Source organism: Collinsella sp. OM04-5 (genome assembly GCF_003439125.1).
In the GTDB taxonomy this organism is placed as follows: domain Bacteria; phylum Actinomycetota; class Coriobacteriia; order Coriobacteriales; family Coriobacteriaceae; genus Collinsella.
The window spans coordinates 1-57671 of record NZ_QSUU01000013.1; the positions used below are offsets into that span (position 1 = coordinate 1).

Sequence of the window (57671 nt, forward strand, 5' to 3'; positions counted from 1 at the left end):
CGAGCGGGGGCTCCTGTCGTTTCCGTGCCCCTGGATTGGGTCATAGTGTCTGTTGTTTCCTGGTCATCGGCGTTGCTGTTCTTTTTACCGGGGTTATTGGTACGGCCTTTGCCGTATTATTGAGGCTGTTTGTTGCCGCGCATTATTCTGTTGAGGGGCTTTGTTGGACAGCTATTTTACTCTGCAATCGAATATTGAGGCTTCGGGCGAGTTTGTGGACCGCAAGAGCCGGTTTATTGCCCAGCTGGTCCATATTGAGTCCGAGGACGAGGCGAATGCCTTTATCGAGATGGTTCGCAAGCGTCATTACGACGCTCGACACAATGTTCCCGCGTGGATTTTGGTCGATGGACGCGAGCGCCAGAGCGATGATGGCGAGCCGAGCCGCACGAGCGGAATGCCGACGCTCGAGGTGCTGCGCGGTGCGGGACTTAAAAACGTATGCTGTGTTGTGACGCGTTATTTTGGTGGCACGCTGTTGGGGCCCGGTGGCTTGGTACGCGCCTATACCGCGGCGACACAGGCGGCGGTGGCCGCGGCTCAGGAGGCTGGGCAGATCGTTGAGATGACGAGTGTCGTGCCGGTTGACGTGCATGTGGCCTATCCACAGTATGAGCAGGTGCTTCGTTTGGCGCAGGATTCGGGTGCCAAGGTTTCGGATACCGATTACGCGGATGCCGTGACACTTCACTTGGTGTTTAAGGCGGGGGAGCAGGAGCTGTTTTGCGCCAAGATGCGCGAGCTTATGGCGGGGCGCGAGGAGATCGAGGTCGGCGCTCCCGAATTTGCTGAGTTCTAACGGCGACGGCCGGCGTGCTTTTGGATGAATCTCAAGCGCGCCGGCCGTCGTTTTCTGTTGCTATCGTTTACTCGGCGAGCTGCTTTAGCATATCGCAGGCGATTTCGACGGCATCGTCGATGCAGCCGGGACAGCTGCGGAGCGGGCCCTTGTCCGATCCGACGCCCTTGAGCGTGCCACAGACGGTCGTCGTGTTCTTCTCGCCAAAGCGCTTGGCAATCTCGCGCGACAGCTTGTAGGTCTGGCCCTTGGTCTTGGGGTTTTCCATACCGTCGCTCATCACAAAGCCCATGATGGCCACGGCGCCCGAGATGGCGCCGCAGGTCTCGGTCATGCCGCCCATGCCGGCGCCAAAGCCCTCGGTGAGGGTAAAGGCGATCTGGGGGTCGAGCCCCACAGCGGGCGCGAGCGTGCAAGCGACAGCCTGGGCGCAGTTAAAGCCGCGGGCGTGGTACTCGGCAGCCTGAGCCTGACAGGCGGTGATGTCGAGCTGGGCTGTATCGATTTGCTTCATCGTTGTCTCCTTGGTCACGGTGTACCCGCCTATGGTACCCGTGACGGGGCATGTAATCATCGAGAGCTTCATGTATGCCTCATTTATATCCATCGATTAAATGCCTAAGGCTGAGACGAATGCCCCTGATTTATTTGTCTCATAACCTATCGGCGGGATGGGTTGAGAGGGGTGCGGGGTAGCGGTATCGTGAACCGAATAAAAACAAAACCCAAGTAAGGGAGTTGGATATGAGCAAGCAGACCATCGGTACCACGTGTGTTCAGGGCGGTTATCGCCCGGGCGATGCAGAGCCGCGTCAGGTGCCCATCTATCAGTCAACCACGTGGAAGTACGACACGTCCGAGCACATGGGCAAGCTGTTTGACCTGGAGGAGTCGGGCTACTTCTATAGCCGTCTGCAGAACCCCACGTGCGATTTGGTCGCCGCCAAGATCTGTGAGATGGAGGGCGGCACCGCTGCGATGCTCACGAGTTCGGGCATGGCTGCGAACTTCCTTGCGATCTTTAACGTGGCCGGTGCCGGTGATCACGTGGTCGCAAGCTCTGCCATCTACGGCGGTACCTACAACCTGCTTGCCCATACCATGGGCCGTATGGGCGTTACCTGCACGTTCGTTGCCCCCGACTGCACCGATGAGGAGCTGGAGGCGGCCTTTGAGCCCAACACCAAGCTCGTCTTTGGCGAGACGATCGCCAACCCCGCCCTTGCCGTGCTCGATATTGAGCGCTTTGCCAAGGCCGCGCATGACCACGGCGTGCCGCTGATGGTCGACAACACCTTCCCGACGCCTGTGATGTGCCGTCCCTTTGAGTGGGGCGCCGACATCGTCACGCACTCCACCACCAAGTACATGGATGGCCATGCAGCCTACCTGGGTGGCGTGATTGTCGACCACGGCCAGTTTGACTGGATGGCCCATGCGGACAAGTTCCCGGGTCTCACCACGCCCGACGAGAGCTACCACGGCGTGACCTATGCCGAGAAGTTCGGTCGCGAGGGCGCCTTCATTACCAAGGCCACCGCGCAGCTCATGCGCGACCTCGGCCCTATGCAGAACCCGCAGGCGGCGTTTTTCCTGAACAGCTCGCTCGAGAGCCTGCATGTGCGCATGCCGCGTCATTGCGAGAATGGCCTGGCCGTTGCCAAGTTCCTGCAGAGCCATCCCAAGGTGCGCTTCGTGAGTTATCCGGGCCTGGAAGGCGACAAGTACTATGACCTGGCTCAGAAGTACATGCCTAGCGGTACCTGCGGCGTTGTGAGCTTTGGCTTTAACGGTGGTCGTGCGGCGGCCGAGACCTTTATGAAGAGCCTCAAGCTCGCCCAGATCGCCACGCATGTGGCCGATGCCCGCACCTGCTGCCTGCATCCCGCTAACGCCACGCACCGTCAGATGAACGATGAGGAGCTCATCGCCTGTGGCATCTCCGCCGACATGGTGCGCCTGTCGTGCGGCCTCGAGGACACGGCCGACCTGATTGCCGACCTTGAGCAGGCTCTCGAGCAGTGCTAGGCTAGCGTTCGCATAAGTCGCCGATGCCGACAGAGGGCTTCGGCGACCTTTACGTTCCGATTCCGTAGGCGGGACCCCAATCGCGGCTGTTTGCAGGCGATTGGGGCCCCGTTTTTGTGTTGCGCCACTCGAAAGGATGGATATGGAGAAAACCGCAGAGCAGCTGCGCCGCGAGCACATTGCCCTAGAGGGCGACACCCATGGCAAGAACAAATGGGCGATTCTGTTTACCGTGCTCATCATGACGTTTATGGCGTGCCTGGATTCGACCGTCGTGACCGTGGCACTGCCCGTGATGCAAAAGGAGCTGGGCGTGGGCCTCGACCGCATCCAGCTGGTGAGCTCGGTGTATCTGCTTGCGACATGCGTGGCTATGCTGCCGTTTGGCCGTCTGGGCGACGTGCGCGGCAAGGTGGGCGTATTCCAACTGGGCGTCATCGTCTTTACGGTCGGCTCGCTGCTGTGCGGCCTTTCGGCCTCGCTCGAGGTTCTCATTCTGGCGCGCATTGTTCAGGGCGTTGGTTGCGCGGCGGCCATGGCCAACAACATGGGCATCATCACCGAGTCGTTTCCGGCGCGCGAGCGCGGTCGTGCCATGGGTATCCTCGCGACTTTCGTGGCCCTCGGCATGATGTGTGGTCCCGTGCTCGGCGGCATGCTGGTGGCAAGCTTTCCCTGGGAGAGCATCTTCCTCATCAACCTGCCCATTGGCGTCATCTCGTTTATCGTGGGGCTTTACACACTGCCGCATGTTAAGCCGGAGGCCGGCGAGCGCCCCATGTCGCTGGCGGAGGCCGCGCGTCGCTGCTTTGCGAGTTCGGCTTTTACGATTAACTTGGCATGCATGCTTATTGTGTTTATCGGCATCGGTGCATCTGAGTTTGTGCTGCCGTTCTATTTCCAGGATGCCCATGGCTTTAGCTCCGATATTTCCGGACTGCTCTTTTTGGCGCTGCCGATGGTGAATGCCTTTATCGGGCCGCTTTCGGGTACGGTTTCGGACCGTGTTGGCTGCGAGGGTCCCACGGCGGTCGGCCTGGGTGTGTACGTGTGCGGTCTCTTTGCGGTAAGTACGCTCGACGAGCACTCCTCCATCCCTGCGATCGTGTGCTGTGTCGCGTTTATGTCGTGCGGCACGTCGATTTTCCAGAGCCCCAATAACTCCCTGTACATGGGCTCGGCTCCGCGCGAAGCGCTCGGTTTTGCTGGCAGCTTGGGCAGTTTGGCGCGCTACGCCGGCATGGCACTCGGTATTACGGTGGCGTCGAATATCCTGTATGGGCAGATGAGCGTGGCGATGGGCGAGGCCGTGACCAGTTTCGTTGCAGGCCGTCCAGATGTGTTCTTATTCGGCTTTCGCTCGGTGTTCTACGTGCTCATGGCTGTGGCCGCTGTGGGCTTTGCGCTCGCCATGGTGCGTTTGGTGAAGATGCGCGCCCGCCATTAGCGTGTTGGGAGGCTGTCTGCCACGATTCGCGCCGTCCCAAAAAGACTGGTTTGTGGTGCGATGTGGCTTGTGGGACGGGCGGGGGTCGGTCCGTGGTAGACTATCGAACAACGTTTATTAATCGCGCGGTATCGTTGCCGCGAGAAGGGGTTGCGCCATGCAGGAGCTTGAGGATCGTATTCGCCATGACGGCATCGTAAAGGCCGGTAACGTCCTTAAGGTTGATGCCTTCCTCAACCACCAGTGCGACGTTGAGCTGTTCGATCACATGGGCGCTGAGTGGGCCCGTCTGTTCGAGGGCGTCGAAATCAACAAGATCCTGACAATCGAGGCTTCGGGCATTGGCATGGCCTGCATTGCAGCTCAGCATTTTGGCGGCGTGCCGGTGGTCTTTGCCAAGAAGGCCCAGTCCATTAACCTCGACGGCGAGCAGTATGCCACGACCATCTACTCCTTTACCAAGCAGAAGGAGTACCCGGTCATCGTGGGCAAGCGCTTCCTGTCCGAGGGCGATAAGGTCCTGATCATCGATGACTTCCTGGCCAACGGCTGCGCGCTTGAGGGTCTTATCAAGATCTGTGAGGCCGCGGGTGCCGAGGTTGCTGGCATTGGCATTGCGGTGGAGAAAGGCTTCCAGGGCGGTGGCGATAAGCTCCGCGAGCGCGGCTTCCGCGTTGAGAGCCTGGCTCGCATTGCCGATATGGACTGCGAGAACGGCGAGATCACCTTCGCCTAAGTGCGCAACACAAGCGATTGGTATGCGATGTGACAAAGGGACAGTCCCTTTGTCACATTTTTTGTATGAGGGGAGGTGTTGATATGGATGAGAACAAGATGGGTTGGCGCGAGTATGCGCGCTATGCCGAGATGTCGGCCGAGGAGCTGGCGCGCGATTGCGAGGTACAGGTGTTTCGCGCGACGGGTCCGGGCGGCCAAGGTGTGAACACGACGGACTCGGCGGTGCGCATGAAGCATATTCCTTCGGGGATTACCGTGACGGCACGCGAGAGCCGCAGCCAGTTCCAAAATCGCTCGAGCTGCCTGCGTAAGCTGCGCGCCGAGCTTGAGCGTCGTGGGCGTCCGCCGCGCCGACGCGTCAAGACCAAGGTGCCTCAGCGCTCCCGCCAGCGCAGGCTCAACGACAAGCACTTCAATGCCATTAAAAAGGCTAACCGTCGCAAGCCGGGCGGGGAGGAATGATCTTCTCAATAAGTTGCGGTGAAATAGGGACTGTTTTTCGGCTTTAGCTGCATAAACAGTCCCTATTTCACCGCAACTTAGGTGAAGCTAGCGGGTCGGGTGCCAGACCTCGAGGACGGCGGGAAGGATATCCACCTCGATGCGCGAGGCGACAATGGGCTCGCCGTCGGCCTGGATGGGGTAATCGGGCTGCTCGAAGGTGAGCTCGGCATGGCGGCAGCGGCGCATACGAACCGGCGGCAACTTGGTGTGGTGGCCGTCCTTGGCCGAAAGAAACATAGGCAGGGCAACGGCGCGGGGGACGGGGCCGCAGGCGTAGCAGACATCGAGTGTGCCGTCACAGGGGTCGGCATCGGGGCAGATGCGATAGCCCGAGCCATAGGTGGGGCCCAGCTGAATCGCCATGATAATCGCCCGCACGCGCTCGGCGGGCGCGCCGTCAAAGCTGACTGTCATGGGGTAGTTGCGATAGCGCAGACCAAACTGCTCAAGTCCCGAGAGGGTGTAGAGCGGCGCGCCTGTCAAGCCGGTCTTTTTGCGCAGCTCGGTGGTGCCAAGGCCGATGGCGGCATCGATGCCGACCGAAAGCGTCTGGTCATAATACTCGACCGTCGCCTCGCCGCTACCGCTTGCGGGGTTCCATGAGCGAATGCGCCCGATGTCCTGACGTTGCAGCTCGCAGGTGAGCAGCGCGCCAAAATCCTTGCCGGAGAAATCGTCGATACCGAGCGTTTGGGCAAAATCGTTGCCGGAGCCCACGGGCAGGACGGCAAGGGCGGGGCGGGCGTCCTGCTTTTGCTTCATAAGCCCATTGACGACCTCGTGGATCACGCCGTCGCCGCCAAGAGCGATAACGGTGCAGTAGCCCTGGGCCTGTGCGGCAAGTTCCTTGGCATGCCCCATGCGCTCGGTCAGTACCAAGTCAAACTGGGATGCGCGTGCAGTCATGTCCAAAAAGCGTTGCAGGCGCTCGGCAACTTCGCGCGCCGCACCCGACTGGGCGGCTGGGTTGGCGATGATGAGCGTGCGACCAAAATCAGTTGCGTGCATGGGGCGACTCCCGGCGTGTGACATGACAGTGCGGTCGCGCTCAGGTCGAATTGCCCCCGATTGTGGCTGCACGGCGAATACTAACGTCTACTCTATCAGGTCGTTGTGGCGCTCGATAGCATCCGCTACCGTACCGCCCTCATCCACAATAAGCGAACGGCGCTTGGGTGAGATGATGCGCTGGGCGGGGTACACGCCGCGGTGTCCGCCGGTTAGGTAGCTGATAAAGGCCACGATGGCAAAGAACCCGGCGGCCGTGCCGTGGAACAGGTCGATGGCCATCATGCAGGTGGTGATGGGCACGTTGAGGCCGGCGCAGAACACGCCGAGCATGCCGAGAGCCGCCAGAAAACTGGGGTCGAGCCCGGTAAGGCAACCGATCCAGCCACCGAGTGCCGCACCGATGCCAAACAGGGGCGTGACCTCGCCGCCTTGGAAGCCCGCGCCCAGGGTAAGCGCTGTGACGACCAACTTGATGACTGCGTCCGCCAGGGTGGTGTTGCCTGCAAATCCGGCGCCGGAAAGCCACGTGGAAAGGCCGGCGTAGTCCCAGGCGTCGAGCATCGCGTAGGCCGCGAGCACCACGAGTGCGCCTATAAGTGCGCGAATGAGGTAATTGGTGATAAAGCGACCGTACAGGTTCTTGACGGTTCGAACCGACCACGCAAAGAGGCGCGCGGTGAGACCAAAGATAATGGCGCTGATAACAACGATGGCAACCGTCCGCGGCGTCATGTCGGGGACGCTGGCGATGACATTCGCTTCGTACTCGGTACCCAGGGCGAGTGATGTAAAGTAGCCGGTAAACGAGGCGACCAGGCAGTAGATGCCCGCGGTGTAGTCGATCTTGCCGATAAAGCACATCTCCATGCCAAAGAAAGCTCCGGCAAGGGGCGAACCGAATACGGCTCCAAAGGCCGACGAGATGCCGGCGAGCATGAGGTCGTGGTGGTCATGCTTTTTGAGGTGGGCGAGGTTCGAGATGTTGCTGGCGATGGTGCCGCCAATCTGCACCGCGGCTCCCTCGCGACCGGCCGATCCGCCCGTTAGGTGCGTGAGCGTGGAACAGACGAAGGTGAGGACGGCCATGCGCATATGGATGAGGCGTGTGCCCAGAGCGGAGTCGATGACCAGGTTGTTGCCACGCTTGGCGGCGAGGCCGTGGTTTTTGTACACCCATGCGGTGGCAACGCCCACAACGGGGAGCAGCGCGTAAATCCACTCATGGTGCTCGCGATAGTCGGTCGCGATATTCAGCGAGGCCAAAAACGCCCAAGCGGCAACGCCCATGGCGAGCGAGACGATAACTACGAGCACGAGCAGCTTGGCGCTCGCGAGTAGGTTGCGGGCGTTGCGGCGCGTGTCGGCAGCCAAGAGATGCTCGGAGCGGGTCAGCTGTTGCCTGCCTGCCATGATGACGTCGTTAAGGGAGAAAAGGCCGCCGTCGTCGAGCGGCTGGGAATGATCCTGCGCCTCGTTTGCGCTTTCGGGTTTGTCGGTAAAAGCCATACGTTCCTCTTTTTGGGTTGCAACACGAGCATTATAAAACGCGGTAAACGCGACGAGCCGGTGGGTTGGTTTCCATTCAGTTTCGCGGCTTGCAACCGACAGGTGTATTTGCGGGTACAGGCCGAGTCGCGGTCGTGCGTCGGGGGATTATACTGAACCAAACATAAAGAATCGGCGCCACTGTTGCGCGCCGTGGCATGTAAGAGGTGTATATGGCTGAGAAACTCATTCCGTTGGAGGACGCACAGGCGATCGTCTTGTCGCACGTGAATCGCACCGAAGTTGTCGAGATTCCCGTGTGGCAGGCGGCCGGTCTTCCCCTGGCCGAGGACGCCACGGCCGATATCGACATCTCTCCGTTTGCCAACAGCGCCATGGATGGATATGCCGTGCATGCCGTCGACCTCGCCAAAGCGTCCACCAATGCGCCCGTGACGCTTTCCGTCGTGGGGCACGAAGCCGCGGGCCATGTGTTCGATGGCGTAATCGCCCCGGGCGAGACGGTCCGCATCATGACAGGCGCGCCGGTGCCCGAGGGTGCGGATGCTGTGGTGAAATACGAGATCGTCGAGGTGCTTGACGGCGACGGCAACGAGGGCTCGCACGTGAGCTTTTCGGCGCCTGCTAAAGTGGGGGAGAACGTTCGCTCTGCCGCCGAGGAGGCCCATGCCGGCGACGTCGTGATGCGTGCCGGCGAGGTTGTGGCCCCGGCCGGCGCTGGCCTGCTGGCAAGCGCCGGTTACGCGAGCGTGAAGGTCCATGCCGCTCCGCGCGTGGGCATTATCTCGCTGGGCACGGAGCTGGTCGCGCCGAGCGAGCTGCCGGCACGCGGGCAGATTCGCGATTCCAACTCCTCGGCGTTGATGGCCGAAGCGCTCGATGCCGGCGCCGAGCCGGTGTTCTATGGCATTGCGCCCGATGATGAGCAGGCGATTGCCGAGCTGGTGCATCGCGCCGTGCAGGAGTGCGATTTTGTCATTACGAGCGGCGGCGCCTCTGCGGGCGATTACGACTACGTGACGGCGCTCGTCCGGCGCGAGGGCGAGGTGCTGTTCGATCGCATCTCGATGCGTCCGGGCAAGGCCATCACGTTTGGCTTGCTTGGGGGTAAGCCCTACCTGGGACTTTCAGGCAATCCGGCCGCGGCGTATGTAGGCTTTGAGATGCTTGCGCGTCCGGCGATCCGCAAGATGCGCGGCTTTGCCGAGGGTACGCGTCCCGTGCAGCAGGCGACGCTCACGCACGGCGTGAAAAAGCGACAGCATCGCCGCTTCTTCGATCGCGCCACGGTTTTGCGCGACCCCGAGACCGGTGAGCTGTTGGTGACCGAGGCCAAGACGCAGAATTCGGCGCTGCTCGGCACGATGCAGCGGGCTAACTGCCTGTTGCGTGTTGACGAAGGACCGTGCGACCTCAAGGTGGGCGATGTCGTGGACGTTGTTCGCGTCGACCTGCCCGAGGGCGCCGTGTTGTAGGAGGAATGCTATGGAGCTGAAGATATCGATCGTGACGTGCTCGGATACGCGCGATCTTGCCCAGGACGAGGCTGGAGCCGCACTCGAGGAACTTATCGAGGCGCAGGGCTGGACGGTCGCCTCGCATGTGGTCGTGCGCGACGACGTCAGCGAGATCGGTGATGCCATTGTGGAAGCCGCCGATGAGTGCCACGCCAATGTCGTGCTCACCTGCGGCGGCACGGGGCTTTCGATGCGCGATGTGACACCCGAGGCGACGCGTGCCGTCTGCGAGCGCGATGTGCCGGGCATTGCAGAGGCAATCCGTGCGTACTCCATGACCAAGACGCGCCGCGCTATGCTCTCGCGCGCTATTTGCATGCAACGAGGTCATACACTTGTCGTAAACTTTCCCGGTTCTACGAAGGCCGCCCGCGAAAGCTGGGAGGCCATAGCGGACCAGCTGGAGCATGCGGCTCAGATGACAGCGGGCGGCGGACATACCAACTAAGCGGTTTACCTGCGGCGGAGCGACCTGAACGGCTGCTCCGCTTTTTATTTGCGCCCAAGGGGACGGCATTCTGTAGGCATGCCTGAAACTATATTCTCAGAAGAGAATAATTTCTCATAATCATTATTCTCACCGAAGTATAATCTAATTACAGAATAAAGCCCGCGGTGGGGTACCCGGGCATAAGGTCCGAAAGGGTTGAACATGTTCGATATGGTTTCTCGCCGCGGATTCGTCTCGCTTTCTGCTGTCGCCGCTGCTGGCCTTGGGCTTGCCGGCTGCTCCGGCAACAAGGAGCCCGAGGCGACCGGCTCCGATGCCGGCTCCGCCAAGGCCTCTTCCAAGAAGGAAACCGTCGAGCTGCAGGTCTTTGCTGCCAACTCGCTCGAGAAGGCTCTGCCCGAGGTTCAGAAGCTCTACACCGAGCAGACCGGTACCACCTTTGCCGACACGCAGTTTAAGGCGTCCGGCGACCTCGTTGAGCAGATGCGCGCCGGTGCCACGGTCGACGTGCTCATCACCGCTTCCAAGGGCACCATGGATGACGCTGAGACCGTCGAGCTCGTCGATGCCGACACGCGTGAGGATATGTTCGTCAACGATCTTGTGATCATTCGCGCTGAGGGCTCCGACACCAAGATCGAGGCCATCGCCGACGTCGCGAACCTGGACGGCAAGATCGCCATCGGCGACGCCAAGACCGTCCCCGCCGGCAAGTACGCCAACCAGGCGTTGGCTTCCGTGGGCCTCTACACCGGCACCGAAGGCGACGACGGCGAGTGTGCTCCCGAGATCGCCGACAAGGTCGCACTGGCCGACAAAGTTGGTACCGCTGCCGCCTATGTGTCCACAGGCGACTGCGTGGCCGGTTTTGTCTACAGCTCCGATATCTTCCGCTACGACGGCATCGAGGAGGCGTTCGTGTGTCCCGAGGACTCGCACAAGCCCATCGTGTATCCGGGCGCCGTTGCCGAGAGCTCCGAACATGCCGACGAGGCTAAGGCGTTCATCGACTTTTGCCTGTCCAACAAGAAGGCTCAGAAGATTTGGGCTAAGTACGGCTTTGAGCTTTCCGCGTAGTGCGGCTTGGCGCGATAATTCCATCGTTTTGTGTTTCACTCCGTCCTTGTATTCGCTTGGAGCTTTTCGTGCTTAATAGATTCCGCATGCTTGTCGCCTGTGCTTTGACCTTCGCGCTTTGCTGGGTGCCGGGATTTGCGTTTGCTGGGGACGCTGAGGACGGGGCCCAGGTTGCTGCGACCGCTCACGGGCTTTCCTATGGGATCGAGGGTTTTGAGCGGTTGGCCAAGGGGACCGCTCGTGCCATGGAGGGCCAGCCTGAGGGCTTCCGGTTTCCCGTTGACGAGGACGTGGACCTTGTAGTGGTGCCTGCTGCCGATCGCGTTGTGGTGTGGATATCGCCCAAGGCGGTCGAGAAGTTTGGATTGGATCCGCAGGACAACGAGTGCGTATCGGGTCTCAAGGCCCTCGTCTGCGAGCTCGACAGCGCAAACTCCATGGGAGGTGCGCAGCTAGGGGACGTTGATCTTCCTTGGTATGTCACGGCGGAAACAACGTTTGATGCCGGCGGGTATACCTATGGCTTTGATGTGCGTGGTGCGGATGGGGACCGCTATGTGGTGATTGCATCGGCTTCGGGTGATGCCAAGGGCGGCGCGCGTTGGCTTGATAGCGCTCAAATGGTTGAAGCATCGTCTGTCGTGTTGCGGGATGAGCAGGGGCCCTTGACCTCTCTGGCCTCCTTTTTAGGCGACATCGACTATCGCCCGTTTTGGGTGTCCATTAAAACGAGCGGCCTTGCCCTGCTGATCTCCTTTGCGCTGGGTCTGTTCGCGGCGTGGAAGACCATGGGCACCTCGAGTCGCATCAAGGGCCTGCTCGATTCGGTCTTTACGATTCCTATGGTGCTGCCGCCCACGGTCTGCGGCTTTCTGCTCCTCATGCTGTTTGGCCGCTCGATCGGGGTGGGCCAGTGGCTCATCGCGCACGGCATCTCGATCGTCTTTACGTGGCCCGCGGCGGTGATATCTGCCGTGGTGGTGTCGTTTCCGCTGGTCTACCGCACGGCGCTCGGAGCCTTCGAGAGCCTCGACACGCAGATGCTCGACGCCGCGCGAACCTTGGGATGGTCCGAACGTCGCGTCTTTGCCAAGCTCATGATGCCGCTCGGCTGGCCCTCCATCGCCGCCGGCACGGTGCTCGCCTTCGCGCGTGCCATGGGCGAGTTCGGTTGCACCCTGTTCTTTGCGGGCAACTACGCCGGCATTACCCAGACCATCCCCATCGCTATCTACTTTGAGTGGATGGGCGGCAATACGTCGGTGGCCCTCTTTTGGGTCGTGGTCGTAATTGCGTTCAGCTTCCTGGTCATCCTATTCATCAACATGTACACGGCGCATTCGCAAAAGTATCGCGAGCGTGGTCTCTCCCGTGCGGAGCGCAAACAGGCCAAGCAGCTGTGTGGCCAGGCCGATTCGCTCGACCCAGTCGGCGGCGATGCGCTGCGTATCGATCGCGAGGCGTTGGCCGAACTCATGCGCGATGATGTCGCTTTGCAGGGAGGTCGATAGGCCATGTCGCTCGTTCTGGATATCAAAAAGCGCTATCCCGGGTTTATGCTCGACATACAGCTTGAGGCCGGCGAGGAGCGCGTGGCGCTGCTCGGTGCCTCAGGCTGCGGCAAGAGCTGTACGCTGCGCTGCATTGCCGGTGTGGAGACGCCCGACGAGGGCAAGATCGTTGTCAACGGCGTGACCTTCTTTGACTCGGCGGCGGGCATCAACCTGTCGCCTCAGGAGCGTAAGTGTGCTCTGCTGTTCCAAAACTATCAGCTGTTTCCCAACATGACGGTGGCCGATAACGTGTGCGCCGGTGTAAAGGACGCGGGCGACGTCGCGGTGCGCAAAAAGCTCGCCGAGCGCTATCTGGGCATTTTCGGTCTGGCCGATTTTGCCGAACGCTATCCCGCGCGGCTCTCGGGCGGGCAGCAGCAACGTGTGGCGCTTGCTCGCATGGTGGCGGCGCATCCGGGCATTTTTATGTTCGACGAGCCCATGAGCGCACTCGATTCCTATCTTAAGAGCGCGCTCGAACAGAACATGCTCGACCTGTTCGATGTGTGCAACCGCACCGTGCTCTACGTGAGCCACGACATCGACGAGGCGTGCCGCCTGTGCCAGCGCATCTGCGTGATGCACGACGGGCATGTTGAGGAGATCGGCTCCGTCGGGGACGTGGTCCGCCGTCCGCAGACGCTGGCGGCGCTGCGCCTGACGGGCTGCAAGAACACAAGCCGGGCGCGCAAGATCGGCGACGAAGAAGTTGAAGCCCTCGACTGGGGCATGACCTTTAACGTGGGTCGCGAGGTTCCCGATAATGTGGCGTACCTGGGCATTCGCGCAAGCTACTTCCATGTTGACAATCGCGCTGAGCGGGGTCGCAACAGCTACGACCTGCACGTGGCGCGCGTGAGCGATTCACGTTTTGAGCGCCTGGTGCTGTTGGATGCGCCGCGCATCGATGCGCCCACGCGTCTGCAGTGGAAGGTCAACAAGGTGGGCATGCCTGTCGACGAGCTGCCGCAAGCAGGCGAGACGCTGCGCATGCATTTTGATGCCAGTAGGATCCATTTGGTTTGTCGATAGCGCTGGTTAATGCCGTCGGGGATATAAGCCTCGGCGTCTTTGTCTCGCCGTTTGCCGAATGAGGGATGACAAACTCTTATCAATCAAGATAATTATTTATTAAACGACGTCACACGACGCTGTCGTACGAATGTCAACGGTGTTCGCATGGTCGATGACCGTTGATATAGTTGACCTTATCTTGTAAAGGAGGTGCGCACATGCCGCAGACGACATACATTCGCCGCGTTGCCGCGCGTGCCCTATATATCGCTCGGAGCCGCATATGAGCAGGTATGTTCACGGCTCCGGGAGAGACGACGCACAACTAAATAGTCAACCGCAAAGCAGGTTCCCCAAAATTCCGGGTTTGAGCACGGCAGGGCAATCGCCGCCCGTCGTGCATCGATACCGCTGTTATCCGTTTTTGGTTCGAGAGGGGAACCGTCATGGCTGAAGAATTTGATTTCCATCCGATGTGGGAGAGCCTCGGCATGAATCTTGCCGACCACGACATGCTGCTGGGCGCCGTGGGCCAGATGTACGGCGATATGTTCCTGACGCAGAACAACCGTCCCAAGTCCACGTCCTACCTGGATTTTGTCGCCACCAACATCCACAGCGGCCGTATTAAGGAGATGCTCGACAAGAAGGAGGCCGGCGAGGCCACCAAGATCGTCGGTTCGTTCTGCGTGTACGTGCCCGAGGAGATCGTGCTTGCCTGTGACGGCATTCCCGTTGGTCTGTGCTCGGGTGCCGACTGGGCGACGGACAAGGTCGAGGAGCACCTGCCGCGCAACACCTGTCCGCTCATCAAGAGCTTTGCCGGCTTTAAGCTGGGCGAGGTCTGCCCCTACATTGAGTCGAGTGACCTGGTGGTGGGCGAGAACACCTGCGATGGCAAGAAGAAGGCTTATGAGTTCTTTGCCACGCAAAAGAACATGTACGTCATGGATATTCCCAACGTGCACGACGAGTCGACGCTCGTGACCTGGAAGGCCGAGGTCAAGAAGCTCGCCGCCAAGATCGAGGAAGAGTGCGGCGTCACGATTACGCCTGAGCGTCTGAAGGCCGCCATCCACGCCGTCAATGAGAAGCGTCGCGCCCTGCAGCGCCTCGCTGCCACGCGCGCTGCAGACCCTGCGCCCATCAGCGGTCTCGACAGCCTGCTGACCGTTCAGGCCGCCTTTATGGACGACACGCCGCGTCTGACCGGAGCCATCAACGATATGGCGGCTGAGTGCGAGCAGCGTGTCGAGGCCGGCGAGGGCGTGGCGCCCAAGGGGACCAAGCGCATCCTGTACACCGGTACGCCCATGGCCGTGCCCAACTGGAAACTATTCAACCTCATCGAGAAGGCCGGCGGCGTTGTGGTAGGCGAGGAGTCCTGCACGGGCTCGCGCTACTACAAGGACCTGGTCGACGAGTCCGGCGAGACGGTCGACGAGATGCTCGATGCCATCGCCGAGCGCTACTTTAAGATCAACTGCGCCGTCTTTACGCCCAATGACCAGCGTATGAAGGACATTGTCCAGATGGCCAAGGACCTGCATGCCGACGGCATCGTCGACGTGGCCCTGCAGTTCTGCACGCTCTATGAGATGGAGTCGTTTGCCGTGGAGAAGGCCGCCGAGGAAGCCGGCATTCCGTTTATGCACATCACGACCGACTACGCCGGTGAGGATGCAGGCCAACTGCAAACCAGGATTGAGGCTTTCTTGGAAACCATTTAGGGCTATCCGTCCCGGCGGCTTCCCCAGGCACCCGATCTTGCCGTTCAAACCGTCGCTTGCGTACAAAAGTACGCGGCGCTCCTCCTTCACGGCGACCTCGGGCACCTGGGAAAGCTGTTTCCTTGGTTGATTAAAAGGTTTAGGAGTTATATGTCGGATAATATTGAGCAGCCGTTGCCGTCCACGTTTGAGGAGTTCAACGAGCAGCGCAAGGCGGCGTTTATTCGCGTCAAGGATTACAAGCAGGCGGGTAATCGCCTGGTCGGCTTCCTGTGCAGCTATACGCCACTCGAGATTATCGATGCCGCGGGGGCCGCGAGCGTGGCGCTGTGCGGCACGTCCGATGAGGTGATTCCCGAGGCCGAGAAGGTGCTGCCGGCAAATCTGTGTCCGCTCATCAAATCGACGTACGGCTTTGCCTACTCGCAAAAGTGCCCGTTTACGTACTTTAGCGACATGATCATCGGCGAGACTACCTGCGACGGCAAGAAGAAGATGTACGAGTTACTCAACGAGCTCAAGCGCACGCACATTCTGCACCTGCCGCAGGGTCGCGATCGCGCCTACGAGCGTGAAGGCTGGTACGAGGAATGCCGTCTGCTTAAGGAGGAGCTCGAGAACTTCTACGGTATTAATATCACCGATGACGACTTGCGCGCCGCCGTCCGTCGTCGCAATCGCCTGCGTGCTGCCCAGCTCGAGATGTTTGCGCTGCAGGCCAACCAGCCGGCGGCCATGAGCGGCGTCGATCTGATGAGCACCATGTTTGCCGGTACGTTCAGCTTTGATATCGAGGCCTATACGCAGCAACTGGAGCAAAAGGTTGCCAAGCTGCGCGAGGCCTACGACGCGGGCGAACGCCCGGTCGCGGCGGATGCCAAGCGCATTCTGATCACTGGCTGCCCGGTGGGCGGTGTGATCAACAAGATCGGCCGCACCATCGAGTCCAACGGCGGTGTGGTCGTGTGCATGGACGACTGTTCGGGCGAGCGCACGGCGGCCATGATGGTCGACCCGGACGCGCCCGACATTCTGCGCGCTATCGCCGACCGTTATCTGGATATCAACTGCTCGGTCATGACGCCCAACGACAGCCGCATGGAGAACACACTGGCCATGTGCGAGAAGTACCATGTCGATGGCGTGGTAGAGAGCGTGCTACAGGCGTGCCATACCTTTAACGTGGAGAGCTCGCGCATGCAGGAGGCCGTCGAGGGTGCGGGTATTCCGTACATGAAGATCGAGACCGACTACAGCAGCGGCGACATGGGCCAGATCGAGACCCGCATCGCCGCCTTTATCGAAACCCTCTAGCTTCCTCAGGCACCGGATCTTGCCCCTCAAACCGTCGCTTGCGTACCAAAGTACGCTGCGCTCCTCTTTCGGGGCAACCTCAGGCACCTGAGAAACCTAGAGCTAAGGCGCCTGAACGCGCCGCTGTCTTTGATGTTTAGATTGGGAGAGAGCCATGATAGGGATCGGGATCGATATCGGGTCTACGGCGGCTAAGGCTGCTGTGGTCGACGGGGAGGGTTCGGTGGCGTGGACGTGCGTGCAGCCAACCGGGTTCTCCTCGGTCGATGCTTCCGAACGGCTGCGCGAGGCGCTGGCAGCTGCCGGCTACGACGTGACGGCCGACGATGCTCGCGTGGTCGCGACCGGCTACGGCCGTGTCGCCGTGCCCTATGCGCGCAAGGTCGTGACCGAGATTACCTGCCACGGTACCGGTGCCGTGCGCCTGTTTGGTGACCATGGCACCGTGATCGATGTGGGTGGCCAGGACACCAAGGTCATCCAGCTTAAAGGCGGCCGCGTGGCCAAATTTGCCATGAACGACAAGTGCGCTGCCGGTACGGGGCGCTTTTTGGAGATCATGGCCGACCGCCTAGGCATTTCCCAGCAGCAGATGGCCGACCTGGCGCGTTCCGGCGAGCCTACCAAGATCAGCAGCATGTGCACGGTGTTTGCCGAAAGCGAGGTCATCAGCCTGATCGGTCGCGGTGAGCCGCGCGAGAACATCGCGCGTGGCGTGATCGACAGCGTGGTCTCCCGCGTGGCGACCATGGCCGGGCAAGCGGCGGGCGCTCCGTACTATCTGACCGGCGGTCTGTGCGAGAACGCCTTCGTGGTGGAGCGGTTGGGCGAGCTACTGGGGTCGCCGGTGACCACCTCGCCCCAGGCTCGCTTTGCCGGTGCCATCGGCGCGGCGATTCGCGCACAGGCGCTCAATTAATGCATCCGCCGCAGGCTCGCATTCATGCGTATACTGGGAGAAAATGATTGACCGAAGAGAGGAGGTATCGATGGCTGACGATCAGATTAAGCTCACGTCTATGACTGCCGCGAGCGGTTGAGCCGCTAAGTTGGCTCCCGGAGCCCTCGCCCAGGTCCTGGGCGACTTACCCAATGTGCATAACGACAACTTGCTCGTGGGGTTCGATACCTCCGACGACGCGAGCGTCTTCCGCGTAGGGGAGAACCTGGGGCTCGTGCAGTCCATCGACTTCTTCCCGCCGATGGTCGACGACCCGTTTCTGTTTGGCCAGATTGCCGCGGCCAACTCGCTGTCGGATATCTACGCCATGGGCGGGCGGCCGAGCCATGCCATGAACCTGCTGTGCATTCCCAGTTGCCTGGGCGTCGAGGTCGCAGGTCAGATTCTGGCGGGCGGCGCCGACAAGTGCGTCGAGGCGGGTTGCTCCATCGCGGGCGGCCACACCATCAACGACGACGAGCCCAAGTACGGTCTGTCCGTGAGCGGCTTTGTCGCGCTCGACCGCATGCTCGCCAACAGCGGCGCGCGCGTGGGCGATGCGTTGCTGCTGACCAAGGCGGTCGGCTCGGGCATCATTACCACGGCCATTAAGGGCGAGCTTATCGAGCAGGACGAGGCCGCAGCCATGTTTGACTCGATGTGCACCCTCAACGAGGCGCCGATTCGTCTGGCCGAGGGGCTCGAACTTCACGGTTGCACCGACATTACGGGCTTTGGCCTGATCGGGCATGCGTGCGAGATGGCCGAGGGCTCGGGCGTGCAGATTGAGCTTGCGTCGGGGGCGGTGCCGCTCTTTGACCAGGTGCTCGACATGGCGCGTCTGGGCATTATCCCCGCGGGCTCCTACCGCAACCAGGACTTCTTTGGCCCGCGCGTGACGGCCGACGAGGACCTTGAGCCGGGCATGTTGGATGCGCTGTACGATCCACAGACTTCAGGCGGTTTGCTTATTGCGGCGCCCGCGGCGGATGTGGATGAGCTTGCGCGCCGTTTATATGCCGAGGGGCGCGTTGCCGCCACAATCGGCCGCGTGTGCGAGCCGGTGCCGGGCGGTCCTGCTGTTCGCGTTGTGCATTAAAGAAAAACGTTTATGCGGCCGTCCGTTGTTCTGGACGGCCCCTTTTGAAAGGAATTTGCTATGTCTACCAAAATTGAAGTCAATGCCATGGGCGATGCCTGCCCGCTGCCCGTCGTCAAGACGCTCAAAGCCCTGAAGCAGCTCGATGGCGAGGGTGCCGTGGTGACCTCGGTCGACAACGAGACCGCTGTCAAGAACATCTCCAAGATGGCACAGGAGAAGGGCTGCACGGCCTCGGTCGAGAAGGTTTCTGACGCCGAGTGGCACGTGACCGTGGCGACTTCTGGCGCCGTTGCCGTGGCCAATCCCGAGCAGGATGGCGCTGCCTTCTGCGACGCCAACGCCGGCAAGGGCAAGCTCATCATTTCCGTCTACACCGACTGCATGGGCCGTGGCGACGACGAGCTGGGCCACAAGCTCATGAAGGCCTTCATCTTTGCCGTGACGCAGCAGGAGGAGCTGCCCGCGACTATGCTGTTCTACAACGGTGGTGCCAAGCTCACCGTAGAGGGTTCTCCGGTGCTCGACGACCTGAAGGGCCTGGCCGAGCAGGGTGTCGAGATTCTCACCTGCGGTACCTGCCTCGACCACTATGGCATTAAAGACCAGCTCGCGGTGGGCGAGGTCACCAACATGTACGTGATCGTGGAGAAGATGGAGCAGGCCGTGCGCGTTGTGCGCCCGTAGCGTATTGGTTGGAGTTGCCATGAGGGAGAAGCGCCCGGCGCTTGTCATCACGTTTCCCACCACGGCGGCCGCCATGGGCTGCGAGTCCCTGTGCATCGAGCGCGGCCTTCCCGGGCGAACGATTCCCGTACCCGGGGAGGTCGCTGCCGGCTGCGGTCTGGCGTGGAAGGCGTTGCCTGCCGATGAGGAACTGCTGCGCGGCGAGCTTGCCGCAGCGGGCATTCCCACCGAGGGCTATACCGTGATTGATATGTGGGAGGTCGTGCGATGATCTACCTGGATAACGCGGCGACGACCATGCACAAGCCGCAGGCGGTCATCGATGCCGTGACGCAGGCGATGTGCTCGCTCGGCAATGCCGGGCGCGGTGCCACGTCGGGTGCGCTCGATGCGGCGCGTACCATCCACGGCTGCCGCGCCAAGCTTGCGCGCCTTTTGGGTTGCCCGAGGGCGGACCATGTGTGCTTTACGCCCAACTCCACCGCGGCGCTCAACACCGTCATCAATGGTGTGGTGCGCCCCGGCGACCGCGTGGTCACGACGGTGCTCGAGCACAACTCCGTGCTGCGTCCGCTCAACCGCCTGGCGGTAGAGCAGGACGTGACCGTTGAGCATGCGGGCTGCGACGCGAACGGCGTGCTCGACTATGACGAGCTCGAGCGGTTGATCACGCCGGGCACACGTGTCGTGGTGGTGACGCACGCCTCCAATGTGACCGGCAACTCGGTCGACATTGCACGCGTAGCCGCCATGGCCCATGCGGCCGGTGCGCTCGTGATCGTCGATGCCTCGCAGTCTGCCGGCACGGCGCATATCGATATGCAAGCCATGGGGCTCGACGTGGTGTGCTTTACCGGCCACAAGGGGCTCATGGGTCCGCAGGGGACCGGCGGGCTGGCCGTGGCAGAGGGTATTGACGTGGCTCCGTGGGCCATGGGCGGCACCGGTGTACACAGCTTCGATGAGCTGCAGCCATTGGGGTGGCCCACACGCCTAGAGGCCGGTACGCTCAACGGACATGGCATCGCGGGCCTTTCCGCTGGTCTCGACTTTATCGAGGCCCAGGGTGGGGTCGAGGCGATTGCGGCGCGTGAGCGCGCGCTTGCTGAACGCTTCCTTGCCGGTGTGCGCGAAATACCCGGCATTGCGCTCTACGGTGCGTTTGACCAGCCCGTGCACTCGGCGATTGTGTCGCTCAACGTAGGCGATATCGACTCTGCCGAGATCTCGGACGCGCTCATGCAAGGGTGGGGGATTGCGACGCGCCCCGGCGCCCATTGCGCTCCGCTCATGCACCGTGCGCTAGGGACCGAGCGTCAGGGTGTCGTTCGCTTCTCGTTTGGGTATTTCAACACGGACGAGGAAGTCGACACCGCGATTGACGCTTTGCGCGATTTAGCCTGCTAGAGCGTATATACTTGCGGGACGGGTCTTATGCCCGTCCTGTTTTTGTTTCGATTCGAAAGGTGCTCTTATGGCCTCATCCGCCTCGCGTGGTCTACGCTCCGACCATGTCGTTACCGTCGGCATCGCCCTGTTCTCGATGCTCTTTGGCGCCGGCAACCTCATTATTCCGCCGCTGCTGGCGCTGCAGGCAGGTTCTGCCACGCCGGTCGCCATGCTCGGCTTTCTGATTGCAGCCATCGGCCTGCCCGTCATGGGCTTTATCGCCGTCGCGCTCGCCGGCACGGCCCGCGAGCTGGCCGGGCGCGTGCACCCCAAGTTTGGTGAGTTCTTTGTCGCGGCTGTGTATCTGGCCATCGGTCCGTGCCTGGCCATTCCGCGCACGAGCTCCACGGCGTTCGAAATGCTGGTGCCGCTGCTACCCGAGGGTGTTTCGCTCGGCACGGCACGTCTGGTGTTTGCCATCGGGTTCTTCGTCGTCGCGTTTGCGCTCACGCTGCGTCCGGGCGTCATCACGCGCGTGCTCGGTCGCATTACGGGCCCCGCGCTTATCGCGCTCATCGTGCTGGTTGTGGGTGCTGCCGTGATCTCGCCGCTGGGACCGGCCGCCGCGCCTCAGGCTCCCTACGATGCGGGCGCTGCCGTGCAAGGCTTTTTGACCGGCTATCAGACCATGGACCTGCTCGCGTCGCTCGCCTTCGGCATTATCATCGCCGAGACCATCCACGAGCTGGGTGTTACCGATGACAAGCGCGTGGCCTTCGAGATTTCGCGTTCCGGTGTGATCGCCGGCGTGCTCATGGCCGTCATCTACTGCGGCCTGGCGCTTGCCGGCATGCAGCTCGGCACGGTTATGCCCGATGCTACCAACGGCGCCGCCATCCTCGCCCGTTCGGCCTCTATGCACTTTGGTCTTGTCGGCACGGTCGTGGTCTTTGCGATCTTTTTCCTTGCCTGCATGAACGTGTGCATCGGCCTCATCAGCTGCTGCTCGCGTTACTTCTGCGAGACGTATGTGGTTAAAGGGGGAGCGGAGGCTTCCGAGGAGGCTATGCGCCGTCCCTTTGCGATTCTCGCCTTTGTGTTCGCGGCGTTTTCGTGCGTGCTCTCCAACGTGGGCCTCGACATGATCCTCATGTTCTCGGTGCCCATGCTCAACGCCTTGTATCCCGTTGCCATCGTGCTGGTACTGATGGGCCTGGTGCACGGTTTTTGCGATGCGCATCCGCAGGTGTGGGTTTGGGTCGGCGGCGTTGTCGCGGTGCAGAGCGTAATCACTTCGGTCCGCGATGCGTTCTTTGCTGGCGCGTGGCTGCCGTTCGATGCGCTGCCGTTGGCGGATATCGGTGCCGCGTGGGCGCCGGTTGCTGTGGCGGCGTTTGTGATCGGTTTGGTTCATAGCCAGTTTGTCGCACATTCGAGGAGCTAGAATATCGCCGCTTGCACAGGCGGGGAGTCTCCCCTATAATTTCCTTCGCTTTGGGACACGCAAGGTTTATGCCTTAGCTGCTCAACACCTTCGGGACGTGGCGCAGTTTGGTAGCGCGCCTGCTTTGGGAGCAGGATGTCGCAGGTTCAAATCCTGTCGTCCCGACCATATCTTGCGGGCGTAGTTCAATGGTAGAACCCCAGCCTTCCAAGCTGATGACGCGGGTTCGATTCCCGTCGCCCGCTCCATAAGATAGATGAATGGCTCTGATTCCTTTTGGAACCAGAGCCATTTTCATATACATGCCGGGGACCCGACATCCCCTCCTAAGTTGCGGTGAAATATGGACTGTTTTTTGGCTTATTTGGCCCATGTAGTCCGTATTTCACCGCAACTATTTGTAAGGTTGGATTTTGATGCCGTTGGGAGGGTCGTAGTGACCGTCTACCGAGAGTGGAAATATTTTCTGAAGCCCTGACCTGCGGCGTCAAGCTTTTGGCCAGCTTTTGGCAAGGCCTGCGGACAGAAGCATGCGATAGCGTAATGGTATTCTCTCCGCCGTGATGGTTATGGGGTTGGCCATGCTCGATAAAGGCAAACATTTTCCTCAGTCATATGCAAGGATGCTATTCTCGGTCCTTGGAATTCATCAAGATGGACAGCTGCTTATAACAATTGATCCTTGGGATGAACGCCGTGCGCGCGAGCTTATGCAGGAAGAGCTCATGCTTCGTCTTTACAACCATGTGTATGCGGATCCGGTCTATTGGAATAATCTTGGGGTTGAAGATCGCATCTTTCAGTTGGCATCCGCTATTGCGGTCGTTGAACCGGATGCTGTGTTTTGCGGATCGACGGCAGCGCTGCTCTACGGCATCGGCTCGGCGTATACGCTTCTGGATAAAGTGCAAGTGCTGCTGCCACGGTCTACAAGGCGCGATACATATGAGTTCGTTGAGTATCGTCGATGGCGCCCGGGCGAGGTATGGCGGCTCGGCCCGTTTACGCTGACAGACCCCTATCGGACGGTGGTCGATATTGCCCGCACGAGTGCATTTCGGTATGCGCTTGGTTACGTCGATGGATTGGCTCGTGAGTATGATGTCGACCGCGAGGAGCTGCGCGCGTATGCGCAGGCCAATTGCCGCGGTTTGCATGGCATTGCGCGTGCGTTTGACGTGTTCGAGTATATGGACGGAAGGTCGGATAACGGGGGAGAGTCCGAGGCGCGAGCGGCAATGATCCTTGCTGGAGTCGTTGCGCCTGAGCTTCAGGTTGAGATTGCTCGACCAGGAAATGCCGGCTATTATCTGGCAGATTATGGTTGGCGGATGCCAGATGGGTCATGGATGTTGGCAGAGCTTCATGGTTTGGGTAAGTTTGAGGACGAAACTCAAAAAGATTTGGAACATGCTGCGGCAAAAACCTATCGAGCCGCCTTATTGCGCGATGCGAACTTACGTGCCATGGGTCATAACGTCATTCATTTCAAGCTATCGGACACATATGATGTCGAAGAGTTTGGCGCTATGATGCGCGGCTACAGTATCCCAACTACAAAGCCTTTTGCGGATTCCTGATAGCAGAGACAACCGACTCCGCCGCCCAACAATAAGTTGCGGTGAAATACGGACTAAAGGCTACTCAGAGACATAAAACAGTCCGTATTTCACCGCAACTTAGGAGGGGATGGGGTTAGCTGCGGGGGCGGTGGCGGAGCTTGTCGATGGTGGAGTCGGTGCTTCGGCTGCGGGCTTCGGCGGCGCGGTCGCGGGCGTCGGCAGCGGTTTGACGCTTGCGGCGGTAGTCGATCATGCCTTGGATGATGGGCTTGCCAAAGCTCACGACATCATCGTTGTAGATGGCGGTTCGGGCTGCGAGGAGGCAGTCGGTAAAGTCCATATGCGTTTTGCCGAACAGTTTGATGGCAAGGGCGACAACGGTGGGCTCGTCGACCATGACGTCATCGAGCAGCCTTTTCATGGCCGCAGCAATCTCAACGCGGGGAACCTTATAGACGTCTCGCAGTGTGACCACGACGCGCGTGATGATTTCGGGGTAGACGCGAGCGGTGCGCGTGGCGATGACCTTGGCGGCGCGCGGTGAAAGAACTTCGTCGTCGTCAAGCAGGTAGCGCAGGATGACGGTCTCGTCGATGATGGTGCTACTCATGGATATCTACTTCCTCGGGGCCCAAAATCGAATCGTCACTTTCTGTGGCAAGGTATTCAATCCAGGCATTGCGCTCCTCGGCGCGGCGATTGGGGTCACCATATGCTTTGAGCGATTCATAGGCGGCGGTGCCGTCCTTTGAGCGCACGGCGACCGGCTGAAAGGGGAGTTTGCGCATCAAAATGCTTTGCGCGACAAATAAACGGACAGCCTCGGCGAGCGATGTGCCCATGGCGTCGTAAAGACGCTCGGCATGCTGCTTGTCTTCCTCGCGAATGCGCACCTGCAGGATGGCTCTTTTTTGAGTCGATGACATCACTGGCCCCCTTAATGAGCGTGCAATATAGTCGGTCAAATGCGGCATGTGCCGATACTTGAGCATCTTATAACGATTACTTTATTTCGCTCAAGTAAATAACCATTAACACGAATACAAGCGTAGTACATCCAAAATGAGAGCGCGTAAAAATCTCAGAGGTGTACGCATGTAATACACTCACCTTTATAGCTTCTAGAGAATAATTCCAACCTGCCAAAACCCCTGCAATACACCCGTATTGCAGGGCCTATGCTCAAGTTTGCCCCCTGCAACTGCGTATATTTAACCTGTATATCGTTGGAGGAATTCTATCGAAGTGCCTGTTTCGCCGCATGCACTCGATACGTCGATGCCGGACCACGGGCGGTCCGGGGCAACGTCGGCAGGGTCTCTCCGGCATGGGATTCAGGAGGGAGTGAACAACATGGGCAATAAACGAGTCGTGGCTGATTCTTCACGCTGCATTGGGTGCCAAACCTGTATGGCGGCGTGCATCGAGGCACACGATATTCCCGGCAACATCGCCGCACCTCGCTTGCGCGTAACGCGCACCTACGAGATCTCCGCGCCGGTGGCATGTCACCACTGCGAGGACGCTCCGTGCGCGAAGGCCTGTCCTACGGGCGCCTTGTTCTTTGATCCAAAGAACCATCGTATCGGCGTCAACGAGGACAACTGCATCGGCTGCAAGAGTTGCGTTATGGCATGCCCCTTTGGCGCCGTGAGCGTGGCGACCACGCAGGTCCCCGTCTTGATGGGTGACGTTCGCGTGGGTTCGCAGACTAAGAGCTTCGTGCTCAAGTGCGACCTGTGCGTGGACCGTCCCGGCGGTCCGGCATGTGCCGAGGCGTGCCCGACCAAGGGCCTCACCCTGGTAGACGAGGAGCGCCTGGCGGAACTGACCGCCGAGCGTGCCCGCGCCACCATCGAAAACGAGGCGTAGGCGGGCGGCTATATAGGCCCAACGATTGTCAAATACGTACCGATTAATCGGTAGCAGAGAAAGGAAGGAGTGTGTCATGGAGAAGCATAAAGTGATCTGCCCGTACTGCGGAGCCGGTTGCCAGTTTAACCTCCTGGTCCAAAACGGCCAGGTCGTGGGTACCGAACCGCTCAACGGCATCACCAATCAGGGCGAGCTGTGCCTTAAGGGCATGAGCGGCTATGACTTCATCAACGACACCAAGATCTTGACTCCTCGCGTACTGCACCCGATGATCCGCCGCACTAAGGGCGCGGATCTTGAGCGCGTAAGCTGGGACGAGGCACTGGATTTCACCGCATCTAAGATGCAGGCCATAATTGACGAATATGGTCCTAACGCTGTCATGACCACCGGCTCTTCGCGAGGCGGCGGCAATGAGGCGAACTACGTCATGCAGAAGTTTACGCGTGCGTGCATCGGCACCCACAGCGTGGACAACTGCGCCCGTACTTGACACGGCCCTACCGTCCTCGGTCTGATGGACACGGTTGGTTCAGGTTGCATGTCATGCTCCATCCCCGGTATGGAGGATGCGGGCTGCATTTTCCTCTTCGGCTATAACCCTGCCGATTCGCACCCCATCGTCGCAAGGCGTATCGTGCGAGCCAAAGAAAAGGGTTGCAAGATCATCGTCGCCGATCCGCGCCATATCGAAACCGCGCGTATCGCCGATATCTACCTTCCGATCAAGAACGGTTGCAACGTCGCGTTCCTCAACGCCTTTGCCAACTGCTTGGTCAATGATGGCCTCTATGACAAGGAATTCGTCGCCGAGCACACGAACGGCTTTGACGAGTGGTGGGAGACCATCAAGAACTACACTCCCGAATCCGTACAGGACATCACGGGTGTCGATCCCGCGCTGATCCACCAAGCTGCCGAGATGTACGCCACGGCGAAGCCTTCTGCCATCATTGGCTGGGGCATGGGCGTATGCCAGCAGAAGCAGAACCTGAAGACGGTGCACACCATCGCCTCCATCGCCTGCGTTGCCGGCCAGATCGGCAAACCCAATTCCGGCCTCGCGCCCGTGCGCGGTCAGAATAACGTTCAGGGCTCCTGCGATATGGGCATGCTGCCCAACCTGTACCCTGGCTACCAGAAAGTCACCGACCCCGCCGCTCGCGCCAAGTTTGCCAAGGCTTGGGGCGTGCCCGAGGAAAAGCTCCCACTCGAGGAGGGCTACAAGCTCACCGACCTGGGCCACCTGGTCGACGAGGGCAAGGTGCACTGCTTCTACAACTACGGCGAGGACCCGGTGCAGACCGAGCCCGATTCGGCCGGTATGCGCAAGACGCTCTCCGAGCTGGATCTGTTCATTTGCCAGGACATCTTTATGACGCAGACGACCATGCTCGCCGACGTCATCCTGCCTGCCACCTCTTGGGGCGAGCACGAGGGTGTCTTTACCGCATCCGACCGTAGCTTCCAGCACTTTGACGCGGCCGTTCCGCCCAAGGGCGAGTGCCGTCACGACTGGGAGATCTTCGCGGACCTGTCCACGCGTATGGGCTATCCCATGCACTACGACAACACCGAGCAGATCTGGAACGAGTGCATTAGCCTGTGCCCCAACTTTGTGGGCGCGACCTACGAGAAGATGGCTCCCGAGGGCGGCTACGCCCAGTGGCCCGTCAAGAGCACCGATGTGAACGACCACGGTACGCCCGACATGTTCGCTGGTGGCAAGTTCACCACCAAGGACGGCCGCGCCAACCTGATGGCGCACGACTGGGAGGCGCCCTCCGAGCTTCCCGACGATGAGTACCCGCTCATCCTGTGCACCGTCCGCGAGGTCGGCCACTACAGCTGCCGCTCGATGACCGGCAACTGCAAGACGCTGGCGCTGCTTGCCGACGAGCCCGGCTTTGTCCGCATGAATCCCGCGGACGCCGAGGCGCGCGGCATCAAGAACGGCGACATCGTCTCGATTCACAGCCGCCGCGGTCAGGTATACAGCCGCGCCGACGTGAGCGATCGTATCAACAAGGGCACGGTCTATATGACCTACCAGTGGTGGATCGGCAAGTGCAACGAGCTGACCATGCACAAGGTCGACCCGGTCTCGCATACGCCCGAGGACAAGTTCTCCGCCTGCCAGGTCGACGCTATCGCCGACCAGGTTTGGGCCGAGGGCGAGGTCGAGCGTCAGTACACCGAGCTCAAGCAGGCTCTGGTGGACGCCGCCGCTCCCCAGGACGTTGAGCCCGGCGCCGCCAAGTTCGACGATGAGACGCACGTGAACCAAATCGTGTAGTCCCGTTTTCGTTGGATTTTTGGGCCGGGCGTCCCGTACGTTCGGGAGCCCGGCCCGTTATTTTGAAAGGAAGTGGGGATGAACCGCTTCATCGACATCAACCCGGAGAGGTGCATCGGCTGCGGAACATGCCAGTCCGCCTGTGCCGACGCCCACCGGATGCAGGGTCTTCAGGATACGCCGCGTCTGGCGCTCGTGAAGACCGGCGGTATTTCGGCCGCCCTTGCCTGCCACCATTGCGAGGGTGCCCCCTGCGCCGAGGTTTGCCCGGTGAATGCCATCGAGCACGATGGCGATCGCATCCACGTCAAGGAGCAGGAGTGCATCGGGTGCAGGCTGTGCGCCATTGCGTGCCCCTTCGGAGCCATCCATCCCGATGGCACGTCTATCGCCGGTGTCGCAGGCATGTGCGACCCGACGCCTTCGTATCCTAAGTCCCTGAGCAGCCTGCTTACGTGGGCTCCTGGCCAGTACACCTGCGCTGTCAAGTGCGACCTGTGCGCCTTCGATCCGGACGGCCCGCATTGCGTGGCGGCGTGCCCCACCAAGGCGCTGACCGTCATGGGCGGCGCGGCCGATCGCGAGCTCGACGAGGCCAAGCGCCTGCGCTCGATCGAAAACGGTCCGGCCGTCGACGTTACCGCTGTGGCCCAGGGCCTGTCCGAGAAAGCAGAAGGGAGCGTAAACAATGGATAGCATGACGCTGTTTATCGCATCACTTGCCGTCTCGTGCGTCGGTGCGCTCGCCTCGGTTCTGCTGATCAAGGCCGATAACGCCGCCAAGACCGCCGGCTGCCTTATCGGCGCCGTCGCCGCGGTGCTTTCGTTTGTGGCCGGTATCCAGGCCGTGCTGGGCGATGTCACGTCGGTCGACACCATCGTGTTTTTCCCGTTTGCCCATTTCCAGCTGCTGCTCAATCAGCTGTCCGGCCTGTTCGTGGCGCTCATCTCGGTGCTTGCGTTTGCCGGTTCGATCTACGGTCTCAACTACTTTGATGAGTACCCTGGCAAAAAGGGCCGCGCTGGCTTCTTCTCTAACACCTTCGTGGCGTCCATGATGCTCGTCATCACCGCCGACAACGTGTTTTGGTTCCTGGTCGCCTTTGAGCTCATGTCGCTTACCTCGTACTTCCTGGTCGTGATCGAGGAGAACGAGAACTCCATCCATGGCGGTTGGCTCTACTTTGTGATTGCGCACGTGGGCTTTGTGCTCATCATGGCGAGCTTCCTCACCATGACCAACTTCGCCGGTGGCTCGTTTGCCTTTGCGGATTTCCGCGCTACGCAGTTTAGCCCCGCGGTCGCATCCGTGTGTTTCGTGCTCGCCTTCTTTGGCTTTGGCGCCAAGGCCGGTATCATCCCGCTTCACGGCTGGCTGCCCAAGGCACATCCCGAGGCGCCGTCCAACGTGTCGGCCCTCATGTCCGGCGGCATGATCAAGATCGGTATCTTCGGTATCCTCAAGGTGGGTCTCGACCTGCTCTCCGCCTCGGGCGTTCAGGTCTGGTGGGGCCTTATGGTCATGGTCTTCGGTGCGATCTCGTCGGTCCTCGGCGTGGCCTTCGCCCTGCAGGAGCATGACATCAAGCGCCTGCTGGCCTATCACTCCGTCGAGAACATCGGCATCATTCTGCTCGGCGTCGGCGCTTCCATGGCCGCCATGGCGCTCAACTCTGTCGGCATCGCCGTCCTGGCTCTGATGGCCGCCCTCTACCACACGTTTAACCACGCGATGTTTAAGGGCGAGCTGTTCTTGGGCGCCGGTGCGCTGCTGTACTCCACGGGTACGCGCAATATGGAGAAGATGGGCGGCCTGTTCCGTCGTATGCCGGCAACGGCCATCTGCTTCCTTATTGGCGCGCTTGCCATCTCGGCCATCCCGCCCTTCAACGGATTTGTGTCCGAGTGGTTTACCTACCAGTCGCTGTTTAACGCCGCCATGCAGGGCGACAAGGCCGTCATGATCGTGGCCGTGTTCGCTGCCGTCGCGCTCGCAATTACCGGCGCACTGGCCGTCACGTGCTTCGTCAAGGCCTATGGCGTCTCCTTTGCCTCCGCGCCCCGCTCCGAGGCCGCGGCCAATGCCAAGGAGGTTCCTGCCCCCATGGTGTTTGCACAGGGCCTGCTCGCGGCCATCTGCGTCGTGCTGGGCATTGGCGCTCCCGTGATCGCGCCCGTGCTGGTCGATGTCGCCGCGTCCGTGCTGCATCCGTACGGTGGCGTGTTTGCCGCCGAGGGCATGGAACTCATGAACCAGTACTCCGGCGCTGCCACCTCCACGCCCGCGATCGCCATTGCGCTCGTGGTGCTCGTCGTCCTTGCCTGCGGTTATCGCAAGCTCAAGACCGTCGGCAAGGTGCAGAAGTCCCAGCCGTGGGCATGCGGCTATGCTCCCAACGAGCATATGCCCGTCGTGGCTACGACCTTTGCCTCCGAGGTGTCCTGGTTTATGCAGCCGCTCTACACGCTGCGCGACCGCTGCACGGCCGTCTGCTGGTCCATCGCGCACTTCTTCCAGAAGCTCACCGGTGTGGCCGAGGCTGTGGAGCCCGTACCCGACAAGGTTCTCGTCGATGCCCCGCATAAGGGTGTCGAGAAGCTTGCCGACCTCGCGACTAAGCTCGAGGGCGGCAACTACAGCATCTATATCTGCTACATCGTCGCGGCACTCGTGGTGTTCCTCGTGCTCGCCGTGCAAATGGGTTAAGGAGGGGAGAGCATGAACAACATCGTACTTGCCGTTCTGCAGGGCGTGGTCGTTATGGCCGTCGCGCCGTTCTTCTCCGGTCTCGGCCGCGTGATCCGCGCCAAGATGCACAACCGTCGCGGCCCCAGCATCATGCAGGACTACCGCGACCTGGCCAAGCTCTTTGCGCGCCCCGAGTCCCAGAGCGAGGACGCGAGCTTTGCGCTGCGCATTATGCCGCCGCTGTTCTTCGCCGTCGCCTTTATGCTCGCGATGGGCCTGCCGCTCTTTACGGCACAAAGCCCCATCCCGGTCTTTGGTGACGCCATCACCATCATGTACAGCCTTGCGCTCGCCCGCTTCTTCTTCGCCCTCTGCGGCGTGGATTCGTCCAACGCCTACGCCGGTATCGGCGGCGTTCGCGAGCTGCTCATGAGCGTACTCATCGAGCCGTCCATGCTGCTGGCGCTTTTTGCCGCCGCCCTGGTGTGCGGTTCCACCGACATCGCCACCATGGGTCAGCACATCATGACAGGCGCCATCGACGCTCCGGTCGCTGTTATCCTCGCCGGCATCGCCTTTGCGATCGCCTGCTACATGGAGCTCGGCAAGCTGCCGTTTGATCAGGCCGAGGCCGAGCAAGAGCTTCAGGAAGGCCCGCTCGCCGAGCTTTCCGGCCCGTCGCTTGCGATGGCCAAGCTCGCCATGTCCATGAAGCAGGTCCTGGTCGTCGCTTGGTTCTGCGCGATCTTCGTCCCCTGGGGCGAGCCCGCGACCGTGGGTGCCGCCGCCGTTCTGGGTGCGGTCATCTTCCTGGTGAAGTGCCTGATCGACTTTGTCGTGTGCGGCGTGATCGAGAACTCTTGCTCGCGCTCGCGTTTTAAGGTGCTCGGCAATCAGACCTGGGCTGTCGTGGGCATCGCCGTTCTGGCGTTTGTCTTCGTGGTCGTCGGCGTGTAGGAGAAGGGAGAAACAATGTCATTTGCAGTCAGTCTGTCCCTTCTCGGCTTGGTCGCTATCGCGGCCCCGATGGTGGCCTCGGTGCTCGTCGCCCTGTTCCCCCGTCCGTACGCCAAGTGGTTCAGCGTTTTGGGTGCCGCCGTCTCGACGGCCTGCACCATCGCCCTCGCCGCGAATTTCGCCGGCGCCGGCATGCCCGACACGCAGGTCCCCCTGATCTCGTTTGGGCAGACCCTCGTCATGGGATTCACTTTCGATCGCATGAGCACGCTGCTCGCGCCCGCCTTTGTGGGTATCGGCCTGCTTGTCGTGATCTATTCGATTCCCTATATGAGTGAGAATAACCGTGAGCATCCCGATGCGCCGCGTCGTCGCTTCTACGCGTACCTCGCGACCTTCATCGGCGCCATGGCCGGTCTCGTGTACAGCTCGACCCTTTTGGGCCAGCTCGTGTTCTTTGAGATCACGGGTGCGTGCTCTTGGGGCCTCATTAGCTACTACATGACGCCTACGGCCAAGAAGGCCGGCATGAAGGCCCTCATCATCACGCATATCGGTGCGCTCGGCCTGTATCTGGGCGCCGCCATCGTGTTTGCCCACACCGGCACCTTCGCCATCACCGCGATTGCCGGCCTCGACACCAAGCTCAAGGCTATCGTCCTTTTGCTCGTGCTGTTTGCGGCCTGGGCCAAGTCCGCACAGGTCCCCATGTACATGTGGCTGCCTTCGGCCATGGAAGCGCCGACGCCTGTTTCGGCCTACCTGCATGGTGCCTCGATGGTCAAGGTCGGCGTGTGCGTGTTCGCGCGCGCACTCGTCTCTGCCGGCGAGATTCCCGAGATCGTGGGCTGGGTCGCCATTATCGACGCCATGGTCACCATGCTCTTTGGTTTCCTTATGTACCTGCCGCAAAAGGACATGAAGCGCCTGCTGGCCTTCTCCACGATCGCCCAGCTCTCCTATGTGTTCTTTGGTCTGGGCCTTTCGGTCTTTGGCAGCCAGCTGGCCTTTGATGGCGCCGTGTGCCACATCTTTAACCACGCTTTCGCCAAGACGCTGTTCTTCCTGATTGCCGGTTCGTTCTCCTTTACGCTCGGCACGCGTATGCTGCCCAAGCTTCGCGGCATCGTAAAGAAGTACCCGATCTCGGGCGTGGGCTTTGGTGTCGCGGCGCTCGCCATTGCCGGCGTGCCGCCCATGAACACGTTCTTCTCGAAGTTCCAGATCATCGCCGGCGGCTTTTCTGTGGGTGCCGGCAACGTCGCGATTCTGGTGCTCGTGTGCATCATGGTCGCCGAGACCGTCGCCACCTTTGCCTGGTTCCTCAAGTGGATGGGCTATTGCCTGCCCGGCGAGCCGAGCGAAGAGGTCGCTGCGGGTGCCCCGCTTCCCCGCGCGATGGCGTTCGTGTTCATCGTGCTCATCATCATGGTCATCGTCAGCGGCCCGCTTTCGGCCAGCTGGATCGGTTAGGAGGTAGAACGACATGGGTTATTCGATCGTCAACATCCTTGGCGGCCTTCTGATCGTCACGTCCACCATGGTGGTCGTCTCAAAGAACATCAAGCACGCCATCCGCTGGTATGCGGTGCAGTCGCTGGTACTCGTGGGACTGCTCGCCACGCTCGGTGCCACTACCGGTGCGCAGGAGCTGCTTATGTGGGCCGGATCTGCCTTTATCACCAAGGTCGTCCTGGTCCCTTATATCCTCAACCGTGCATATAAGAAGATGGGCGAGCCGAGCGACGCATCGCTCAAGGCCGGCCTTAAGCCCGCGTGGGCCATCTGCATCATCGCCGTCGAGGTCGCGATTTGCTTTGCCGTCGTGACGCAGATCAGCCTGCCCACGGCCGAGGTCGCAACGCCTGCGCTCGCCATTAGCTTCGCTCACTTCTTTGTGGGCCTCACCTGCATCATCTCGCAGCGCAACATCATGAAGCAGATCTTTGGATACTGCCTTATGGAAAACGGCAGCCATGTGACGCTCGCGCTTTTGGCCCCCACCGCTCCCGAGATCATCGAGATCGGTATCGCCACCGACGCCATCTTTGCCGTCATCATCATGTCCATCGTCGTGCGTCGCATTTGGGACGACTCCCACTCGCTCGATGCGCGCGACCTGTCCGAGCTGAGGGGGTAGTCCATGGAAACGTTGATTCTCGCCCTGCTCGCGACTCCTTTGGTGTTCTCGCTGGTCATGGCGTTTTTGCCCAAGAACACGTCCTATAACGTGTTTGCCGGTCTCAACCTGGTCTCCGTCGCAGCCGTCCTGGTGCTGTCGATTATGACGGCCGGTGACGTCCTTATGAGCGGCGACACCGCGAGCGCTCTTGGCCTGTGGTTTCACCTCGATTCGCTGGGCGCCATCTTTGTGCTGCTCATCGGCTTTATCGGTTTTCTTACGGGGCTGTTTTCGCTGCCCTATGTAAAGGCCGATATCGAGGAGGGCTCCATGCCCGCCGAGCGCGCCAAGCAGTATTTTGCGCTGTTTAGCCTGTTTGTGTTCACCATGCTGCTCGCGTGCCTGTCCAACAACATGATCCTCACGTGGGCCGCCGTGGAGGCAACCACGCTTTCCACCGTGTTCCTCGTGGGTATCTACAAGAACAAGACGGCCCTCGAGGCTTCTTGGAAGTATGCGATGGTCTGCACCGCCGGCGTGGCCTTTGGCCTGTTCGGTACGCTGCTGATCTACGCCAACGCCGCCGACGTGATTCCCAACGCCCACGAGGCCGCATTCCTGTCGTGCGTGCTGCCGTATGCCGACCAGTTCGACCCGACGCTCATGCGCCTCGCCTTTGCGTTTATCGTGATCGGCTTTGGCACCAAGGCCGGTCTGTTCCCCATGCACACTTGGCTGCCCGATGCCCACTCCCAGGCCCCGAGCCCTGTCTCGGCCCTGCTCTCGGGCGTGCTGCTTAAGTGCGCCATGCTTGTGATCATGCGCTTCTATGGCTTTACTATCCAGGCCGTGGGCGCAGAGTATCCGCAACTTTTGCTGCTGATCGTCGGCACGCTGTCCATTTTGGTGGCGGCGCTTTCGATGTTTCGCCAGGACGACCTCAAGCGCCGCTTTGCGTACTCGTCTGTGGAGAACGTGGGCGTTATCGCCTTGTGCCTGGGTATCGGTGGCCCGCTGGGTATCGCCGCGGCCCTGCTGCACTGCGTGTTCCACGGCTTTACCAAGACGCTTGCCTTCTGCGTGTCCGGTAACATCCAGCACGCCTTTGGCACGCGTAGCCTGGCCAAGATCCAGGGTGTCGTCGAGGTTGCCCCCGCAACCGCCGCGCTCGCCATCCTGGCGCTGCTCGGTCTTGCCGCCTTCCCGCCCTTTGGCATGTTTATCTCCGAGTTCCTGACTTTTGTCGCCGGTGTTACCGCCGGTCCCATGTGGCTGGTCGTCGTGGTCGCCCTCGGTCTTACCGTGGCCATCTCCGCGCTCACCCGCATCGCACTCAAGTCGGTATTCGGCCATGCGCCCCAGGGCATGGGCAAACATGAGGCCCCGGCGCTCATGCTTATCCCCGAAATCATCCTGGCTGTCATGATCTTGTGGTTTGGCATCGCCACCCCGCTGCTCCTCGTGCACGGTGTGGAGACCGCGACCGGCATCGTGCTCGAGCAGAGCACCGAGGAACTTCACGCGACGCCGATGTACCGCGCTGTGTTCGGTACCGAGACCGCTCAGAGCGAGGTGGAGTAACGAATGATTGAAACTGAGAACAAGGTGTATGCCCGCCGCTGCGAGAGCCATGTCGAGGCCCTGCGCCGCGCCGTTCCTGGCTGCATCGAGAAGGTCGAGTGGCAGTGCGAGGACCAGCTGACGATTACCGTCAAGCAGGACAAGCTGCCCGAGGCCGTCCACTACCTGTACTACGAGCGCTACGGCTGGATTCCCGTGATCGTCGGAAACGACGAGCGCAGCCTGTGCGGCCGCTACGCCGTGTACTACGTCATCTCCATGGAGGGGGAGGACCCCGGCTGGGTGACCGTGCGCACCGAGGTCGATCCCGCCAAGATGACGTTCCCGTCCGTGACGCCGTTCGTCCCCGCCTGCGTGTGGGGCGAGCGCGAGCTGCGCGATATGTTCGGCCTGATCCCCGAGGGTCTGCCCGACCGTCGTCGCCTGGTGCTGCCCGATGACTGGCCCAACGGCCTGTTCCCGCTGCGCAAGGACTCCATGGACTACCGTTTCCGTCCCGCTCCCGCGAGCGACATGGAAAACTACGAGTTCTTGGCCGATACCAAGGGCAAGGAGACGACGCTTGTCCCCATGGGCCCGTTGCACATTACCTCCGACGAGCCCGGCCACTTCCGCCTGTTCGTAGAGGGTGAGACGATCGTCGACGCCGACTACCGTCTGTTCTACGTACACCGCGGCATGGAGAAGGTCGCCGAGACGCGCCTGAACTATGACGCTGTGACGTTCCTCGCCGACCGTATCTGCGGCATCTGCGGCTGCGCCCACTCGGTGGCCTATGCCGAGGCCGTCGAGCGTGCCCAGGGCATTCATGTTCCGCCGCGCGCCCAGTACATCCGCGCCATCATGCTCGAGGTCGAGCGCCTGCACTCGCATCTGCTCAACATTGGCCTGGCGTCGCACTACACGGGCTTCGACTCCGGCTTCCAGCAGTTCTTCCGCGTCCGCGAGAAGTCCATGGACCTGGCCGAGAAGCTCTCCGGTCACCGCAAGACCTACGGTCTCAACGTGATCGGCGGCGTGCGTCGCGACATTTTGGCCGAGCAGAAGCTCTCCACGCTCACGACCATCCACCAGCTGCGCTCCGAGGTTCAGGAGCTCGTTGACGTCTTGCTCTCCACGCCCAACTTTATTGAGCGTACGAGTGGTATCGGCATCTTGGACCGCAAGATCGCACGCGACTTCTCGCCGGTCGGCCCGCTCATGCGTGGCTCGGGCTATGCCCGCGACGTGCGCTTTGACCATCCCTTCGACGGCTACGCCGATCCGGACGTCCAAAAGATGCACGCCGCCACGGCCGACACCTGCGATGCCTTCGGCCGTACCGCCGTTCGCATCCAGGAGGTCTACGATTCGATCGACATGATCGAGACCATGCTCGAGAACTGCCCGTCGGGCCCCATCCTCACTACGGATTGGGAGTACACCCCGCACAAGTACGCCATCGGCGCCACCGAGGCGCCGCGCGGTGAGGACGTGCACTGGGCCATGCTCGGCAACAACCAGAAGTGCTACCGCTGGCGCGCCAAGGCCGCCACGTACAGCAACTGGCCGGTCCTGCGCTACATGTTCCGCGGCAACACCGTGGGCGATGCGGCGCTGATCGTCGGCTCGCTCGATCCGTGCTACTCCTGCACCGACCGCGTGACGGTGACCGATGTCGCCGCCAAGCGCGACCACGTGCTCGACAAGGAGCAGTTCGAGAACGTCTGGCGCGACAAGTCGCCGCTTGCGGGCGAGGGCACCATGGCCGCTCCGCTCGATGAGGAGGCGCTCTAATATGCTGAAGCTTTGGAAGGTTAACGCCAAGGCCGGCGACGCGACGGTCAAGTACCCGTTTGCGCCGTTTCCCACCAACAAGGACATGCGCGGCAAGCCCGAGCACGACGCGGAGCTCTGCATCGCCTGCGGTGCCTGCGGCGTGGCGTGCCCGGCCGATGCCATTCGCATGGACACCGACCTTGCCTCCGATACCATCACCTGGTCGATCGACTACGGTCGCTGCATCTTTTGCGGTCGCTGCGAGGAGGCCTGCCCCATGGAGGCCATCAAGCTCACCGAGGAGTTTGAGCTGGCCGTCATGAGCAAGGACGACCTCACCAGCAAGAGCGTCTATACGCTCGAGCACTGCTCGCGTTGCGGCAAGCCGTTTGCCCCGCACAAAGAGATCGACTACGCCAAGCGCCTGCTGCAAAAGGCCGGCGGCATGGAGGCCGAGCAGGCCGCCCGTACTGTTGGTATGTGCCAGGAGTGCAAGCGTGAGCTCGACGCCCTGCGCGCCGCCTCGGCCGTAAAGACCGGCAACGCTGCCGGCATGGCTGCCAACGAGACGCTTGCGTCCGGTGAGCCCCAGGGCCCTGGCATGGAGTATCTGGGCGGCCACGGCGTGAACCCGGAGTATATCGACCGCGAGCTCAACCCCGATGCGCCCGAGATTCCCGCCGGTCCGGCGCCGGTCGAGGGCATCATCATGGATTTTGATACGAAGGAGGAGTAACCATGGCCGAACCCACGCTTTTGCCCGAGCGGCTTCAGTACCGCCCGACCAAGATCGAGCTCGACGAGAGCATCGAGAAGGCCAAGGCGACCCTTCTTAAGAAGATCAAGCGCTCGGTGTACGTCTACCGCGTTGACTGCGGCGGCTGCAACGGCTGCGAGATCGAGATCTTCGGTTCCATCACGCCCGTCTTCGACGTCGAGCGCTTTGGCATCAAGGTCGTGCCCTCGCCCCGTCACGCCGATGTGCTGCTGTACACCGGCGCCGTGACGCGTGCCATGCGCATGCCGGCGCTGCGCGCCTTTGAGGCCGCACCCGATCCCAAGATCGTAGTGTCCTATGGCGCGTGCGGCTGCACCGGCGGCATCTTCTACGACAACTACTGCGTCTGGGGCGGCACGGACAAGATCCTGCCGGTCGATGTCTACATCCCCGGCTGCCCGCCCAGCCCCGCGCAGACCATCTACGGCTTTGCCATGGCGCTCGGTCTGCTGGACCAAAAGCTCCATGCCGAGACCACGGTGGAGGCCGCCGGCGAGCAGGCCGATATCCTGCACCCCGGCGTTCCGTACAAGTTGCGTGTTGCCATCGAGCGCGAGGCTCGCGCCATGAGCGGCTACCGTTACGGCCGCGACCTGGCCAATGAGTTTATGGATACGCTCGAGGGTGCACCCAAGGGCGATATCCGCGGTGCCATGGCGCTGCTTATCGACAAGCAGGACGATCCTCGCCGCGTCGAGGTGTACTCGGCGCTGCAGGATCTGGTGCTGGCCGGAGGTCGCTAGATGGAGCTTACGGACCGCTCTGGTTACTTTGCGGGCCCCGGTATGCTTGGCGGCTCCTTTGGCGATGCCTCGCGCGCAAGCGACGAGGCTGCCGAGGGCGTCGCCGACCCCTGCCTGGACCATGCGCCCGACCAAGTGGTCTTTTATGAGCTCACGCGTAAGTTTGTGGAGACCGAGGAAGACGTTCCCCAGGAGGCCTGCGACGTGCTGTACTACACGCTCGCCGTGGGCCACCACACCGGCGTGCTCGACTGCTTTGAGCCGCGCCTGTCGGTGCCGGTGGATGTGTTCTATACGCTTATCGACGCGCTGCCGGAGGGAGAGGCCCGGACTAAGTTCGAGGCCATCCGTTCCTTTGGCGAGTGCCAGCTCGACAAGACGGCCGTGCCGTCGCTGCTCGAGGCCTGCGATGCGCTGCTCGACGAGCGCGGTTTTCGCGGTTCTGCTAAGGCCGGCATCTCGGTGTTCGATGACGACTTTGGCCTGCATGCCCAGCAGGTCGCTTTCTTAATGAAGTTTCGCGATCTGGTTGAGCGCGTGCGCGATGTGTCGGGCGTGTATCTGACGGGAAGGTTGCAGTAATGGGTCGCGTTGTAGATGGTCGTGTGAACGGCGCCCCGTTTGCGGGTATCGTGCTCACGGCGGGAAGCGTGCTGCGCGCCGACGATGCCGCCGGCCCTGTGCTCTCCAAAAAGATGGAGGACGCACCCATCGCCGGTTGGTACACCATTGACGGTGGCCAAACGCCCGAGGACGACATCATCGAGGTCAAGCGCGAGCGTCCGCCGCGTCTGGTCTTGGTCGATGCTGCCGACATGGCGCTGCCCGTCGGCGCCATCCGCTTGCTCGACAAACGTGATGTGGCCCGCAAGTCGATGTTCACCACGCATTCGCTTCCCTTGTCGATTCTGATCGAAGAGATTGAGCAATCGTGCGATGATATCGTTTTTGTCGGAATTCAGCCGGGCGACACGGAGTTCTACAACCCCATGTCCCCGGAAGTCTTTGACGCCGTCGACGCCGTGTATGACGCCGTGGCCGCCAACGACTTTTCCCACTTTGTCCGCTTGGGGCAGGAGCTATAGGAGCGCTTGTCCCTGCTGATTAGGAAAGAAGTGATTGACATGGCAGATTCCAAGGCAGAATATCCCGCTCCCGATTGCCTGGCACCCGCCGCGATCGAGGCCAAGACCGAGGCCGCCGGCGTGACCAAGGCCAACCTGCCGGTCGCAAAGGCCTTTCTGTTGGCAATGTTCGCCGGTGCGTTCATCGCCTTCGGCGGCCTGTTCTTTACCGTGTTCTTGAGCGATAGCACGCTGGGCTGGGGCGCCCAGCGCGTCGTGGGCGGCCTGTGCTTTTGCCTGGGCCTGGTGCTCGTGCTGGTGTGCGGCGCCGAGCTGTTCACCGGTAATTCGCTTATGGTCTGCGCGCTCAAGAGCAAAAAGATCACCCTGGTCCAGATGCTCAAGGCTTGGGTCGTCGTGTGGCTTGGTAACTTTGCTGGTGCCCTGTTCATCGTCTTTTTGGTGTACATGGCCGGCATTTACAAGCTCAACGGCGAGGCGGTCGCCAATTCCATGGTGAGCGTCGCCGCCGGCAAGGTGACGGTCGACTGGGTGACGATCTTCTTCCGCGGCATCCTGTGCAACATCTTTGTGTGTCTGGCCGTATGGATCGGTACCGCCGGTAAGACCGTGGTCGATAAGGTCGTGGGCATTTTGCTGCCCATCGCCGCCTTTGTGGCCTGCGGTTTTGAGCACTGCGTCGCCAACATGTACTTTTTGCCCATGGGTGCCGTGATGCACGCGTGCGGCTATGGTGCCGACGTCGCCGGTGCCGATGCGCTCAACGCCGCGGGCATTGCGTTTAACCTGTCCGCCGCCACGCTGGGCAACATCGTGGGCGGCGCGGTTCTGGTCGCGCTCGGCTACTGGTTTATCTACGCCAAGAAGTCCGAGGCGTAAGGTATCGTCTGTTTGACGTTGGGCCTCCCGCGGGGCGTTGCCGTGCGGGAGGCTTTTTGGGTCCGGGGCTCGTTGCCGGGCATTTGGCCTGTTGTGTTTGGCTGATGAAAGGGGTAATCGAGATGGCATCTGCTGTGAAGTGTGACGGTCGCGCCGTGGTGACCACATGCGGGGGATGCTATGCCGATTGCGCCTTTGCGGCACGCGCTGAGGACTGTCGCGTGGTGGCCGAGTTGCCGGTGTCGGGGCATCCGTGCGCGGCGCGAGCCCTGTGTGCCCGCGGGCGGCATCGCCTGGACATGCCGTTTGACGAGCACGACCGGATTTTGCATCCCATGCGACGCCGCCAGGATGGCTCGGGGTTCGATGTGATTTCGTGGGATGAGGCGTTCGCGCAGATCGCAGCGCGCCTTGGGGAGATTGTTGACGGGCATGGTCCCCGTGCGCTGGGCATGACGCTCGGCGTGCCCTCGTTCGACCGGTACTGGGCGTATCGCTTTATGCATGCGCTGGGCTCGCCCAACGTATACGGTGCCGACGGTGCCTGCGAGGTAAGCCGACTTACCGGCTGGGAGCACAGCTTGGGCTATAGTCCCGCCTCCGACCTGGCGCATACCGATTGCATCATGTATCTGGGGCGCTCCATTGTCGATTCGTCGACGATGGGGGCCGTTGATGCGCTCAACGATGCCCGTCGCCGTGGGGCGAAGATTATCGTGGTCGACCCCCGGCGCAGTGGCTCGGCTGCGCTTGCCGACCGCTGGCTGCGCGTGCGCCCGGGCTGTGACCTGGCTTTGCTGCTAGGCATCGCGCATGTGCTGATTGCCGAGGACCTGTATGACCACGAGTTCGTGACCCGCTATACCACGGGTTTTGATGAGCTGGCGCAGGCGGCCGCTGTTTGGACGCCCGAGTGGGCTGAGTCGATGTGCGATGTGCCGGCGGACGATATCCGAGCGACTGCGCGTGATTTGGCTGCCGCGGCGCCTGCTGCGGTGGTGGACGCGGGCTTTCATGGCGGCATCGGTATCGCGTATGCCAATAGCACCCAGACCGCGCGCGCTATTTGCTTGGTCGATGTGCTGCTGGGCTGCATCGGACACGCGGGCGGCGCGCTCAATCCACCCACACCGCTTGCGCTGGGCGACTTGGACCCTGTGCGTTTCGCGACGCCGCCGGTGCCGCGTGAGCCTAAGTTGGGGTCCGAACGCTATCCACTGGTCGATCCGGTGCGCGGCCTGTGTACGACCATCGGTCAGTCGATTCTTGCCGGGGATTTGCGTGGGCTCATCGTCTATGCCAGTAACCCCGGTGCGGGCTATGGCAATGCGCAGGCTTGGTTGGGCATCTTGCAGCAGCTCGACTTGCTCGTGACGATTGATATTCGCTGGTCCGAGACAGTGCACGCTTCCGACTTCGTGCTGCCCGATGTGACGTATCTGGAGGCCGACCGCGGCGTGGGCACGGTCGTGGGTCGCAACGACGCTCGCGTGTTCTACCGTAATGCCGTGCTGCCCGTGCAGCATGACGACACGCGTCCCGGTCGGGAGATCTTTGCCGGTTTGGCTGCGGCCTGCAGCGTTGGTGAGTGCTTCGACTTTACGTCTGACGATCTGGCGGCTGCCCAGGTGGCGCCTTTTGGGATCAATCTGGACGAGCTCAAGGAGCGCGGCTGGGCCGACACGGGTGTTGCGTTGCCGTCGCGTACGGGCGAGCCGGCGATTCCCTTGGATGGCGGCAAAATTGCGCTGGCAAGCGACGTATGGGAACGAGCCGGTCTGGGCCGCGTTCCCGGTTGGATCGCGCCCATGGTGGAGCCCGGTCCGGGGATGTTTCGCCTCATTAGCGGCAACCGTCCCTTTGAGTCGCACACCTCGCGAAGGCTTGCGGCCCAAGGTGCCGCCGAGGCTGGATCGGACCTGGATGCCGTGCAGATGAATGCCGATGCCGCTGCTCGCATGGGTATTGCCGACGGCGAGATCGTCGAACTCGTGAGCGATATGGGCCGCGACCGCGTGCGCGTGGAGACGACGCCGTATCTGCATCCGGCGTGCATCTTTACGTCGGCCGCCCCCGGCGGACGTTCGTTTAGCGCCGATGCCGGCGGTGCTCAAGCCTTGGGCGTCGGTCCACTCGACCATACACCGTTGCGTTGGGACCCGTTGACGGGCGCCGCGCTCACCCAGGAAAACGCCGTTTGCGTGGAAAAGATCGCGGCGCGCGAGGATAATAGCGATTGATTGACTCAGCCGATCGAATTGGCTGATTGTTTGACGTTCGAACGATTGATTCACCTTTGGTTTTGAAAGGCCGCACATGAGCGATAGCCAGAACATGTCCGATGAGGTACGCGCCCGCTTGCGCGCCATTCCTTCCGTTAACGAGTTGCTCGCCGAGTGGCCGGTTGTGAAGGCGGCGGGGGAGACCTGTGACGCGGTGGTGCATTCCGCTGTCACGGCCGAGCTCGACGAGGAGCGCGCCGCCATTCGTGCCGGCGCCGACCCGCGCTCTAAGCGCGACCTTGCTTCGGCCATCGAGTGGCGTGCGCACCGCTCCGCGCTGCCGAGCCTGCGCCCTGCCGTCAACGCTACGGGCGTGGTCATCCATACCAACCTGGGTCGAGCCCCGCTCGCGGAGTCGGCGGCAAAGGCCGTGGCCGAGGTCGCGCGCGGCTACAGCACGCTCGAATACAGTGTGGACACCTGTTCGCGCGGGTCGCGCAAGGAGCACGCCGCGCAACTGATCCGCTCGCTCACCGGTGCCGAGGACGCGCTTGTGGTCAACAACAACGCCGCCGCGGTGCTGCTGGTGCTGGCGACTCACGCTGTGGGCAAGGAGGTTATCGTCAGCCGCGGCGAGCTCGTCGAGATCGGCGGCAGCTTCCGTATCCCCGATGTCATGGCGGCTTCGGGCGCCAAGCTCGTCGAGGTCGGAGCCACCAACCGCACGCATTTGAGCGACTACGAGCGCGCCATCACGCCCGATACGGCGATGATCCTTAAGGTCCATCCTTCCAACTATCGCATCGAGGGTTTCCACGAGGAGGTAGGCTCTCGGGAGCTTGCCACCCTGGCCCACAAGCATGGTCTGCTGTTCTACGAGGACCAGGGCTCGGGCGCGCTTCTGCCCGATGACATCCTGGTGCGCGGCGGTGAGGAGCCCACGCCGGCTTCGGTCGCGGCGGGACTCGATATCGTTTCGTGCTCGGGTGATAAGCTGCTGGGCGCCGCGCAGGCGGGCATTATCATGGGCCGTCGCGATCTGGTCCAGGCCTGTGGGTCGCATCCGCTTATGCGTGCCCTGCGCCCGGGCAAACTGGCTCTGTCGGCGCTCGAGGCCACGCTGCGTATCTACATGGACGGGGCGGATGTGGCCCATCGTGAGGTGCCGGTGCTCAACATGCTTACGCTGCCGCAGGCTCATCTGGAGCGTCGCGCGCGTAAGCTGCGCGATCGTATGGTCGCCGGCCTCGATAAGGTTGGTTGCCCGTGCGCTGTTCAGGTGGAGATCGTCGAGGAATCGTCGACCCCCGGTGGCGGCTCGCTGCCTACCGTGGAACTGCCCACGATGTGCATTGCTGTCTGCCCAGTCGACGGGTGCCTGTCCGTCGACGCGCTCAAGCGCTCACTCGTCCAAGATTTCGACACACCGGTTGTCACGCGCGCCTCGCACGATCGCGTCCTGTTTGACGTACGCACGCTCGTGGGTGACCGCGATATCGAGACGGCGGCATCGACGCTCGCCGCGTGCGTTAAGAAGGCGATTGCTCGATGAGTGAGGTTCAAGCGCTGGTGGAGTGTCCCGTTATCGTTGGCACGGCGGGCCACGTCGACCACGGTAAGTCGGCACTGATCGAGGCGTTGACCGGCAAGAATCCCGACCGTCTGGAGGTCGAGCGCCGTCGCGGTATGACCGTGGAGCTTGGCTTTGGCGAGCTGGCGCTGCCGAGCGGCAAGATCGTCGGCCTGGTCGACGTGCCGGGCCACGCGCATTACCTGCGCGCCATGGTGCAGGGTGCCACGGGCATTGATGTTGCCGTGTTGGTGGTCTCTGCCGTCGAGGGCGTGATGCCGCAGACCCGCGAGCACGTGCATGTGCTGGAGCTGCTGGGCGTTACGCATATGGTGGTCGCGCTGACGATGTGCGACCTTGCCGATGCCGAGATGACCGAGCTTGCCGAGCTCGATGTCGATGACTTTTTGTCGGGTACCGTGTTTGCGGGCGCGCCGATTGTGCCCGTGTCGTCTAAGACAGGCGAGGGGATCGACGGGCTGCTTGCGGTGCTCGACGAGCAGGTAAGTGCCCGCTGGGATGCCTGCCGCGACCGTGCCGAGTGCACCGATGCCGCGCCGCGCCTGCCGATTGACCGCTGCTTTACGATTAAGGGCGTCGGCACTGTTGTAACGGGAACGCTGCACGATGCGCCGGTTGCGGTGGGCGACGAGCTGATGGCTTTGCCGTCGCGTACGGTCTGTCGCGTGCGCGGGATTCAGGTGCATGGCGATACGCCGCGCGCGCTGCCTGGTCAGCGTGTGGCACTCAACCTAGTTGGTGACGGTGTCGCGGCGCTTGACCGTGGCGAGATGCTGGGCGTGGCGGATCGCTTTGGTCAGACGTTGCGCTTTATGATGACGTTCACCTACCTGGGCCGCGAGGGTGCCAAGCCGCGTGTGCTAGAGTCGGGCGCGCGCGTGCATGTGATGGCCGGTACGGCCGAAGTCGTCGGCCGCATCATGCTTTTGGAGGGTGAGGCCCCCATGGCGGTGGGCGAGACCCGTACCGTGCAGGTGCGCCTGGAGGAGCCACTGCCGCTGCGCGCCGGAGACCATGCCGTGGTGCTGTCGTATTCGCCCGTTATGCTCATCGGCGGCGGGCGCGTGCTGCTATCGCGCTGCCGTCGCTCGCGCGAGCTTGCTGAAGGGGAGCGTGCACTGTATACAGCGCTCGAGTCCGGCGATATCGCGGGCGGTGTGGGCGCTTGGCTGGCGCTGCAGATGCTGCCGGTTTCGGCGGTTGATGTTGCCGAGGCTTTGGATCTTGGTGTCGGCGAGGTCGATGCCGCACTGCGCGGGTTGGTGTCGCAGGGCTCCGTTCGCAAGCTTGACGCGGGTGATGCTGACCTCTTGGCGGACGCCATGGTGCTCGATGCCGCGATGGATGCATTGGCGGCGACCCTGTCAGCCATGCATACGGCGTCTCCCAAGGAGACGGGCTTTACGCCCGGCGCCGTTGCCCATGCCGCCTGGCCCGCTGCGGATGAAGCCGTCGCCGCGGCTCTGATTGCCGAGGGCTGCTCGCGTGGCGTGTGTGCCTCCGAGGGCGCCGAGGTGTTCGACCCGCACTCCGCTGCCGCCGCGGCGCGTTTGGTGCGCGAGGCCTGCGAACGTATCGTTGCCTTGCTGGACGAAGCCGGCTTCGATGCACCGACATTGCCCGAGGTTGGCGAGCAGTTGCAGCTCGATCGCGACACCATGACGCGTGCCCTGCGCGAGCTTTCGCTCAACCGCTCGATCGTTAAGGTCGAGCGCGACGTTGCCCTGTCCGCTGCCGCCGAGGCCCATGCGCGCGAGCTTGTTGCCGCTGCCATTGAGGCAGCCGGCGGCGCTGCCACCACGAGCGTGCTGCGCGAGGCCCTGGGTGTGTCGCGCAAACGTGCCATCAGCATCTTGGAACACCTGGATGCCGTGCGCTTTACGGTGCTCGACAAGGATGCCGGCGGCCTGCGCTCCCTGCGCTAGATCAGCCACCCCGCCCCACCTCCTCAGTTGCGGTGAAATAGTTCCTATTTGGAGGCTTTGGCAGCAAATACAGGAACTATTCCACCGCAACTTCTTGCTCGTCTTTTTGGGATGGAGCCGTTTCGGTTTGGTAAAATACCTCCGCACTTGGGAACGGATGGGCTCCGGTGGGCTCCGCGGTCCTCAAAACCGTTGCGAGGCGTGCAAAACGTCTTGGATGTGTTCGATTCACATACGTTCCCGCCATACGCTACCAGCGCTTTTGTGCTCGCGGTCTTGCTGCGTGCCGCAAAGGCGCTGTTTTGTTTTTGTAAGAGCTTTTTGTAGCGCCGTTATTTCGGCGGCTGTATTTAGCTTCGTGCGCTGGATTTTGAACGTGCTGATGGAGGTGTTTTGCCGTATGACTACCGTAAGACGTGCCGATCTTTCTTGTGTCGTCCAGGCGGGTGGGCTGTCCTCGCGCATGGGCTGCGATAAGGCGCGCATGGCGTTTTGCGGCGAGCCGCTCATCGAGCGCGTGCTGGGCCGGCTGGCGCCAGTTGCCGGCGAGTTGGTCGTGACGACGTCGCGTCCCAGCGAGCTCGCCTATCTTGAGGAGCGCGCGTTTGGCGGCCTGGTGCCGCGTGTGGTGGCGGACCTTGAAGGCTCGGCGGGCGCCATGCGCGGCATCGCGAGCTCGTTGGCTGCGGCTCGGCTGCCTCTCGCGGCGATCGTTGCCTGCGATATGCCGTTTGTCTCGCCGGAACTCATCGGCGCGCTTGCTGGTCATGTTGAGGCTGAGGCGCTCGACGTGTGCGTGCCGCGCGAGGAGCGGGGGATTGAGCCGCTGTGCGCCGTCTGGCGTCGTGACGCGTGTGCGCCGGTTGCCCAAGAACTGCTCGCCGGTGACCGTCAGCGAATCCGCTGCCTGATCGACCGGGTGAACGCCGGGTATTTGGACGAGCCTCAGATTGTCGCGGTCGCCGGCTCGACGCTCTGCTTCGAGAACGTCAATACGCCCGAGGAGTTTGCGGCGGCCGAGTTACTCGCCTAGACGATTGGAGTTGCCATGTCTCACGATATTTGTCCCGACACGGGAGAACCTTGCACTTGCGATGGGTCCGAACCCTGTACCTGCGGTTGCAGTGGCTGTGGACATACTGCGGAAGAGGAAGCGGCCGCCGCGGCGTATCGTGATGCACACCGCGAAGGCCCGTCCGGTGATGCTCTCGACCATGAACGCAAGATCATCGTTTCGTTCGATAGCACCTTCGATGTGATGGAATGCGAGCAGCTGTGCCTTGCCGCCGGTGTGCCCGGGCGCATCATGCCGCTGCCCGGCTCCATCACCGCCGGCTGCGGGCTGTGCTGGGCCATGCCGTTCTCCGGCGATGCGCTCGCCGCCTTCCGCGCTGCCATCGAAGGCCGCATAACCCCCGCCGACTACCATCAGCTCGTCCTCTAACCACCAACATCACCACAAAGGTGCCTGTCCCCAATGTGGTGGCTTGGAACACGTGGACGAAACAGGTTTGAAACACGGGTTTTGCATGTCAGGCACTCAAAAACGCCTCTACCTGCATCGTAATCAAAACGAAACATCTGCTCGTCGGCTTATGCGAAACTTTCCCGCAACAGTGCGATATTATCCATACACGATAAAGTTCGCGGCGCATAGGGTGCCGCGACCAACATTTTTCGTTTCCCATCATTGGAGGAAGCATGAGCTACACGCAGAAAGTTCTCGAAGAGCTCAAGGCCCGCTATCCCGAGCAGCCTGAGTTCATCCAGGCCGCGACCGAGATCCTCGGCACCATCCAGCCGGCGCTCGACGCCCACCCCGAGTACGAGGAGGCCGCCCTGCTGGAGCGCCTCGTCGAGCCTGAGCGTATCGTCATGTTCCGTGTTCCCTGGGTCGACGACCAGGGCAAGGTTCAGGTCAACCGCGGTTACCGTGTCGAGTTCAACTCTGCCATTGGACCCTACAAGGGCGGCCTGCGCTTTAACCCGACGGTCACTCTGGGTATGCTCAAGTTCCTGGGCCTGGAGCAGATCCTCAAGAACAGCCTGACCACCCTTCCCATGGGCGGCGGCAAGGGCGGCTCCGACTTTGACCCCAAGGGCAAGTCCAACAACGAGATCATGCACTTCTGTCAGTCCTTCATGACCGAGCTCTATCGCCACATCGGCCCCAACACCGACGTTCCCGCCGGCGACCTGGGCGTTGGCGGCCGCGAGGTTGCCTACCTGTTCGGTCAGTACAAGCGCCTGACCAACGAGTGGACCGGCGTCCTTACCGGCAAGGGCCTCTCCTTTGGCGGCTCGCTTGCCCGTACCGAGGCCACCGGCTACGGCCTGGCCTACTTTGTGGACGAGTACCTCAAGAGCCGCGGCGACTCCTTCGAGGGCAAGAACGTCGTCGTTCACGGCTCCGGCAACGTCGCCATCTACGCCGTCCAGAAGGTCTCCCAGCTCGGCGGCAAGGTGCTGGCCTGCTCCGATACTCACGGCTGGGTCGAGGATCCCGACGGCATCGACTACACCGTGCTCGAGCACGTCTACAACAAGAAGCGCTCCGGCCACGACAAGGGCGTTACGCTCGCTATGTACGTTGACGAGAAGCCCAACGCCGTGTGGCACGAGGGCGACGGCCGTGGCGTTTGGCAGCTGCCCTGCGACATCGCGCTGCCCTGCGCTCGCGAGAACACGCTGCTGCTCGAGGACGCCCAGGCGCTCGTCGCCAACGGCTGCAAGGTGGTCGGCGAGGGCGCGAACATGCCCACGACCATCGAGGCCACGACTTACTTCCAGGAGAACGGCGTTGCCTTTATGCCCGGTAAGGCTGCCAACGCCGGCGGCGTGCTCGTGTCCGGCCTGGAGATGAGCCAGAACGCCGAGCATCTGTCCTGGACCTTCGAGGAGGTCGACGGCAAGCTCGAGCAGCTCATGCGCGGCATGTTCCACAACGTGGACGACACCGCCAAGGAGTACGGCCAGGAGGGTAACTTTGTCATGGGCGCCAACATCGCCGGCTTCCTGAAGGTCGCCGACGCCATGCTCGCCCAGGGCGTCTGCTAAATCTTCGCTCGACATAGCATGTGATGAGGCTTCCAGCCATTCCGGCTGGGAGCCTTTTTTGATCCGTTGGGGACGGAGGAAAACGGATCATTATGTCTCGGCCCTCTGCCGGCCGCCCCTTAAGTTGCGGTGAAATACGGACTGTTGGGCTCCCTAAGCCCGACAAACAGTCCGTATTTCACCGCAAGTTATGGATGGGAGGGAGGTTTTTGTGCTGTGGAAGGTCGCGGCCCTTCGTTTGGTACACTTAAAAGTACTGGACAAGTGAAGAGATGGGGGAGAACGTGCTCAAGTTCGGTACCTACGTCCGCGTTGGAAACGCGGCCGAAGCCTATGAGCTCTTACAGAAGAACCGCAACAACAAGATTGTGGGCGGCGGCATCTGGATGCGCCTGGGTTCGCGTCGCGTGGCGACGGCGATTGACCTTTCGGCCTGCGGACTCGATCAGATCGAGGAGACCGAGACCGAGTTTCGCATCGGTGCCATGTGTACCCTGCACCAGCTCGAGCGTCATGCCGAGCTCAACGCGCTTGTCAACCATGTCTTTGAGTTCGCCGTCCACGATATCGTGGGCGTGCAGCTGCGTAACACCGCCACGGTGGGCGGCAGCATTTACGGTCGCTTTGGTTTCTCGGACGTGCTCTCGGCATTTTTGGCGCTCGATTCGTACGTTGAGTTGACGGGCGCCGGCCGCGTGCCGCTCGCCGAGTTCGTGGACATGGGCTACGTGCGCGACGTGATCGAGCACGTGGTGGTCGTTAAGCACGATTACCGCGCAAGCTATGAGGCCGTGCGCAAGGCCGCGACCGACTTCCCCTCCTTAAACGTCACCGCCGCCTGGTGGGACAACAGCTGGCATGTCACCGTGGGCGCCCGCCCGCTGCGCGCGTCCCTGCTGCGGGGCGAGGCATGCGGCCTGGTGAACGAGCAACCTTCCGAGGACGAGCTGCGCGCACTGGCCGCATCCGTGCGTGCCCTGAGCTACGGCACTAACTTGTGGGGCTCGGCTGACTACCGCCGCCGCATCTCGGCCCCGCTGGCGATTCAGGCTGTACGTCGTGCCGCCGGCATCGAGCTTTCGGCCGCGCTTGCCCGCGAGCTCGAGACCGTGCAAGTGCCTAAGTTTGCCACGGACGAGTATTCCTGCCGCCGCGTGCCCGGCATCGATTCTAGCGAGGTGCGCTAATGGCTGCCAAACTCATCGATCTTTCCTTTACGCTCAACGGCCGCAAGGTCAAGGTTCAGATTGCCCCCGATACCATGCTCTTTGCACTGCTGCGCGAGCAGGGTTGCGCATCGGTGCGCTGCGCCTGTGAGACCACCAACTGCGGCCTGTGCACGGTGTGGCTCGATGGCGATCCGGTGCTGAGCTGCTCGGTTCCCGCCGCGCGCGTCGAGGGCCGCTCCATCACCACCCTCGAGGGCCTCAAGGCCGAGTCCGAGGCGCTCGCCCGCGCAATGGCTGCCGAAGGTGCCGAGCAGTGCGGTTTTTGCGCCCCCGGCCTCATCATGAACGTGCTGGCGCTTGCCCGCGCCGCCAAGGAGGACCCGAGCCTCGTTGCCACGCGCGAGGAGCTCTCGCGCCAGCTCGCCGGCAACCTCTGCCGCTGCAGCGGCTACGAGAGCCAGCTGCGCGCCATCGTGCGCTTCCTTAACGAGTCCGGCGTGCAGGTGGGCTTTGAGATGCCCGAGCTGCCGGTCAACGACACCAGCTGCGACGGTGTCTCGTACAAGCAGATTACCCACAAGCAGCCCAAGAAGGACTCGAAGGCCCTGCTTGAGGGGCGTCCCGTCTACACGGGCGACCTGGTGCCCGCCGGCGCCCTGATCGTCAAGCTCAAGCGCAGCCCGTATGCCCGCGCCAAGATCCGCTCCATCGATACGTCGCGCGCCCTGAAGGTGCCCGGCGTGGTGGGCGTCTACACCTACGAGGACGTGCCCAAGCGCCGCTTTACCATTGCCGGCCAGAGCTATCCGCAGCCGAGTCCCTACGACCGCCTGATTCTCGAGAACCTCGTGCGCTATCAAAACGAGGAAGTGGCGATCGTCGCCGCCGAGACTGAGGAGGCCGCCGACAAGGCGCTCAAGCTCATCAAGGTCGACTACGAGGTGCTCGAGCCCCTGCTCGACTTTACCCAGGCGCTCGATAACGACATCGTGGTCCACCCCGAGGGCGACGTAACCTTTATGTTCCCGCAGGGCGGCGACGTTGCTCGCAACCTGTTGTGCAGCGGCACCAGCGATTTTGGCGACCTCGACGAGGCATTCGCCCAGAGCGACATCGTCTTTGAGCGCACCTACACGAGCCAGGCCACGCAGACCGCGCCCATGGAGACCTTCCGCGCCTTCGCGACGACCGATGCGTTCGGCCGCATCTCGGTGACCACCTCGACGCAGGTGCCCTTCCACGTGCGCCGCATGGTCGCGCAGTCGCTCGACATTCCGCAGTCACAGGTGCAGGTCATTAAGCCGCGCATCGGTGGCGGCTTTGGCTCCAAGCAGACGGGCTGCTGCGAGATCTTCGTGGCGTTCGTCACTCAGCAGACCGGCCGTCCAAGCTATTGCTGCTACACCCGCGAGGAGACCATCACTGCGGGCAACTCGCGCCACCAGATGCAGATGACCGTTAAGCTGGGCGCCATGAACGACGGCACCATCACGGCCATCGATCTGCATACGCTGTCCAACGCCGGTGCTTATGGCGAGCACGCTACCACGACGATCGGCCTTTCGGGCCACAAGAGCCTGCCCATCTACAACCACGTGAAGGCGAGTCGCTTTAGCTGGGACGCCGTCTACACCAATACCAACCGCGGCGGCGCGTATCGCGGCTACGGTGCCACCCAGGGCCAGTTTGCCGTCGAGAGCGCCGTCAACGAGCTTGCCGACATGCTGCACATGGATCCCGCCGACCTGCGCCTTAAGAACATCGTGCGCGAGGGCGAGATCATGCCGCAGTACTACAACGAGAAGCTCAACGCCTGCGCGCTCGACCGCTGCCTGCTTCGCGCGATGGACATGATCGGCTGGCGCGACAAGCCGCTGGCCGTGGACCTGGGCGACCGCGTGCGTGCTCTGGGCTGCGCGCTCACCATGCAGGGCTCGGGTATCTCCAATGTGGATATCGCCGGCATCGACATGCGCCTTGAAGAGGACGGCTTCATTACCATCGGCACCGGCGCCACCGATAACGGCATGGGCGTCGACACGATCCTGGCGCAGATCGCCGCCGAGGAGCTGGGTGTGGAGAGCTCGCTCATTGTGGTACGCGGCGTGGACACCGATGTGTCGCCGTTCGACGCCGGCTCGTACGCGAGCTCGGGTACGTACGTGACGGGCCTTGCAGCCAAGAACGCCGCGACCGAGCTGCGTGAGAAGATTTGCGCCAAGGCCGCCCAGATGTGGGACGTGGACGCCGCCGACGTGGTCTTTGATGGCCAGTACGTGCGCCTGTCCGACGAGCGTGCCGCGCGCGAGCAGAACCGCTACCTCACGCTGCGCGACTTTGCCAACCTGTGCGTCAAGAATATCGCAGGCGGCGACGCGCTCACCTCGCACGCCTCTGCCTGCCTGCCCGTTTCGCCTCCGCCGTTTATGGCCGGTATTGCCGAGGTCGAGGTCGACAAGGCCACCGGCAAGGTGGCTGTGGTGGACTACGCGGCGGCCGTCGACTGCGGTACCGTGATCAACGAGGCGCTCGCGCGCGTCCAGGCCGAGGGCGGTATTGCCCAAGGTATCGGCCACGCGCTCTATGAGATCGTCGAGCACGACGATCGCGGCCGCCTGCGCACCGGCAACTTTATGAGCTACAAGCTGCCCACGCGCCTGGATATCGGCAGCATTCGCGTGGCCTTTGAGCCGAGCTACGAGCCGACGGGTCCGTTTGGCGCCAAGTCGATTGGCGAGGTCGTCATCAACACGCCGCTCGCCGCCGTGGCCTCGGCCGTGGCACACGCCACCGGACATCACGTACGCTCGCTGCCGATCACGCCCGAGAAGGCCCTGCTGGGGGAGTAGCGGGTCATCGAACAAGTCGTAATTGGCGGGGCGGGGCAACTCGCCCCGCCTTTTGCACTCGTGGTGAGGTCGTGAGCCTGTAAAACGTGTGCGTGCGCTTGTCGCTCGTATCTGCTATCATTCCTAATCTGTGCGCTCATGCGGGCGTGGCGGAATTGGTAGACGCGCCAGATTTAGGTTCTGGTGGGATTCCCGTGAAGGTTCGAGTCCTTTCGCCCGCACCAACGCACCCGCGTCGGCTTATGCCCTCGCGACGCTTGTTGCATAAAGGTACCAGCACCTCAGATAAGCTGGGCAGTATGAGGAGGAACGTGTTGAACATCACCGCTTCTGACGTCAAGGACGCCAAGCTCACCGCTACGGTCACCATCCCGGCCGCCGACGTCGACGCCGCGATCAAGAAGGCCTACAAGGAGACCGCCAAGAAGTACCGCTTCCCGGGCTTCCGTGCCGGTAAGGCTCCCCGTCCGGTCATCGACTCCGCTCTTGGCGCCGAGGCTACCCTCGCTCAGGCCACCAACGACCTGATCGCCGCCAACGAGCCCGCCGTCCTCAACGAGCTGGACATCGTTCCCACCAAGAATGGTGACTACAAGGAGCTCGACCTCGCCAAGGATCACGAGGATTACACCTACACCGTCGAGTTCTCCCTGCGTCCCGCCGCTGAGCTCTCCTCCTTCGACGCCGTCGAGATCGAGATGCCCCCTGCGGAGGTCACCGAGTCCGAGATCAACAACCAGGTCGAGATGCTCCTCAACTACCGTGCCACCTTCGAAGACGTCGAGGGTCGCGCCGTCGAGGCCGAGGACTACGTCACCGTCGACCTCAAGGCCGTCGAGAACGCCGACAACTTCGCTGCCGAGGGCCGTATGCTCATCGCCGGTAGCGACAGCAACCCCACCGAGTTCAACGAGGCTCTGATCGGCGCCAACGTTGACGACGTCAAGTCCGTCACCTGGACCGACGAGGCCGAGGAGGGCGAGGAGGCCGAGACCCACACCGTCGAGGTCACCGTCAAGGGCATCAAGGTCCGCAACACCCCCGAGCTCACCGACGAGCTCGTCAAGTCCGACTTTGGCTTTGACAGCATCGACGCCATGCGCGACGCCATCAAGATCGAGATCGAGCAGGACAAGGCTTCCCGCCTCCCGGCCGAGAAGGAGAACCGTTGCGTCTCCGCTCTCGCCGAGCGCCTGCAGCTCGACGAGATGGATGCCGACTACGAGCAGTCCGTCTTTGAGGAGCTTGGCCAGAACTTCCTGTCCAACCTCGCTGCCCGCGGCATGACGCTGGACACCTGGCTGCCCGCTTCCGGCCTGACCATGGAGCAGTTCATCGGCGACCTGCACAAGCAGGCCAACGACGTTGCCCGTGAGTCCCTGGCGCTCGACGCCCTCGCCCGCGAGCTCAAGATTGAGGTCACCGAGGACGACATCAACGCCGAGTTCGAGAAGGCCGGCGTCAAGGACGTCGAGGCTTCCAAGGCCGAGTTCATCGCCGATGGCCGCATGCCTGCCGTCCGCGAGTCCATCCGCCGCTCCAAGGCCGTCGACCACCTGGTCGAGAACGCCAAGGTGACCGAGGTCGATGAGACCGCCAAGGACGCCGAGTAATTCTCGCCACCTTGCCCGCGAGCGCATGTATGTGCCCGTGATGGGGTAAAGTTAATAGCCGGTTATCCGGTTGTTTCGTACGGTGCCAGCCAATGCATAGCATGCGGGCACCGTACGTTTATCTAGAACCAATTTGGTCCGCAAGAGAGAAATGGAGATGCGTATGATCGCTAAGTTCGATTCCGCCCTCGTGCCATACGTTATCGAGCAGACGCCGCGCGGCGAGCGCAGCTACGATATCTATTCGCGCCTGCTCAACGACCGCATCATCTTCTTGGGCGAGGAGATCAACTCCGTCAGCGCCAACCTGGTCGTTGCCCAGCTGCTGCATCTTGAGAGCCAGGATGCCGAGAAGGATATCTCGCTCTACATCAATTCGCCCGGTGGCGAGGTCTACTCCGGCCTGGCGATTCTGGACACCATGAACTTCATCAAGCCGCAGGTCTCCACCATCTGCGTGGGCATGGCTGCGTCCATGGCCGCCGTGCTGCTTTCGGCCGGCGCCAAGGGCAAGCGCTTCTGCCTGCCGCATTCCAAGGTCATGATTCACCAGCCCAGCGGCGGTGCCCAGGGCCAGCAGACCGAGATCGAGATCGTGGCCGAGGAGATCAAGAAGACCCGCCGCGAGCTCAACCAGATCCTGTCCGATGCCTCGGGCCAACCGATCGAGAAGGTCCAGGCCGACACCGAGCGTGACAATTACCTGACCGCTGCCGAGGCCCTCGACTACGGCCTGATCGACCGTATCGTCACCTCGCGCGATCTCGCCGCGAAGGACGCCTAGGATGGCCGGTAACATGCAGGACAACTTTGACGAGAACGGCAACCCCATCCGCTGCTCATTCTGCGGAAAAGAGCAGGGCCAGGTCCGTCGTCTCGTAAAGGGTCCGACCAACATCTTTATCTGCGACGAGTGCGTCGCCGCCTGCTCCGAGATCTTGGAGGAGTCGCTGGCTTCGGACTTTATGGACGCCGCCCGCAACGGTAATCTCCCGGGCTTCCTCAACGACCACGGCCAGGCTGCGTCCCAGCCCGCCGTTGACCCCGAGGCCGAGGGCTTTGAGCTTGAGGACGACCGTCAGGTCATCACGCACGTGCCGACGCCGCACGAGATCTATGACGAGCTTTCGGCCTATGTTATGGGCCAGGAGGACGCCAAGCGCGCCATGTCGGTGGCCGTGTACAACCACTACCGTCGCGTGATCGAGGGCGGTGCCGCGGTGTCCGCCTTTGACGAGGCTGACGGTATGGGCGCCCAGTTTGACGACGATATGGACGAGGTGGAGCTCGCTAAGTCCAATATTCTGCTGCTCGGCCCCACCGGTACCGGTAAGACGCTGCTGGCCCAGACGCTCGCACGCATCCTCGAGGTGCCGTTTGCCATCGCCGACGCCACCGCGCTCACCGAGGCTGGCTACGTTGGCGAGGACGTTGAGAATATCTTGCTCAAGCTCATCAACGCTGCCGATGGTGACATTGAGCGCGCGCAGGTTGGCATTATCTACGTGGACGAGATTGACAAGATTGCCCGCAAGGCCGAGAACCTTTCCATCACCCGCGACGTTTCGGGCGAGGGCGTTCAGCAGGCACTGCTTAAGATTCTTGAGGGCACGGTGGCCAGCGTTCCGCCCACCGGCGGCCGCAAGCATCCCCAGCAGGAGTTGCTGCAGATCGACACGACGAATATCCTGTTCATCTGTGGCGGTGCCTTTGTGGGTTTGGACAAGATCATCGCCGACCGCGTGGGCAACAAGGGCGTGGGCTTTAACTCCGAGATCGCCGGCCCCACCTCGGTCGACGAGAACGACCTGCTGCGTCAGGTGCTCCCACAGGACCTTAATGCCTTTGGCATGATCCCCGAGTTCGTGGGCCGTACGCCCGTCGTCACCCAGACGCAGGCGCTCGATGAGGACGACCTGGTGTCGATCCTGACCGAGCCCAAGAACGCCGTGGTGCGCCAGTACCGCAAGATGTTCCAGCTCGAGGACGTCGATCTTGAGTTTGAGGACGCGGCGCTGCACGAGATCGCCCGCATGGCACTCGCCCGCAAGACCGGCGCCCGCGGCCTGCGCTCCATCTGCGAGGACGTGCTGCAGCAGACGATGTTCGACCTCCCCAGCGAGGAAGGCGTCGCCAAGGTCATCGTGACCGAAGCCTCCGTAAAGGGCGAAGAACAGCCCCAGCGCATCTATGGGTAAATAGCGCCCGTTTAGGTCCCGCGGCAACCACTGCGGGACCTGTCCCTTTTTGGTAGGTATGCCTGTGCTATTCTGTGAGATTGTTTAGCTAGTACCTTCAGACTGAAGTAATCGATACCTAAGGCGTGTCCGCCTGCTTGGTTTTCGTAGATTCCGCACGAGCCGAAGGCCACTTAATGTGGCCTTCGTGCGAGCCAGGACTTGACCGAGCGAAAACCAAGCAGGCGGACACGCCGGCGGGACAGGGAGAGATATATGGAAGAAATGCCCAAGAACTACGATCCGTCGACCAACGAGCCGGCGATCCTGCAGAAGTGGCTCGACGGCGGCTACTACAAGCGCCGTGAGGGCGTGGGCGACTGCACCGTCACCATTCCGCCTCCCAACGTAACCGGCAAGCTCCACATGGGTCACGCTACTGACGACTCCATCCAGGACGCCATCATCCGTATGGCTCGCATGCGCGGCAAGTCC

50 protein-coding genes and 4 tRNA genes (1 of these 54 running past the window's edge) are annotated in these 57671 nt (G+C 61.9%); 49 read left to right on the forward strand and 5 right to left on the reverse strand.

Annotated elements, in window-relative coordinates; all coding sequences use genetic code 11:
• The first annotated feature begins 160 nt into the window (after nucleotides 1-160).
• Nucleotides 161-799 (forward strand): YigZ family protein, encoded by a 639-nt coding sequence (locus DXB53_RS08105; protein ID WP_199409706.1) that lies wholly within the window; start codon nucleotides 161-163, stop codon nucleotides 797-799.
• Between the two features lie 67 nt (nucleotides 800-866).
• Here the strand turns inward: DXB53_RS08105 and DXB53_RS08110 are convergent, their stop codons facing one another.
• Nucleotides 867-1313 (reverse strand): C-GCAxxG-C-C family protein, encoded by a 447-nt coding sequence (locus tag DXB53_RS08110; RefSeq protein ID WP_233503848.1) that lies wholly within the window; start codon nucleotides 1311-1313, stop codon nucleotides 867-869.
• A gap of 230 nt (nucleotides 1314-1543) precedes the next feature.
• On the opposite strand from DXB53_RS08110, the gene DXB53_RS08115 reads away from it, so the two are divergent.
• The 4 genes from DXB53_RS08115 (at nucleotide 1544) to DXB53_RS08130 (ending at nucleotide 5474) form a co-directional block, all read left to right on the forward strand.
• Entirely contained in the window at nucleotides 1544-2827 is a 1284-nt protein-coding gene (locus DXB53_RS08115) for an O-acetylhomoserine aminocarboxypropyltransferase/cysteine synthase family protein (protein ID WP_117584058.1), read from the forward strand.
• Nucleotides 2828-2969: 142 nt separating this feature from the next.
• The gene (locus DXB53_RS08120; RefSeq protein ID WP_117584059.1) at nucleotides 2970-4274 is read left to right on the forward strand and encodes an MFS transporter; all 1305 of its coding nucleotides are present in this window, start codon (nucleotides 2970-2972) and stop codon (nucleotides 4272-4274) included.
• A gap of 157 nt (nucleotides 4275-4431) precedes the next feature.
• Nucleotides 4432-5010 (forward strand): xanthine phosphoribosyltransferase, encoded by a 579-nt coding sequence (locus DXB53_RS08125; RefSeq protein ID WP_089571612.1) that lies wholly within the window; start codon nucleotides 4432-4434, stop codon nucleotides 5008-5010.
• 83 nt (nucleotides 5011-5093) lie between these two features.
• Entirely contained in the window at nucleotides 5094-5474 is a 381-nt protein-coding gene (locus tag DXB53_RS08130) for a peptide chain release factor-like protein (RefSeq protein WP_369831576.1), read from the forward strand.
• An 87-nt stretch (nucleotides 5475-5561) separates the two neighbouring features.
• Here DXB53_RS08130 and DXB53_RS08135 read toward each other — a convergent pair whose 3' ends face one another.
• Together DXB53_RS08135 and DXB53_RS08140 are read right to left on the reverse strand one after the other, a co-directional pair.
• A complete protein-coding gene (locus tag DXB53_RS08135) occupies nucleotides 5562-6524 on the reverse strand; it encodes a diacylglycerol kinase family protein (RefSeq protein WP_117584060.1) in 963 nt (320 codons plus the stop codon).
• A gap of 87 nt (nucleotides 6525-6611) precedes the next feature.
• On the reverse strand, nucleotides 6612-8033 hold the full coding sequence (locus DXB53_RS08140; RefSeq protein ID WP_199409707.1) for a chloride channel protein: 1422 nt from the start codon (nucleotides 8031-8033) through the stop codon (nucleotides 6612-6614).
• Between the two features lie 212 nt (nucleotides 8034-8245).
• Here DXB53_RS08140 and glp point away from each other — a divergent pair, with 212 nt between their 5' ends.
• The 16 genes from glp to DXB53_RS08220 all read left to right on the forward strand — a co-directional run bounded on the left by glp (nucleotide 8246) and on the right by DXB53_RS08220 (nucleotide 23828).
• The gene (gene glp, locus DXB53_RS08145) at nucleotides 8246-9508 is read left to right on the forward strand and encodes a gephyrin-like molybdotransferase Glp (protein WP_117584061.1); all 1263 of its coding nucleotides are present in this window, start codon (nucleotides 8246-8248) and stop codon (nucleotides 9506-9508) included.
• 10 nt (nucleotides 9509-9518) lie between these two features.
• Nucleotides 9519-9998 carry a molybdenum cofactor biosynthesis protein B gene (locus DXB53_RS08150; protein WP_117584062.1) on the forward strand — a complete coding sequence of 160 codons (480 nt, stop codon included), beginning with the start codon at nucleotides 9519-9521 and terminating at the stop codon, nucleotides 9996-9998.
• A 204-nt stretch (nucleotides 9999-10202) separates the two neighbouring features.
• Nucleotides 10203-11078, forward strand: coding sequence for a molybdate ABC transporter substrate-binding protein (gene modA, locus DXB53_RS08155; protein ID WP_117584063.1), 876 nt, complete (start codon nucleotides 10203-10205; stop codon nucleotides 11076-11078).
• Nucleotides 11079-11146: 68 nt separating this feature from the next.
• Nucleotides 11147-12589 carry a molybdate ABC transporter permease subunit gene (gene modB / locus DXB53_RS08160; RefSeq protein ID WP_233503849.1) on the forward strand — a complete coding sequence of 481 codons (1443 nt, stop codon included), beginning with the start codon at nucleotides 11147-11149 and terminating at the stop codon, nucleotides 12587-12589.
• Nucleotides 12590-12592: 3 nt separating this feature from the next.
• Entirely contained in the window at nucleotides 12593-13663 is a 1071-nt protein-coding gene (locus tag DXB53_RS08165) for a sulfate/molybdate ABC transporter ATP-binding protein (RefSeq protein ID WP_117584065.1), read from the forward strand.
• 428 nt (nucleotides 13664-14091) lie between these two features.
• Entirely contained in the window at nucleotides 14092-15375 is a 1284-nt protein-coding gene (locus tag DXB53_RS08170) for a double-cubane-cluster-containing anaerobic reductase (protein WP_117584066.1), read from the forward strand.
• A 150-nt stretch (nucleotides 15376-15525) separates the two neighbouring features.
• Entirely contained in the window at nucleotides 15526-16689 is a 1164-nt protein-coding gene (locus DXB53_RS08175; RefSeq protein ID WP_117584067.1) for a double-cubane-cluster-containing anaerobic reductase, read from the forward strand.
• A 154-nt stretch (nucleotides 16690-16843) separates the two neighbouring features.
• Nucleotides 16844-17608, forward strand: a complete 765-nt coding sequence (locus DXB53_RS08180) for an acyl-CoA dehydratase activase (RefSeq protein WP_117584068.1) — start codon at nucleotides 16844-16846, stop codon at nucleotides 17606-17608.
• Nucleotides 17609-17678: 70 nt separating this feature from the next.
• Nucleotides 17679-18728: a selenide, water dikinase SelD gene (gene selD / locus DXB53_RS08185; protein ID WP_117584069.1), complete on the forward strand. Its 1050-nt coding sequence runs from the start codon at nucleotides 17679-17681 to the stop codon at nucleotides 18726-18728.
• Between the two features lie 60 nt (nucleotides 18729-18788).
• Complete coding sequence (yedF, locus tag DXB53_RS08190; RefSeq protein WP_117584070.1) at nucleotides 18789-19415, forward strand: sulfurtransferase-like selenium metabolism protein YedF; 627 nt, start codon at nucleotides 18789-18791, stop codon at nucleotides 19413-19415.
• Between the two features lie 19 nt (nucleotides 19416-19434).
• Nucleotides 19435-19686, forward strand: a complete 252-nt coding sequence (locus DXB53_RS08195) for a DUF3343 domain-containing protein (RefSeq protein ID WP_117584071.1) — start codon at nucleotides 19435-19437, stop codon at nucleotides 19684-19686.
• Nucleotides 19683-20822, forward strand: a complete 1140-nt coding sequence (locus DXB53_RS08200; protein ID WP_117584072.1) for an aminotransferase class V-fold PLP-dependent enzyme — start codon at nucleotides 19683-19685, stop codon at nucleotides 20820-20822. Before DXB53_RS08195 ends, DXB53_RS08200 begins: the two co-directional genes overlap by 4 nt.
• A gap of 67 nt (nucleotides 20823-20889) precedes the next feature.
• Nucleotides 20890-22248 (forward strand): branched-chain amino acid transport system II carrier protein, encoded by a 1359-nt coding sequence (brnQ, locus tag DXB53_RS08205; RefSeq protein ID WP_117584073.1) that lies wholly within the window; start codon nucleotides 20890-20892, stop codon nucleotides 22246-22248.
• Nucleotides 22249-22339: 91 nt separating this feature from the next.
• Nucleotides 22340-22416, forward strand: a tRNA-Pro gene (locus DXB53_RS08210).
• 6 nt (nucleotides 22417-22422) lie between these two features.
• Nucleotides 22423-22496, forward strand: a tRNA-Gly gene (locus DXB53_RS08215).
• A gap of 333 nt (nucleotides 22497-22829) precedes the next feature.
• The gene (locus tag DXB53_RS08220; protein WP_117584074.1) at nucleotides 22830-23828 is read left to right on the forward strand and encodes a hypothetical protein; all 999 of its coding nucleotides are present in this window, start codon (nucleotides 22830-22832) and stop codon (nucleotides 23826-23828) included.
• Nucleotides 23829-23943: 115 nt separating this feature from the next.
• Here DXB53_RS08220 and DXB53_RS08225 read toward each other — a convergent pair whose 3' ends face one another.
• Nucleotides 23944-24420, reverse strand: a complete 477-nt coding sequence (locus DXB53_RS08225) for a PIN domain-containing protein (RefSeq protein ID WP_199409709.1) — start codon at nucleotides 24418-24420, stop codon at nucleotides 23944-23946.
• Entirely contained in the window at nucleotides 24413-24736 is a 324-nt protein-coding gene (locus DXB53_RS08230) for a type II toxin-antitoxin system RelB/DinJ family antitoxin (RefSeq protein WP_158556511.1), read from the reverse strand. Before DXB53_RS08230 ends, DXB53_RS08225 begins: the two co-directional genes overlap by 8 nt.
• Before the next feature lie 427 nt (nucleotides 24737-25163).
• Between DXB53_RS08230 and DXB53_RS08235 the strand changes: the two genes are divergently transcribed.
• From DXB53_RS08235 to DXB53_RS08365, 28 genes are all read left to right on the forward strand, one after another.
• The gene (locus DXB53_RS08235) at nucleotides 25164-25682 is read left to right on the forward strand and encodes a 4Fe-4S dicluster domain-containing protein (protein ID WP_022095206.1); all 519 of its coding nucleotides are present in this window, start codon (nucleotides 25164-25166) and stop codon (nucleotides 25680-25682) included.
• Nucleotides 25683-25758: 76 nt separating this feature from the next.
• Nucleotides 25759-27981, forward strand: coding sequence for a formate dehydrogenase subunit alpha (gene fdhF, locus DXB53_RS10180; RefSeq protein WP_117584076.1), 2223 nt, complete (start codon nucleotides 25759-25761; stop codon nucleotides 27979-27981).
• Between the two features lie 78 nt (nucleotides 27982-28059).
• Nucleotides 28060-28677, forward strand: a complete 618-nt coding sequence (locus DXB53_RS08245; RefSeq protein WP_117584077.1) for a 4Fe-4S dicluster domain-containing protein — start codon at nucleotides 28060-28062, stop codon at nucleotides 28675-28677.
• Nucleotides 28670-30688: a hydrogenase 4 subunit B gene (gene hyfB, locus DXB53_RS08250; RefSeq protein ID WP_117584078.1), complete on the forward strand. Its 2019-nt coding sequence runs from the start codon at nucleotides 28670-28672 to the stop codon at nucleotides 30686-30688. The genes DXB53_RS08245 and hyfB overlap by 8 nt, the downstream gene beginning before the upstream one ends.
• A 12-nt stretch (nucleotides 30689-30700) precedes the next feature.
• On the forward strand, nucleotides 30701-31627 hold the full coding sequence (locus DXB53_RS08255; RefSeq protein ID WP_022095201.1) for a respiratory chain complex I subunit 1 family protein: 927 nt from the start codon (nucleotides 30701-30703) through the stop codon (nucleotides 31625-31627).
• Between the two features lie 15 nt (nucleotides 31628-31642).
• The gene (locus tag DXB53_RS08260; protein ID WP_117584079.1) at nucleotides 31643-33100 is read left to right on the forward strand and encodes a hydrogenase 4 subunit D; all 1458 of its coding nucleotides are present in this window, start codon (nucleotides 31643-31645) and stop codon (nucleotides 33098-33100) included.
• Between the two features lie 13 nt (nucleotides 33101-33113).
• Nucleotides 33114-33767, forward strand: coding sequence for a hydrogenase 4 membrane subunit (gene hyfE / locus DXB53_RS08265; protein ID WP_117584080.1), 654 nt, complete (start codon nucleotides 33114-33116; stop codon nucleotides 33765-33767).
• Nucleotides 33768-33770: 3 nt separating this feature from the next.
• The gene (locus tag DXB53_RS08270; protein ID WP_117584081.1) at nucleotides 33771-35330 is read left to right on the forward strand and encodes a hydrogenase 4 subunit F; all 1560 of its coding nucleotides are present in this window, start codon (nucleotides 33771-33773) and stop codon (nucleotides 35328-35330) included.
• Between the two features lie 3 nt (nucleotides 35331-35333).
• On the forward strand, nucleotides 35334-37106 hold the full coding sequence (locus tag DXB53_RS08275; RefSeq protein WP_117584082.1) for an NADH-quinone oxidoreductase subunit C: 1773 nt from the start codon (nucleotides 35334-35336) through the stop codon (nucleotides 37104-37106).
• A 1-nt stretch (nucleotide 37107) separates the two neighbouring features.
• On the forward strand, nucleotides 37108-37824 hold the full coding sequence (locus DXB53_RS08280; RefSeq protein ID WP_117584083.1) for a formate hydrogenlyase complex iron-sulfur subunit: 717 nt from the start codon (nucleotides 37108-37110) through the stop codon (nucleotides 37822-37824).
• 2 nt (nucleotides 37825-37826) lie between these two features.
• The gene (locus DXB53_RS08285) at nucleotides 37827-38609 is read left to right on the forward strand and encodes an NADH-quinone oxidoreductase subunit B family protein (protein WP_022095195.1); all 783 of its coding nucleotides are present in this window, start codon (nucleotides 37827-37829) and stop codon (nucleotides 38607-38609) included.
• Complete coding sequence (locus tag DXB53_RS08290; RefSeq protein ID WP_117584084.1) at nucleotides 38610-39191, forward strand: formate hydrogenlyase maturation HycH family protein; 582 nt, start codon at nucleotides 38610-38612, stop codon at nucleotides 39189-39191. It begins immediately after the preceding gene.
• Nucleotides 39191-39694: a hydrogenase maturation peptidase HycI gene (gene hycI / locus DXB53_RS08295; protein WP_117584085.1), complete on the forward strand. Its 504-nt coding sequence runs from the start codon at nucleotides 39191-39193 to the stop codon at nucleotides 39692-39694. Before DXB53_RS08290 ends, hycI begins: the two co-directional genes overlap by 1 nt.
• Before the next feature lie 39 nt (nucleotides 39695-39733).
• A complete protein-coding gene (locus DXB53_RS08300) occupies nucleotides 39734-40573 on the forward strand; it encodes a formate/nitrite transporter family protein (protein WP_117584115.1) in 840 nt (279 codons plus the stop codon).
• Between the two features lie 122 nt (nucleotides 40574-40695).
• Complete coding sequence (locus DXB53_RS08305) at nucleotides 40696-42813, forward strand: molybdopterin-dependent oxidoreductase (RefSeq protein ID WP_158556512.1); 2118 nt, start codon at nucleotides 40696-40698, stop codon at nucleotides 42811-42813.
• Between the two features lie 76 nt (nucleotides 42814-42889).
• Nucleotides 42890-44347 carry an L-seryl-tRNA(Sec) selenium transferase gene (gene selA / locus DXB53_RS08310; RefSeq protein WP_199409711.1) on the forward strand — a complete coding sequence of 486 codons (1458 nt, stop codon included), beginning with the start codon at nucleotides 42890-42892 and terminating at the stop codon, nucleotides 44345-44347.
• Nucleotides 44344-46311 (forward strand): selenocysteine-specific translation elongation factor, encoded by a 1968-nt coding sequence (gene selB / locus DXB53_RS08315; protein ID WP_117584087.1) that lies wholly within the window; start codon nucleotides 44344-44346, stop codon nucleotides 46309-46311. The genes selA and selB overlap by 4 nt, the downstream gene beginning before the upstream one ends.
• A 149-nt stretch (nucleotides 46312-46460) precedes the next feature.
• Nucleotides 46461-46557 (forward strand) — tRNA-Sec (locus tag DXB53_RS09960).
• Between the two features lie 154 nt (nucleotides 46558-46711).
• Entirely contained in the window at nucleotides 46712-47344 is a 633-nt protein-coding gene (locus DXB53_RS09965; protein WP_158556513.1) for a molybdenum cofactor guanylyltransferase, read from the forward strand.
• Nucleotides 47345-47359: 15 nt separating this feature from the next.
• Nucleotides 47360-47755, forward strand: coding sequence for a DUF3343 domain-containing protein (locus DXB53_RS08325; protein ID WP_117584089.1), 396 nt, complete (start codon nucleotides 47360-47362; stop codon nucleotides 47753-47755).
• Between the two features lie 257 nt (nucleotides 47756-48012).
• Complete coding sequence (gdhA, locus tag DXB53_RS08330) at nucleotides 48013-49368, forward strand: NADP-specific glutamate dehydrogenase (RefSeq protein WP_022095186.1); 1356 nt, start codon at nucleotides 48013-48015, stop codon at nucleotides 49366-49368.
• 284 nt (nucleotides 49369-49652) lie between these two features.
• A complete protein-coding gene (locus DXB53_RS08335; RefSeq protein ID WP_199409712.1) occupies nucleotides 49653-50555 on the forward strand; it encodes a xanthine dehydrogenase family protein subunit M in 903 nt (300 codons plus the stop codon).
• Nucleotides 50555-53386 carry a molybdopterin cofactor-binding domain-containing protein gene (locus tag DXB53_RS08340; protein WP_117584091.1) on the forward strand — a complete coding sequence of 944 codons (2832 nt, stop codon included), beginning with the start codon at nucleotides 50555-50557 and terminating at the stop codon, nucleotides 53384-53386. Before DXB53_RS08335 ends, DXB53_RS08340 begins: the two co-directional genes overlap by 1 nt.
• 140 nt (nucleotides 53387-53526) lie before the next feature.
• A tRNA-Leu gene (locus DXB53_RS08345) sits at nucleotides 53527-53610 on the forward strand.
• A gap of 87 nt (nucleotides 53611-53697) precedes the next feature.
• Nucleotides 53698-54999: a trigger factor gene (gene tig / locus DXB53_RS08350; protein WP_158556514.1), complete on the forward strand. Its 1302-nt coding sequence runs from the start codon at nucleotides 53698-53700 to the stop codon at nucleotides 54997-54999.
• 163 nt (nucleotides 55000-55162) lie between these two features.
• A complete protein-coding gene (locus DXB53_RS08355; protein ID WP_022095182.1) occupies nucleotides 55163-55783 on the forward strand; it encodes an ATP-dependent Clp protease proteolytic subunit in 621 nt (206 codons plus the stop codon).
• A 1-nt stretch (nucleotide 55784) separates the two neighbouring features.
• Nucleotides 55785-57197: an ATP-dependent Clp protease ATP-binding subunit ClpX gene (gene clpX, locus DXB53_RS08360; protein WP_117584093.1), complete on the forward strand. Its 1413-nt coding sequence runs from the start codon at nucleotides 55785-55787 to the stop codon at nucleotides 57195-57197.
• 255 nt (nucleotides 57198-57452) lie between these two features.
• Nucleotides 57453-57671 carry the start of a valine--tRNA ligase gene (locus DXB53_RS08365; RefSeq protein ID WP_117584094.1) on the forward strand. 2478 nt of this gene lie beyond the right edge of the window, so 219 of the gene's 2697 nt are visible here — the first part of the coding sequence; the start codon lies at nucleotides 57453-57455; its stop codon lies beyond the right edge, outside the window.

Bases quoted from the DNA above. Each gene is read 5' to 3' on its own strand.
- DXB53_RS08110 (WP_233503848.1), bottom strand. From the start codon at position 1,313: ATGAAGCAAATCGATACAGCCCAGCTCGACATCACCGCCTGTCAGGCT.
- DXB53_RS08115 (WP_117584058.1), top strand. From the start codon at position 1,544: ATGAGCAAGCAGACCATCGGTACCACGTGTGTTCAGGGCGGTTATCGC.
- DXB53_RS08120 (WP_117584059.1), top strand. From the start codon at position 2,970: ATGGAGAAAACCGCAGAGCAGCTGCGCCGCGAGCACATTGCCCTAGAG.
- DXB53_RS08125 (WP_089571612.1), top strand. From the start codon at position 4,432: ATGCAGGAGCTTGAGGATCGTATTCGCCATGACGGCATCGTAAAGGCC.
- DXB53_RS08130 (WP_369831576.1), top strand. From the start codon at position 5,094: ATGGATGAGAACAAGATGGGTTGGCGCGAGTATGCGCGCTATGCCGAG.
- DXB53_RS08135 (WP_117584060.1), bottom strand. From the start codon at position 6,524: ATGCACGCAACTGATTTTGGTCGCACGCTCATCATCGCCAACCCAGCC.
- DXB53_RS08140 (WP_199409707.1), bottom strand. From the start codon at position 8,033: ATGGCTTTTACCGACAAACCCGAAAGCGCAAACGAGGCGCAGGATCAT.
- glp (WP_117584061.1), top strand. From the start codon at position 8,246: ATGGCTGAGAAACTCATTCCGTTGGAGGACGCACAGGCGATCGTCTTG.
- DXB53_RS08150 (WP_117584062.1), top strand. From the start codon at position 9,519: ATGGAGCTGAAGATATCGATCGTGACGTGCTCGGATACGCGCGATCTT.
- modA (WP_117584063.1), top strand. From the start codon at position 10,203: ATGTTCGATATGGTTTCTCGCCGCGGATTCGTCTCGCTTTCTGCTGTC.
- DXB53_RS08165 (WP_117584065.1), top strand. From the start codon at position 12,593: ATGTCGCTCGTTCTGGATATCAAAAAGCGCTATCCCGGGTTTATGCTC.
- DXB53_RS08170 (WP_117584066.1), top strand. From the start codon at position 14,092: ATGGCTGAAGAATTTGATTTCCATCCGATGTGGGAGAGCCTCGGCATG.
- DXB53_RS08175 (WP_117584067.1), top strand. From the start codon at position 15,526: ATGTCGGATAATATTGAGCAGCCGTTGCCGTCCACGTTTGAGGAGTTC.
- DXB53_RS08180 (WP_117584068.1), top strand. From the start codon at position 16,844: ATGATAGGGATCGGGATCGATATCGGGTCTACGGCGGCTAAGGCTGCT.
- yedF (WP_117584070.1), top strand. From the start codon at position 18,789: ATGTCTACCAAAATTGAAGTCAATGCCATGGGCGATGCCTGCCCGCTG.
- DXB53_RS08195 (WP_117584071.1), top strand. From the start codon at position 19,435: ATGAGGGAGAAGCGCCCGGCGCTTGTCATCACGTTTCCCACCACGGCG.
- DXB53_RS08200 (WP_117584072.1), top strand. From the start codon at position 19,683: ATGATCTACCTGGATAACGCGGCGACGACCATGCACAAGCCGCAGGCG.
- brnQ (WP_117584073.1), top strand. From the start codon at position 20,890: ATGGCCTCATCCGCCTCGCGTGGTCTACGCTCCGACCATGTCGTTACC.
- DXB53_RS08220 (WP_117584074.1), top strand. From the start codon at position 22,830: ATGCTCGATAAAGGCAAACATTTTCCTCAGTCATATGCAAGGATGCTA.
- DXB53_RS08225 (WP_199409709.1), bottom strand. From the start codon at position 24,420: ATGAGTAGCACCATCATCGACGAGACCGTCATCCTGCGCTACCTGCTT.
- DXB53_RS08230 (WP_158556511.1), bottom strand. From the start codon at position 24,736: ATGTCATCGACTCAAAAAAGAGCCATCCTGCAGGTGCGCATTCGCGAG.
- DXB53_RS08235 (WP_022095206.1), top strand. From the start codon at position 25,164: ATGGGCAATAAACGAGTCGTGGCTGATTCTTCACGCTGCATTGGGTGC.
- DXB53_RS08245 (WP_117584077.1), top strand. From the start codon at position 28,060: ATGAACCGCTTCATCGACATCAACCCGGAGAGGTGCATCGGCTGCGGA.
- hyfB (WP_117584078.1), top strand. From the start codon at position 28,670: ATGGATAGCATGACGCTGTTTATCGCATCACTTGCCGTCTCGTGCGTC.
- DXB53_RS08255 (WP_022095201.1), top strand. From the start codon at position 30,701: ATGAACAACATCGTACTTGCCGTTCTGCAGGGCGTGGTCGTTATGGCC.
- DXB53_RS08260 (WP_117584079.1), top strand. From the start codon at position 31,643: ATGTCATTTGCAGTCAGTCTGTCCCTTCTCGGCTTGGTCGCTATCGCG.
- hyfE (WP_117584080.1), top strand. From the start codon at position 33,114: ATGGGTTATTCGATCGTCAACATCCTTGGCGGCCTTCTGATCGTCACG.
- DXB53_RS08270 (WP_117584081.1), top strand. From the start codon at position 33,771: ATGGAAACGTTGATTCTCGCCCTGCTCGCGACTCCTTTGGTGTTCTCG.
- DXB53_RS08275 (WP_117584082.1), top strand. From the start codon at position 35,334: ATGATTGAAACTGAGAACAAGGTGTATGCCCGCCGCTGCGAGAGCCAT.
- DXB53_RS08280 (WP_117584083.1), top strand. From the start codon at position 37,108: ATGCTGAAGCTTTGGAAGGTTAACGCCAAGGCCGGCGACGCGACGGTC.
- DXB53_RS08285 (WP_022095195.1), top strand. From the start codon at position 37,827: ATGGCCGAACCCACGCTTTTGCCCGAGCGGCTTCAGTACCGCCCGACC.
- DXB53_RS08290 (WP_117584084.1), top strand. From the start codon at position 38,610: ATGGAGCTTACGGACCGCTCTGGTTACTTTGCGGGCCCCGGTATGCTT.
- hycI (WP_117584085.1), top strand. From the start codon at position 39,191: ATGGGTCGCGTTGTAGATGGTCGTGTGAACGGCGCCCCGTTTGCGGGT.
- DXB53_RS08300 (WP_117584115.1), top strand. From the start codon at position 39,734: ATGGCAGATTCCAAGGCAGAATATCCCGCTCCCGATTGCCTGGCACCC.
- DXB53_RS08305 (WP_158556512.1), top strand. From the start codon at position 40,696: ATGGCATCTGCTGTGAAGTGTGACGGTCGCGCCGTGGTGACCACATGC.
- selA (WP_199409711.1), top strand. From the start codon at position 42,890: ATGAGCGATAGCCAGAACATGTCCGATGAGGTACGCGCCCGCTTGCGC.
- selB (WP_117584087.1), top strand. From the start codon at position 44,344: ATGAGTGAGGTTCAAGCGCTGGTGGAGTGTCCCGTTATCGTTGGCACG.
- DXB53_RS09965 (WP_158556513.1), top strand. From the start codon at position 46,712: ATGACTACCGTAAGACGTGCCGATCTTTCTTGTGTCGTCCAGGCGGGT.
- DXB53_RS08325 (WP_117584089.1), top strand. From the start codon at position 47,360: ATGTCTCACGATATTTGTCCCGACACGGGAGAACCTTGCACTTGCGAT.
- gdhA (WP_022095186.1), top strand. From the start codon at position 48,013: ATGAGCTACACGCAGAAAGTTCTCGAAGAGCTCAAGGCCCGCTATCCC.
- DXB53_RS08340 (WP_117584091.1), top strand. From the start codon at position 50,555: ATGGCTGCCAAACTCATCGATCTTTCCTTTACGCTCAACGGCCGCAAG.
- DXB53_RS08355 (WP_022095182.1), top strand. From the start codon at position 55,163: ATGATCGCTAAGTTCGATTCCGCCCTCGTGCCATACGTTATCGAGCAG.
- clpX (WP_117584093.1), top strand. From the start codon at position 55,785: ATGGCCGGTAACATGCAGGACAACTTTGACGAGAACGGCAACCCCATC.